The organism is Aequorivita todarodis, assembly GCF_028561335.1.
Lineage (GTDB): Bacteria > Bacteroidota > Bacteroidia > Flavobacteriales > Flavobacteriaceae > Aequorivita > Aequorivita todarodis.
In genome coordinates this window covers 1-57,671 of sequence record NZ_JAQQTG010000001.1, presented here as the reverse complement: position 1 = coordinate 57,671, position 57,671 = coordinate 1, and the positions used below count along the sequence as shown (strand labels likewise).

The 57,671-nt window shown below is 41.8% G+C and carries 45 protein-coding genes (1 of these 45 running past the window's edge); 37 read left to right on the top strand and 8 right to left on the bottom strand.

Going from position 1 to position 57,671, the window contains the following annotated elements; genetic code table 11:
* A protein-coding gene (gene infB, locus POV26_RS00225; protein WP_272854481.1) for a translation initiation factor IF-2 crosses the window boundary here: on the top strand, positions 1 to 1,091 show its end. The gene continues 1,666 nt to the left of window position 1, outside the view; only the last 1,091 of its 2,757 coding nucleotides appear in the window; its start codon lies beyond the left edge, outside the window; the stop codon is at positions 1,089 to 1,091.
* Positions 1,092 to 1,225: 134 nt separating this feature from the next.
* Positions 1,226 to 3,715, top strand: a complete 2,490-nt coding sequence (locus POV26_RS00220; RefSeq protein WP_272854480.1) for a DUF5916 domain-containing protein — start codon at positions 1,226 to 1,228, stop codon at positions 3,713 to 3,715.
* A gap of 22 nt (positions 3,716 to 3,737) precedes the next feature.
* On the opposite strand, the gene POV26_RS00215 is transcribed toward POV26_RS00220, so the two are convergent.
* Positions 3,738 to 4,133: an SPOR domain-containing protein gene (locus POV26_RS00215; protein ID WP_272854479.1), complete on the bottom strand. Its 396-nt coding sequence runs from the start codon at positions 4,131 to 4,133 to the stop codon at positions 3,738 to 3,740.
* 224 nt (positions 4,134 to 4,357) lie between these two features.
* On the opposite strand from POV26_RS00215, the gene POV26_RS00210 reads away from it, so the two are divergent.
* The 10 genes from POV26_RS00210 (at position 4,358) to queG (ending at position 18,543) form a co-directional block, all read left to right on the top strand.
* Complete coding sequence (locus POV26_RS00210; RefSeq protein WP_272854478.1) at positions 4,358 to 5,656, top strand: c-type cytochrome; 1,299 nt, start codon at positions 4,358 to 4,360, stop codon at positions 5,654 to 5,656.
* Between the two features lie 145 nt (positions 5,657 to 5,801).
* A complete protein-coding gene (locus POV26_RS00205) occupies positions 5,802 to 8,867 on the top strand; it encodes a TAT-variant-translocated molybdopterin oxidoreductase (protein ID WP_272854477.1) in 3,066 nt (1,021 codons plus the stop codon).
* A 37-nt stretch (positions 8,868 to 8,904) separates the two neighbouring features.
* Positions 8,905 to 10,707, top strand: a complete 1,803-nt coding sequence (nrfD, locus tag POV26_RS00200; RefSeq protein ID WP_272854476.1) for an NrfD/PsrC family molybdoenzyme membrane anchor subunit — start codon at positions 8,905 to 8,907, stop codon at positions 10,705 to 10,707.
* Positions 10,708 to 10,709: 2 nt separating this feature from the next.
* Positions 10,710 to 11,246 carry a DUF3341 domain-containing protein gene (locus tag POV26_RS00195; protein WP_272854475.1) on the top strand — a complete coding sequence of 179 codons (537 nt, stop codon included), beginning with the start codon at positions 10,710 to 10,712 and terminating at the stop codon, positions 11,244 to 11,246.
* Position 11,247: 1 nt separating this feature from the next.
* Positions 11,248 to 11,898 (top strand): c-type cytochrome, encoded by a 651-nt coding sequence (locus tag POV26_RS00190; protein WP_272854474.1) that lies wholly within the window; start codon positions 11,248 to 11,250, stop codon positions 11,896 to 11,898.
* A gap of 38 nt (positions 11,899 to 11,936) precedes the next feature.
* Positions 11,937 to 13,313, top strand: coding sequence for a quinol:cytochrome C oxidoreductase (locus POV26_RS00185; RefSeq protein WP_272854473.1), 1,377 nt, complete (start codon positions 11,937 to 11,939; stop codon positions 13,311 to 13,313).
* Between the two features lie 29 nt (positions 13,314 to 13,342).
* Positions 13,343 to 14,413, top strand: a complete 1,071-nt coding sequence (locus tag POV26_RS00180) for a cytochrome c oxidase subunit II (protein ID WP_272854472.1) — start codon at positions 13,343 to 13,345, stop codon at positions 14,411 to 14,413.
* A gap of 17 nt (positions 14,414 to 14,430) precedes the next feature.
* Positions 14,431 to 16,260: a cytochrome c oxidase subunit I gene (locus POV26_RS00175; RefSeq protein WP_272854471.1), complete on the top strand. Its 1,830-nt coding sequence runs from the start codon at positions 14,431 to 14,433 to the stop codon at positions 16,258 to 16,260.
* Between the two features lie 288 nt (positions 16,261 to 16,548).
* Positions 16,549 to 17,571 (top strand): Holliday junction branch migration DNA helicase RuvB, encoded by a 1,023-nt coding sequence (ruvB, locus tag POV26_RS00170; protein WP_272854470.1) that lies wholly within the window; start codon positions 16,549 to 16,551, stop codon positions 17,569 to 17,571.
* 45 nt (positions 17,572 to 17,616) lie between these two features.
* Positions 17,617 to 18,543, top strand: a complete 927-nt coding sequence (gene queG, locus POV26_RS00165) for a tRNA epoxyqueuosine(34) reductase QueG (protein WP_272854469.1) — start codon at positions 17,617 to 17,619, stop codon at positions 18,541 to 18,543.
* A 40-nt stretch (positions 18,544 to 18,583) separates the two neighbouring features.
* Here queG and POV26_RS00160 read toward each other — a convergent pair whose 3' ends face one another.
* Entirely contained in the window at positions 18,584 to 20,461 is a 1,878-nt protein-coding gene (locus tag POV26_RS00160) for a BamA/TamA family outer membrane protein (protein ID WP_272854468.1), read from the bottom strand.
* Positions 20,462 to 20,653: 192 nt separating this feature from the next.
* Between POV26_RS00160 and POV26_RS00155 the strand changes: the two genes are divergently transcribed.
* From POV26_RS00155 to POV26_RS00120, 8 genes are all read left to right on the top strand, one after another.
* Positions 20,654 to 22,948, top strand: a complete 2,295-nt coding sequence (locus POV26_RS00155) for an NADP-dependent malic enzyme (protein WP_272854467.1) — start codon at positions 20,654 to 20,656, stop codon at positions 22,946 to 22,948.
* A gap of 95 nt (positions 22,949 to 23,043) precedes the next feature.
* Positions 23,044 to 23,625: a Holliday junction branch migration protein RuvA gene (gene ruvA, locus POV26_RS00150; protein WP_272854466.1), complete on the top strand. Its 582-nt coding sequence runs from the start codon at positions 23,044 to 23,046 to the stop codon at positions 23,623 to 23,625.
* Between the two features lie 3 nt (positions 23,626 to 23,628).
* The gene (gene sov, locus POV26_RS00145; RefSeq protein ID WP_419179996.1) at positions 23,629 to 30,882 is read left to right on the top strand and encodes a T9SS outer membrane translocon Sov/SprA; all 7,254 of its coding nucleotides are present in this window, start codon (positions 23,629 to 23,631) and stop codon (positions 30,880 to 30,882) included.
* Between the two features lie 21 nt (positions 30,883 to 30,903).
* Positions 30,904 to 31,284: a glycine cleavage system protein GcvH gene (gcvH, locus tag POV26_RS00140; RefSeq protein ID WP_272854465.1), complete on the top strand. Its 381-nt coding sequence runs from the start codon at positions 30,904 to 30,906 to the stop codon at positions 31,282 to 31,284.
* Complete coding sequence (locus POV26_RS00135; RefSeq protein WP_272854464.1) at positions 31,253 to 31,648, top strand: VanZ family protein; 396 nt, start codon at positions 31,253 to 31,255, stop codon at positions 31,646 to 31,648. The genes gcvH and POV26_RS00135 overlap by 32 nt, the downstream gene beginning before the upstream one ends.
* A gap of 66 nt (positions 31,649 to 31,714) precedes the next feature.
* Entirely contained in the window at positions 31,715 to 32,437 is a 723-nt protein-coding gene (locus tag POV26_RS00130; protein WP_272854463.1) for an energy transducer TonB, read from the top strand.
* A gap of 112 nt (positions 32,438 to 32,549) precedes the next feature.
* Positions 32,550 to 33,329, top strand: coding sequence for an energy transducer TonB (locus tag POV26_RS00125; protein ID WP_272854462.1), 780 nt, complete (start codon positions 32,550 to 32,552; stop codon positions 33,327 to 33,329).
* A gap of 106 nt (positions 33,330 to 33,435) precedes the next feature.
* The gene (locus tag POV26_RS00120; RefSeq protein ID WP_272854461.1) at positions 33,436 to 35,526 is read left to right on the top strand and encodes a gliding motility protein RemB; all 2,091 of its coding nucleotides are present in this window, start codon (positions 33,436 to 33,438) and stop codon (positions 35,524 to 35,526) included.
* Between the two features lie 51 nt (positions 35,527 to 35,577).
* Here the strand turns inward: POV26_RS00120 and POV26_RS00115 are convergent, their stop codons facing one another.
* Positions 35,578 to 36,561 carry an MBL fold metallo-hydrolase gene (locus tag POV26_RS00115; RefSeq protein WP_272854460.1) on the bottom strand — a complete coding sequence of 328 codons (984 nt, stop codon included), beginning with the start codon at positions 36,559 to 36,561 and terminating at the stop codon, positions 35,578 to 35,580.
* 122 nt (positions 36,562 to 36,683) lie between these two features.
* Between POV26_RS00115 and cyoE the strand changes: the two genes are divergently transcribed.
* From cyoE to tsaB, 16 genes are all read left to right on the top strand, one after another.
* Entirely contained in the window at positions 36,684 to 37,577 is an 894-nt protein-coding gene (gene cyoE, locus POV26_RS00110) for a heme o synthase (protein ID WP_272854459.1), read from the top strand.
* A gap of 105 nt (positions 37,578 to 37,682) precedes the next feature.
* Positions 37,683 to 38,264 carry a cytochrome c oxidase subunit 3 gene (locus POV26_RS00105; RefSeq protein WP_272854458.1) on the top strand — a complete coding sequence of 194 codons (582 nt, stop codon included), beginning with the start codon at positions 37,683 to 37,685 and terminating at the stop codon, positions 38,262 to 38,264.
* A gap of 45 nt (positions 38,265 to 38,309) precedes the next feature.
* The gene (locus POV26_RS00100) at positions 38,310 to 39,293 is read left to right on the top strand and encodes a cytochrome c oxidase subunit 3 (protein WP_272854457.1); all 984 of its coding nucleotides are present in this window, start codon (positions 38,310 to 38,312) and stop codon (positions 39,291 to 39,293) included.
* 18 nt (positions 39,294 to 39,311) lie between these two features.
* Complete coding sequence (locus POV26_RS00095; RefSeq protein WP_272854456.1) at positions 39,312 to 39,695, top strand: cytochrome C oxidase subunit IV family protein; 384 nt, start codon at positions 39,312 to 39,314, stop codon at positions 39,693 to 39,695.
* Between the two features lie 140 nt (positions 39,696 to 39,835).
* Positions 39,836 to 40,501, top strand: coding sequence for a hypothetical protein (locus POV26_RS00090; protein WP_272854455.1), 666 nt, complete (start codon positions 39,836 to 39,838; stop codon positions 40,499 to 40,501).
* Between the two features lie 92 nt (positions 40,502 to 40,593).
* Positions 40,594 to 41,217, top strand: coding sequence for an SCO family protein (locus POV26_RS00085; protein WP_272854454.1), 624 nt, complete (start codon positions 40,594 to 40,596; stop codon positions 41,215 to 41,217).
* Between the two features lie 2 nt (positions 41,218 to 41,219).
* Entirely contained in the window at positions 41,220 to 41,747 is a 528-nt protein-coding gene (locus POV26_RS00080) for a DUF420 domain-containing protein (RefSeq protein ID WP_272854453.1), read from the top strand.
* A 105-nt stretch (positions 41,748 to 41,852) separates the two neighbouring features.
* Positions 41,853 to 42,089, top strand: coding sequence for a hypothetical protein (locus tag POV26_RS00075; protein WP_272854452.1), 237 nt, complete (start codon positions 41,853 to 41,855; stop codon positions 42,087 to 42,089).
* Positions 42,090 to 42,230: 141 nt separating this feature from the next.
* Complete coding sequence (locus tag POV26_RS00070) at positions 42,231 to 42,938, top strand: ABC transporter ATP-binding protein (protein ID WP_272854451.1); 708 nt, start codon at positions 42,231 to 42,233, stop codon at positions 42,936 to 42,938.
* Entirely contained in the window at positions 42,931 to 44,175 is a 1,245-nt protein-coding gene (locus POV26_RS00065; RefSeq protein ID WP_272854450.1) for an ABC transporter permease, read from the top strand. The genes POV26_RS00070 and POV26_RS00065 overlap by 8 nt, the downstream gene beginning before the upstream one ends.
* Entirely contained in the window at positions 44,168 to 45,439 is a 1,272-nt protein-coding gene (locus POV26_RS00060) for an ABC transporter permease (RefSeq protein ID WP_272854449.1), read from the top strand. Before POV26_RS00065 ends, POV26_RS00060 begins: the two co-directional genes overlap by 8 nt.
* A gap of 6 nt (positions 45,440 to 45,445) precedes the next feature.
* Positions 45,446 to 45,868, top strand: coding sequence for a DUF1801 domain-containing protein (locus POV26_RS00055; protein ID WP_272854448.1), 423 nt, complete (start codon positions 45,446 to 45,448; stop codon positions 45,866 to 45,868).
* A gap of 62 nt (positions 45,869 to 45,930) precedes the next feature.
* Positions 45,931 to 47,100: an efflux RND transporter periplasmic adaptor subunit gene (locus POV26_RS00050; protein WP_272854447.1), complete on the top strand. Its 1,170-nt coding sequence runs from the start codon at positions 45,931 to 45,933 to the stop codon at positions 47,098 to 47,100.
* Between the two features lie 115 nt (positions 47,101 to 47,215).
* Complete coding sequence (locus tag POV26_RS00045; RefSeq protein ID WP_272854446.1) at positions 47,216 to 48,652, top strand: TolC family protein; 1,437 nt, start codon at positions 47,216 to 47,218, stop codon at positions 48,650 to 48,652.
* 2 nt (positions 48,653 to 48,654) lie between these two features.
* Positions 48,655 to 49,935 (top strand): efflux RND transporter periplasmic adaptor subunit, encoded by a 1,281-nt coding sequence (locus POV26_RS00040; RefSeq protein WP_272854445.1) that lies wholly within the window; start codon positions 48,655 to 48,657, stop codon positions 49,933 to 49,935.
* Positions 49,935 to 50,594, top strand: coding sequence for a tRNA (adenosine(37)-N6)-threonylcarbamoyltransferase complex dimerization subunit type 1 TsaB (gene tsaB, locus POV26_RS00035; RefSeq protein ID WP_272854444.1), 660 nt, complete (start codon positions 49,935 to 49,937; stop codon positions 50,592 to 50,594). Before POV26_RS00040 ends, tsaB begins: the two co-directional genes overlap by 1 nt.
* A gap of 11 nt (positions 50,595 to 50,605) precedes the next feature.
* Here the strand turns inward: tsaB and POV26_RS00030 are convergent, their stop codons facing one another.
* The 5 genes from POV26_RS00030 to POV26_RS00010 all read right to left on the bottom strand — a co-directional run bounded on the left by POV26_RS00030 (position 50,606) and on the right by POV26_RS00010 (position 55,693).
* Entirely contained in the window at positions 50,606 to 51,307 is a 702-nt protein-coding gene (locus POV26_RS00030; protein WP_272854443.1) for a hypothetical protein, read from the bottom strand.
* 48 nt (positions 51,308 to 51,355) lie between these two features.
* Positions 51,356 to 52,201: a mechanosensitive ion channel family protein gene (locus POV26_RS00025; protein ID WP_272854442.1), complete on the bottom strand. Its 846-nt coding sequence runs from the start codon at positions 52,199 to 52,201 to the stop codon at positions 51,356 to 51,358.
* Positions 52,202 to 52,213: 12 nt separating this feature from the next.
* Positions 52,214 to 54,322, bottom strand: a complete 2,109-nt coding sequence (locus POV26_RS00020; protein ID WP_272854441.1) for a thioredoxin domain-containing protein — start codon at positions 54,320 to 54,322, stop codon at positions 52,214 to 52,216.
* 72 nt (positions 54,323 to 54,394) lie between these two features.
* Positions 54,395 to 54,595, bottom strand: a complete 201-nt coding sequence (locus POV26_RS00015) for a dodecin family protein (protein ID WP_272854440.1) — start codon at positions 54,593 to 54,595, stop codon at positions 54,395 to 54,397.
* Between the two features lie 177 nt (positions 54,596 to 54,772).
* Positions 54,773 to 55,693, bottom strand: a complete 921-nt coding sequence (locus tag POV26_RS00010) for a NifU family protein (protein ID WP_272854439.1) — start codon at positions 55,691 to 55,693, stop codon at positions 54,773 to 54,775.
* A gap of 75 nt (positions 55,694 to 55,768) precedes the next feature.
* On the opposite strand from POV26_RS00010, the gene POV26_RS00005 reads away from it, so the two are divergent.
* On the top strand, positions 55,769 to 57,671 hold a 1,903-nt coding region (locus POV26_RS00005), incomplete at its 3' end, for a CARDB domain-containing protein (protein WP_272854438.1).

Sequence of the window (57,671 nt, the reverse complement as noted above, 5' to 3'; positions counted from 1 at the left end):
TACAATCGCAGGATATTTCTGCGAAAACGGGTGAAGGCGTAAAGGAACTACTTGAAAAAGTATTGCTTGAAGCCGAATTGCTTGAATTGAAAGCCAATCCAAACCGTCAGGCAAACGGTACCGTGGTGGAAGCATTCCTAGACAAAGGTCGCGGGTATGTTTCAACGGTTTTGGTACAAGGCGGAACCTTAAAAGTGGGCGATTACGTTCTTGCCGGCCAGCACAGCGGAAAGGTAAAAGCCATGCAGGACGAACGGGGCAATAATGTGAAGGAAGCGGGCCCATCAACCCCGGTTTCTGTTCTCGGTTTGGACGGTGCGCCGCAAGCAGGGGATAAATTCAACGTGTTTGATGACGAACGCGAAGCAAAGGCAATTGCCACAAAACGTACACAACTGCAGCGTGAGCAGTCTGTTAGGACTCAGCGCCACATTACACTTGATGAAATTGGAAGACGTATCGCCCTTGGTGATTTCAAGGAATTGAACATTATCCTAAAAGGTGACGTGGACGGTTCTGTGGAAGCTTTGACGGATTCGTTCCAAAAGCTTTCTACGGAAGAAATACAAGTAAATATTATCCACAAGGCAGTGGGCCCGATTACCGAAAGTGATGTACTGTTGGCTTCCGCTTCCGATGCGATCATTATTGGTTTCAACGTTCGTCCAATGGGCAACGCGCGCCAGATTGCAGATAAGGAAGAAATAGACATCCGTACCTATTCCATTATTTACGACGCCATAAACGACGTGAAGGATGCGATGGAAGGAATGCTTTCCCCAGAAATGAAGGAAGAAGTTACCGGTACGGCAGAAATCCGCGAAACCTTCAAAATTTCGAAAGTGGGAACCATTGCAGGATGTATGGTACTGACCGGAAAAATATTCCGAAACTCTGGCATCCGCCTTATCCGCGAAGGCGTGGTGGTTTACACCGGCGAACTCGCCTCCTTAAAGCGTTTTAAAGACGATGTGAAGGAAGTTGCCAAAGGATACGATTGTGGTATTCAGATTAAAAACTACAACGACATCTATGAGAACGACATTATTGAAGCGTTCCAGGAAGTTGCAGTGAAGAAAAAGCTGAAATAGTCCAACAATAATCTAAATTTTTAAACGACCTGAAAATCAATTTTTCGGGTCGTTTTTATTTTGGGTTTTGCTGAAATTTTTATCAAAACTGTAACATCGGTTTTTTTTAAGTGTCTATTAAGAAAACTTTCCAAATGAACATTTCGTTAAAAACCGTTTTCTTTTTTAGCTTGCTGTTTTGTGTTTTTTCTATTAATGCCCAGGAAACAGATAGCATTCCGAGAAAAAAAATTACAATTCCGCGCATTGCGGAAGCGCCAAGAATTGACGGGATTTTAAATGATGCGGCATGGCAAAATGCGCCCATCGCGACCAATTTTGTGGAACGTCAGCCCAACAACGGCAAACCCATTCCCGATAGTTTAAAGACCGATGTGAAGATTGTGTATGACGATTTGGGTATCTATTTCGGCGCAACGATGAAAGACCCCGAACCGGATAAAATTTTAAAAGAACTTACCGAGCGCGACGGCATTGGCAACGACGATTTTTTCTTTGTTCTTCTGAACGGCTATAATGATAGGCAGCAGAGTCTTCAGTTTATCGTAACCGCCGCGGGCGTTCAATATGACGCAAAAATGACCAACGACAACGAAGACAGTTCCTGGAATGGAATCTGGTACAGCGCTGTTCAGATAAATGACGACGGTTGGGTTGCAGAAATATTTATCCCCTATTCCGAAGTGCGTTTCCCAAATAAAAATGTGCAGTTGTGGGGCTTGAATATGGAACGCGAAATGCGCCGCACCCGCACCCGATACACTTGGAGCCCAATAGATAATACGAAAGGCGCCTATTCAATTTACGATGGCGAAATCTATGGTATTGAAAACGTGCAATCGCCCACCAGACTTTCGTTTCAGCCCTATGTTTCAGCCTATGTTAATGATTATGACGGCAAGACCGAAACTATTTTTAACGGCGGAATGGACCTTAAATATGGGATAAACGATGCCTTCACGCTGGATATGATTTTGATTCCAGATTTTGGCCAGTCAAAGTTTGATGCCGAGGTTTTGAACCTTTCCGCATTCGAAGTGCAATATAAGGAAAACCGCCCCTTTTTCACGGAAGGGACCGAGCTTTTCACCAAAGGAAATCTCTTTTATTCGCGACGCGTTGGCGGCTATCCCTCCGCATTTCCAAATCTTTCGGAAAATGAAGAGATTGAAAATTATCCTACTTCCGTAGATTTAATAAATGCGTTCAAAATTTCAGGAAGAACCGATGGCAACCTGGGGATTGGGGTTTTTAACGCAATTACCGAAAGAACATACGCCGATATAAAAAATACCGAAACCAACGAGACCCGAAAAGAATTGGTGGAGCCTTTGGCTAACTATAACATTTTGGTTTTGGACCAACGGTTTGGCGATAATTCCTCCGTTTCTTTTGTAAATACGAATGTTATCCGCGAGGGCGATTTTAGGGATGCAAACGCCACGGGATTGTATATGGACCTTACCAATAAGAAGAATACCTTTAATTATTTTGCGAATGCCGAAGGAAGTTGGGTAAAGGACGATAGCGAAAAATTCGGAATGGAAGGAGCAGCAGGAATGGCGAAAATAAGCGGCAAGCACCGTGTTTCGGGCGAAATAAATTTTAGGACGAAGGATTATGATATAAATGATCTGGGCTATTCCAGCAATACAAATTTTATTAGTTATTCGGGTTATTATGGTTACCGGTACCTTCAGCCCAAAGGATTTTTGAACAACCTTTATCTGAATTTCAATTTGAATTATTTCCGCAGGTTGGAGACCGATCTTTACAACAATTTTATTTTCAACTTCAACTCAAGCTTTACAACGAAGAAGTTTTTGGGCTTTGGGGGCGGCTTCGAAATGACGCCCTTTGGAAAAAATGATATTTACGAGCCGCGAGTGGAAGGGCGTTATGTGAAAGTTCCCGATTATTACAATGTTTGGGGGTGGTTTTCAACCGACTATAGAAAGAAGTTGGCAGCAGATGCCACTATAGATTGGTATAAATATAACGAAACGGGCCGTGGAGAACTTAGGCTGCAATTTAGTCCGAAATATCGTGTTTCAGACAAGTGGAAGCTGTTTTTGAGCACAGATGTAATTCTTTCAGATAAGGAAGAAGGCTTTGTGGATTTGCTAAACGACGCTATAATTTTCGGGAAACGCGATAGGAATACGGTAATCAATTCACTGGAATCGCAATATATTTTCAACAATAAAATGGCGCTCAATTTGGCCTTCCGCCACTACTATTCCGAAGTGGAATACAGCAAATTCCTCACTTTGCAGGACAATGGTGAACTCTTTGAAAACACATTTTATAATGAAGACAGCGATGCAACCTATAACAGTTGGAATATCGATCTGCGTTTTTCCTGGTGGTTTGCGCCGGGAAGCCAGCTTACGCTGCTTTACAGAAATGCCATGGAAAGCTATGTTACGGATGCGCGGGTGAATTTTTCAAACAATTTCAATAAACTGTTTGATGAGCCTCAGTTAAATAGTTTATCGCTCCGGGTAAGCTATTATTTGGATTACAATCGCGTAAAGACCTGGTTTGGGCCAAAAAATAAAACGCAAACCGTGGGTTTTAGTCCTCGCAATGAAAAAATGGGCAAATCGGGGTTCTTCAAATAAAAATGGTTGCGTATTTAAAGCCCTATTTTCTGCGCTCCGGTTTAAGAATAAAAGCGGAAGAAAAGTTTTTTTGGATTTCGATCAATGCGCGCTCGGCTTCAATTCGCGAGGCAAAATTTCCTGCCCAAACTTTATAATTTGGAGTCTCATATTCAATGGAGGCCGGCCAATTGCCGTAGCTTCCTTTGTACTTTCGGAGCGTTTGGTTTGCTTTGTCCAATTCGCCATAATATAACTGTATTGTGTACCCATCGGAAAATTCACGCTCTTTTTCAAGGTTTTTTTTCAGTTCGAGCAATGCAGTGATTTTTGGATCTTGATTTACCGTTAAAGTCGCGCTTTGTGCAAGGCTTTTGGCGGAAACGAACAAGATTAAGATGCTGGCAACAAAATATTTGGGAAACGTATGGGAATTCATATAAATCTTTATTTATTGCAAATGTAAAACTTAATAACTTCGGGAAGTGCGAAAATATTATTTAGAACAAATATAAATTAATAGTTAACACTTTATTTGCATTTTCAAAATCGACTTAATAATGTACTTTTGCTGCTTTATCTGTGGTGCAGGATGAGCATTGAAATTACATTTGTTCGTAACTAATTCTGTTCCAAACTATCGACCATAATTTAACCATTAGTATGAAAAAGGTGAATTTTATACATCTACGCTCAAAATTGCCATTTCTTCTGTTAGTGTTTTCACTAACTTTTTCAACTACCATATATTCCCAGGATGCCGCAGCCCCAGAAGGCGATGTTGCCGCTGGAGAATCTTTGTTTAAGGCCAACTGCGCTGCCTGCCACAAACTGGATGCAAAAGCTGTGGGGCCCGCACTTAGAGGGGTTGCTGATAAGTTTGACCGTGATTGGTTGCACAAATGGATAAAAAACAGTCAAGGGCTTATTTCTTCAGGGGATGCCCAGGCGGTAAAGATTTTTGAGGAGAACAATAAAATGGTAATGACTTCTTTTCCGGCATTGTCAGATACCGATATTGATAACATTCTTGCATATACAAGCCAGCCTAAAGCTGCGCCCGCCGCGACTGCTGCCACTACTGATGCGGCCGCCGGGGCTTCAGCAAGTGGTGGAGGCGAAGTTTCAAATACTTTGGTCTTAGGTGCTTTGGCGCTTATTTTCTTGTTACTGGTAATCACGCTCTATTTGGTTACAAATACATTGAAGAGAATTGCGGAGGCCCAAGGGGTTGAATATGAGGAAAAAGAAAAGCGCGCTCCGGTATGGAAAGCTTTTGTGCAAAATCAGTTCTTGGTTTTGGTAGTATCCATTTTCTTGATACTTGCCGCCGGTTATTTTGCGTATGGCTATATGATGCAAGTGGGCGTGGACCAAGGATATGCTCCTGTTCAGCCAATCCACTATTCACATAAAATACACGCCGGCGATAATCAAATAGATTGTAATTACTGCCACAGTTCAGCCAGGAAAAGTAAGCATTCCGGAATCCCTTCCTTGAATGTTTGTATGAACTGCCACAAAAATATTTCAGAAGTTGCGCCAGAAACGGCTACGGAAGAATATTCAAAAGAATTTTACGACGGCGAAATTGCCAAACTATACAAAGCTGTGGGTTGGGACGTTGAAAACCAACAATACACGGGAAAAACAGAACCTGTTAAATGGGTTCGAATCCATAACCTTCCAGATTTTGTTTATTTCAACCACTCCCAGCACGTAACGGTAGCAGGTGTGGCTTGCCAAACGTGCCACGGGGAAATTCAAGAGATGGAGGTTGTTGAGCAGTTTGCGCCACTTACAATGGGCTGGTGTATCAATTGCCACAAAGAAACAAACGTGAACTTGGAGAATAATGAATATTATGCCAAAATACACGAAGAGCTTTCAAAGAAGTATGGGGTTGAAAAGCTAACAATCGCCGAAATGGGCGGATTGGAATGTGGCAAATGTCACTATTAATAAGGATTTTAGATTTGCGATTTTAGATTTGCTAAATCGTAAATACGTTGAATAGATAATTGAAAATTGATTAAAATAAAGGTTTACCCTATATTGTTGAAAATCATATAGCGTAGATCGTACATCATAAATCGTACATCATAATATGGCATCAAACAAGAAATACTGGAAAAGTGTTGAAGAGCTGAAGGAAGACAGCGCAATTGTTAAGGCGCTGCAAGACAATGAATTTGTAACCGAAATCCCAACGGACGAATTTCTTGGCAATAAAGAAGCGTTAGAAACTTCTTCAACCACACGTCGTGATTTCTTAAAATATGTGGGCTTTACTACCGCTGCTGCTACTTTGGCGGCTTGTGAGGGGCCTGTTGTTAAATCGATTCCCTACGTTGTTCAACCCGATGAAATTGTTCCCGGAGTTGCAAATTACTACGCTTCCACAATGGCCGATGGTTTTGATTTCGCCAATATCTTGGTTAAAACGCGTGAAGGCCGCCCCATTAAAATTGAAAGAAACGATTTAGCAGTAAATGGCGGAAGCGTTAATGCACGTGTGCATGCTTCGGTACTTTCTCTGTATGATAAAAATAGATTAACCGGTCCAAGAGTGGACGGGGCCGAAGTGAACTGGGCCGAATTTGATACTGCCGTTGCCCAGAAATTGGATGCAATGGCCGGGAAGGATGTGGTATTGCTCACCCAAACTTTCGCAAGTCCCTCAACGTCAAAATTGATTTCTGAATTTACGGCCAAATATCCAAACGTACGCCACGTAGTTTACGATACCGTTTCCTGTTCAGGAGCTTTGGACGCTTTTCAGAATAAATACGGAACCCGCGCATTGCCAGATTACGATTTTTCAAATGCAGACGTAATTGTATCCGTAGGGGCAGATTTCTTGGGAGATTGGCAAGGCGGCAGCTATAGCAAAGGATATGCCCAAGGCCGAATCCCGAAGAACGGAAAAATTTCAAGACACATTCAGTTTGAAGCTAACCTAACCCTAACAGGAGGGAAGGCAGACAAACGTGTCTTGGCCACGCCTTCACAACAAGTGCAAATTCTTAAGGCATTGGCAGGTGGTAGCGCATCAGGTTTACCAGAAAATATTGCCGATGCCGTAAACAAAGCAAAGGCACAACTTCAAAAAGCCGGAAGCAAAGCATTGTTGGTAACTAATTTGCCAGATGTTGAATCGCAAACTATGGCTTTAAATTTCAATGCCAATAGTGAAGCGATGGACGTTAACAAACCTTTGTTTATCAGACAGGGGAGCAATAGCGAAGTGATGGGCGTCGTTAACGGCGTAATTTCAGGAAGTATAAAAGGAATGATTACCGTGGGTGTGAACCCTGTTTACTCCTTGCCGAATACTGCGGAATTTGCCGAAGCATACCAAAAACTTGAAATGAGTATTGCCTTCGCGATGAAGCTGGACGAAACCGCTTCGTTGGCCAAAATGGTTGCCGCAACGCCACACTATTTAGAATCTTGGGGCGATGCACAAATCAAAAAAGGTACATATAGCCTTATGCAGCCAACCATACGTCCGCTGTTCAACACGCGTCAGTTTCAAGACTGTTTGATGCAATGGACTGGTAAAGCGCCAAAATATTACGATTACATAAAAGAAAACTGGGCCGCCTCAATTTTGGAAGGAGGTTCATGGAACAAAGCTTTGGAAGCTGGCGTTTTAGTAAGTAGTGCCGAAATGACAACGGAAGAAGTGAACCCTGCCAACGAAGGAGCCGGTGTTATGGAAGAAAGTACTTCCAACGGAGCGCTTTCCGCACTTTCACAAGAAGGTGGTTACGAACTTACCTTATATACCTCAACCGGTTTGGGCGATGGCCAACAAGCCAATAATCCTTGGTTGCAAGAATTCCCAGACCCGATAACAAGAGCTTCTTGGGACAATTTCCTTACCGTTTCCGCTGCCGATGCAGAAGCATTAGGTCTTGAAAATTATCACGTTTCCAATGGAGCTTTGAACGGAAGCTATGTAAAAATAACGATGGGCAATGTGGTGCTTGAAAAAGTGCCCGTAATTATCCAGCCAGGACAGGCCAAAGGCTCTGTCGGTATGGCTTTGGGTTATGGAAGGAAAGCTGCTATTCAAGAGGAAATGCAGACAGGTATAAATGCCTATCCACTTTATCAGAACTTCTCGAATGTTCAGAAAGTTTCAATCGAAAAAGCAAGTGGGACACACGAATTTGCCTGCGTACAATTACAGAGCACCATGGCAGGTCGCAGCGAAGATATTATAAAGGATACTACGCTTGAAATTTTCAACACCAAAGACAAGGAATATTTCAACGCAGTTCCTGTAACTGACTATGACCACAGTGCAATTTCAGTACGTGATAAAAGAGCCGACATTTGGAGTCCTTTTGATGAAACCGTTGGGCACCATTTCAACCTATCCATAGATTTGAATGCCTGTACGGGTTGTGGAGCTTGTGTTATTGCATGCCACGCCGAGAATAACGTCCCGGTTGTTGGAAAGGAAGAGGTGAGAAAATTCCGCGATATGCACTGGTTGCGAATTGACAGATATTATTCCGCAGGGGAAACTTTCAAGGAAGAAATAGAGACTCTTGAAAATCTTCCTGCATTTGATAGTTATAAAGTAATAGAAGTGCCAGCTTATGAAAACCCGCAGGTTGCTTTTCAGCCGGTAATGTGCCAGCATTGTAACCATGCGCCTTGTGAAACTGTTTGTCCGGTTGCGGCAACCTCACACGGGCGTCAAGGGCAAAACCATATGGCTTACAACCGTTGTGTGGGTACGCGTTACTGCGCAAACAACTGTCCTTATAAAGTGCGTCGTTTCAACTGGTTTTTATACAGTGAAAACGATGAATTTGATTACAACATGAACAATGACCTAGGAAGAATGGTGCTTAACCCAGATGTGGTGGTGCGTTCTCGTGGGGTAATGGAAAAATGTTCTATGTGTATCCAAATGACTCAAAAAACGATCCTTGATGCCAAACGCGAAGGAAGAGCAATAAAAGATGGTGAATTCCATACTGCTTGTTCAAGCGCCTGCGAAACCGGAGCAATGGTGTTTGGGGATGTAAATGATAAAGATTCTGAAGTATCAAGGTTGAAAAACGATGACCGTATGTATCATCTTTTAGAAAATGTGGGAACTAAACCGAACGTTTTCTACCATATGATTGTAAAAAATACCTCGGAAGCATAATAATAGTAATCAAGAACCAATTATTTAAGAATTAAATATGTCGTCACACTACGAAGCACCTATAAGAGAGCCTTTGGTTCTGGGAGAGAAGTCCTATCATGACATCAGTGTAGATGTTGGGGCGCCCGTTCTGGGAAAGGCCAATAAATCTTGGTGGATTGTTTTTACCATTGCCCTTGTTGCATTTTTATGGGGATTGGGTTGTATCATCTACACCATTTCAACTGGAATTGGGGTATGGGGATTGAATAAAACCATTGGCTGGGCTTGGGATATCACAAACTTTGTTTGGTGGGTTGGTATTGGTCACGCCGGGACACTTATTTCCGCAGTATTGTTGCTTTTCCGCCAAAAATGGAGGATGGCCGTTAACCGTTCTGCGGAAGCGATGACCATCTTTGCCGTTGTGCAGGCCGGTCTGTTCCCTATTATTCACATGGGGCGTCCTTGGTTGGCATATTGGGTACTTCCAATTCCAAACCAATTCGGGTCCCTTTGGGTAAACTTCAATTCGCCACTGCTTTGGGACGTATTTGCAATTTCAACATACCTATCGATTTCACTGGTTTTCTGGTGGACAGGTTTGCTGCCGGATTTTGCGATGATCCGAGATAGGACCAAGAGCCCTTTCCAGAAGAAAATATACGGCATCCTAAGTTTTGGATGGAGCGGCCGCGTAAAAGACTGGCAACGATTCGAGGAAGTTTCGCTTGTACTTGCAGGTTTGGCAACGCCTTTGGTACTTTCGGTTCACACTATTGTATCCTTTGACTTTGCCACTTCGGTAGTTCCTGGATGGCACAGTACTATTTTCCCTCCCTATTTTGTGGCGGGTGCAATCTTTTCAGGATTTGCAATGGTGCAAACGCTGCTGATCATAATGCGAAAAGTATCAAACTTAGAAAGCTACATCACGGTACTTCACATAGAATATATGAACAAGGTAATCTTGTTGACCGGCGGTATTGTTACCGTGGCATATATTACTGAATATTTTATTGGCTGGTATTCCGGCGTGCCTTATGAAAACTATACCTATCTTTCCTTTGGTGCCGCAACCGGTCCCTATTGGTGGGCATTCTGGGCATTGATTATCTGTAACTTGATCGTGCCACTTTCACTATGGGTAAAAAAATTAAGAAGAAACATTAGATGGACATTCTTTGTGGCGCTTGTCATCAATATTGGAATGTGGTTTGAGCGTTTCGACATTATTGTTGTGGATTTGAGCAAGGACCGATTGACATCTTCTTGGACCATGTTCCAGCCTACTTTTGTCGATATTGGAACCTTTATGGGAACCATTGGATTCTTCTTTGTGCTTTTCCTTCTATATGCCCGTACTTTCCCTGTGATTGCACAGGCAGAGGTAAAAACAATTTTGAAATCTTCCGGTGAATCCTTCAAAAGATTACGTGCCGAACACGGTGACGATTACAGCCACATTCAAACGATAGAAGAATATCCTGCAGATGCTGGGCCAGCCGCCAACGTGGAAGGAAAACATTTTAAATCTGTTTTTGACGATTCAACACAAGAAGAATCAGAAAACAATGAAGTGGATTTTGAGCTCCATAGAGGTAAGATAGATACCCTGCTTAGCGGTGTGGGCGCCTTTGACCCTGCGGTTCAAAAACAGGATGACCTTAAAAAGATCAATGGAGTTGGGCCGGTTATGGAACAAAAACTCCATCAGTTGGGAATCTTTACCTTTGAACAGGTAAGCAGAATGACCGACCGCGAATACGATTTATTGGACGAGATAATTAGTGAATTCCCTGGAAGGGCCAGACGTGATGATTGGGCAGGACAGGCATTAACACTTAAAAACAAGAACTAATTATGGCTGCAACTAAGATACACGCAATATATACTGACGATGACCTGTTGATGCAGGCCGTTAAACAAACGCGTTCAGCAAACTATCATATTTCAGAGGTGTTTACCCCATTTCCGGTGCATGGCTTGGACTATGCCGTAGGATTGGCACCTACCCGAATCGCCATTACCTCCTTTCTTTACGGATTGGTCGGTTTGGCTGTAGCGGTTTTGATGATGAACTATATGATGATCCAAGATTGGCCGCAAAACATTGGGGGCAAACCAAGTTTTACCTTTTATCAAAATATGCCAACTTTTATACCTATTATGTTTGAGCTTACGGTATTTTTCGCAGGCCACTTAATGGTAATTACTTTTTATATGAGAAGCAAGCTTTGGCCTTTCAAAAAAGCTGAAAATCCAGATCTCCGTACTACAGATGACCATTTTTTAATGGAAGTTGATGCAGAAAGCCACGATATTGAGAAACTTACAAAATTTCTATACGATACGGGTGCATCAGAAATTAGTTTAATTGAAAATGAGCAAGACCACTAATATGAAGACATTAATAAACATAGGAATTACGATTATTGCTTCAGCAACCTTGGTTTCTTGTTTTAACGATAAAAAGCCAAACTATCAGTATTTTCCCAATATGTATGAACCTGTAGGTTATGAAACCTATGGTGCATATGAAATATTTCCGGACCAACAAGAGGCAATGCTGCCACCAGAACACACTGTGCCACGTGGTTTTACACCGTATGATTACGAAAATAGCACTGCCGGACTGGAGTTGGCAAAAGCCGAGCTGAAAAGCCCATACGAGGTAACTGAAGAGAACTTGACAGTTGGAAATCATCTGTTTACTATTTATTGCGCCGTATGTCACGGGGATAAAGGAGATGGAAAAGGAATTTTGGCAACCCGCGAGAAGTTTTTGGGAATTCCCAGTTTTGCTGATCCGGGACGTACTATTGTACTCGGGGGCATCTATCACGTAGAAACCTACGGGTTGAATGCTATGGGTTCCTATGCCTCACAGACCAGTGAAAAGGAACGTTGGCAAATAGCAATGCACGTAATGGATTTAAAAGCTGCGCTTAAAGGAGAGCCCGGCATATTGGAAACCTCAAAAGCTGGTGCTGCTGCAGATAGCACGGCTGTTGAAACAAACGTGGCTGGAACAAACACAGCTTCCGAATAGGAACCTAATTAAAGATTTAAAAGAGAATAGCTAAAGATATGTACACGCTACCAAGAAATTTAAAACTGTTTTCTATCGTTCTGATAGTCCTAGGGCTTGCCGGAATAATCTTCGGTTTTTTGACAACGCCGAAAACCATCGATGATGTTAAAAAAATAATGGCAGAGCAAGAAGGCCACCATGGGGAAAGCCACGCCGCTGCAGGACACGAGGAAGGTGGAACTGCCAACTTTGTTGATGAAGCCCGTGGACAGGAAGGTTACTCAGAAAATGCAATGAAACATGCCACTGATTTAAATCCAGAAGGTCATGACGCCGCATCTCACGAAGCGCACGTATTGCACCAATTGCAAACCAGACCTTGGTCTGCAACTTTTGTTGCGGCCTTTTTCTTTATGATGCTTGCTTTGGGGGTACTGGTTTTTTATGCCATTCAATATGCTTCACAAGCAGGATGGTCTCCAGTTCTTTATAGAATCATGGAGGGTATTACGGCTTATTTGCTTCCGGGGTCTATTATAGTATTCTTAATTGTTGTGTTTGCTGGAACTCATTTTTATCCATGGCAGGATCACGAATTGGTTGCGGGAGATAAAATTCTCCAAGGCAAATCTGGATATTTGAACTTTCCATTCTTTGTTATCCGTGCTGTAATTTATCTTTTGGGATGGAACTTATATCGCTATTTTTCACGAAAAAATTCATTGGCGCAAGCTAATGCAAACAATTATGATCCTTACAGGAAAAACTTCAGGATATCCGTTTACTTCCTTATCTTCTTTATTGTAACAGAAGCGACCATGTCGTGGGATTGGTTTATGTCCATGACGCCACACTGGTACAGTACGCTTTTTGCCTGGTATATTTTTTCAAGTATGTTTGTTTCTGCAATAACGGTAATTGCTTTGGTTACAATTCATTTGAAAGGCCGTGGGCTTATTCCATTTGTAAGTGATAAACACCTTCACGACCTTGGAAAATACATGTTCGCCTTCAGTATTTTTTGGACATATTTGTGGTTCGGTCAGTTCATGCTTATCTGGTATGCGAACATTCCGGAGGAGGTAACCTATTTTATTATAAGAATACAAGAATATAAAGTATTGTTTTTCGGAATGCTTATCCTTAATTTTGTATTTCCTATTCTTATTTTGATGAATAGCGATTACAAAAGAATTCCGTGGTTTGTGGTTATAGCAGCCGTATTTATCTTGGTAGGACACTATATAGACGTTTTCCTATTGGTTATGCCTTCCACAGTAGGTCACAATTGGTATTTTGGAATTCCGGAAATAGCAGCGCTATTGTTCTTTTTGGGTCTTTTCATCTTAGTTGTTGGAATAGGACTTGGCAAGACTTCCTTAAAACCGGAAAACGATCCATTTATTAGGGAAAGTGAAAACTTCCATTTTTAATCATTTAGTTTAAAGAAGAAATTGTAAAGATGACCGCATTTTTAGTTGTATTAGTAATCATTCTTTTTGGGATCTCTGTTTGGCAGATGAGCCGAATTTTCAAATTGGCACAATCAAAGCCAAGCCTTTATTCCGAAATAGCTTCGGACAAGGACAACAACACGCATGGTTATTTAATGATGGGCTTTTTGGCTTTCATCTATATTTTGACCATTATTAGCTTCTGGCTATGGGGAGACACGCTTTTGCCCAAATCAGGATCTGAGCACGGAGCCAAGATAGATACCTTAATGTTGGTAACAATGATCCTCATTTTCTTTGTGGGAATCATTACACAGGCAGTATTGCACTACTTTGCTTTTATATATCGCGGGAATAAGGTAAAGAGAGCGACCTTTTACGCAGACAACGATAAATTGGAATTTATTTGGACGATAATTCCAGTAATTACTTTGGCGGGGCTCATCATTTATGGGCTATTTACTTGGACGGACATTATGGATGTTGATAAAGATGATGACCCGTTAATCGTAGAGCTTTATGCGCAACAATTTAACTGGAAGGCTCGTTACGGCGGAAATGACAACACACTTGGTGAGGCCAATGTCCGTTTAATTCAGGGCATTAACCAATTGGGTGTGGATCCTGCCGACCCTAACGGACAAGATGATAAAATAGTTACAGAGTTACATTTGCCGGTAGGCAGAAGGGTATTGTTCAAAATGCGTTCGCAAGACGTACTTCATTCTGCATATATGCCCCATTTTAGAGCACAGATGAATTGTGTGCCCGGAATGGTTACGCAGTTTGCCTTCACCCCTACAATCACTACTGAAGAGATGAGACAAAATGACCATATTGTTGAAAAAGTGGCAAATATCAATACTATAAGAACAGAAAAAAGCAAAGCCCTTACGGCGGCCGGGGAAGAAGCCCTGGAACCATACGAATTTGACTATATGCTTATTTGCAACAAAATTTGCGGGATTAGCCACTATAACATGCAAATGAAAATAATAGTTGAATCTGAAGAAGATTATAAAGCCTGGTTGGCAGAACAGCCTACCTTGGCAGAACAACTTAGCAACGAAAATAAATAATATTAGCTTAAAAAGATATGTCAGCACACGCACAGGTCCACGCAGTAGAAGATCATCACGATGATCACGGGCATCATCATAAACAAACCTTTGTAACTAAATACATATTTAGTACTGATCATAAAATGATCTCAAAACAATACATGATTACCGGTATATTTATGGGGGTCATCGGTATTTTGATGTCTTTATTGTTCAGATTGCAACTGGCTTGGCCGGACCACAAGTTCACTATTTTTGAAATATTGCTCGGAAAATGGGGGGCAGACGGAGTAATGGACCCAAGTATTTACTTGGCCTTGGTAACCATCCACGGAACAATAATGGTGTTTTTTGTTTTAACGGCTGGATTGAGCGGAACCTTTAGCAATCTGCTTATCCCTCTTCAAATTGGAGCAAGAGATATGGCTTCTGGCTTCCTTAATATGGTTTCCTATTGGCTGTTCTTTATTTCCAGTGTAATAATGTTAGGGTCCTTATTTGTTGAAGCAGGACCGGCTTCCGCAGGATGGACCATTTACCCTCCATTAAGTGCATTGCCCCAAGCCATACCCGGCTCTGGCGCAGGGATGAATTTGTGGTTAATTTCCATGGCAATATTCATTGCAGCATCATTATTGGGCTCGCTTAACTTTATTGTTACCGTATTGAATCTCAGAACTAAAGGAATGTCTATGACCAGGCTTCCACTTACCGTTTGGTCTTTCTTTCTTACTGCAATTATTGGAGTTGTATCTTTCCCGGTTCTTTTTTCAGCAGTTTTAATGTTGATAATGGATAGAAGTTTCGGTACATCTTTCTTTCTGTCGGATATTTATATTGCCGGTGAAGTACTGCACCACCAAGGAGGTTCGCCTGTATTGTTCGAGCACCTTTTCTGGTTTCTTGGACACCCCGAGGTATATATCGTTATACTTCCGGCAATGGGAATCGTTTCCGAAATTATGGCAACCAACTCGCGTAAACCTATTTTTGGTTATCGGGCCATGGTAGCCTCGCTTTTAACCATTGCTTTTCTTTCAACCATTGTTTGGGGTCACCACATGTTTATTTCAGGGATGAACCCATTCCTAGGTTCGGTATTTACATTTACCACACTTTTAATAGCAATTCCTTCCGCGGTAAAATCCTTTAACTGGATAACCACACTTTGGCGCGGGAAACTGCAGATGAACGTGGCTATGCTTTGGTGTATCGCCTTTGTTTCCACCTTTATTACTGGAGGTTTAACAGGGATCGTTATGGGCGATAGTGCTTTGGATATCAATATTCACGACACTTATTTTATTGTAGCACACTTCCACTTGGTAATGGGTATATCTGCCGCCTATGGATTTTTGGCAGGGGTCTATCATTGGTTCCCTAAAATGTTTGAAGGCAGAATGATGAACAAAAAACTTGGGTATATCCACTTTTGGGTAACGTCCATTGGAGCCTACGGAATATTTTTTCCAATGCACTTTGTTGGTTTGGCGGGACTTCCGCGAAGATATTATACAAATACCAACTTCCCTTATTTTGATGATTTGGCAGATATAAACGTGGTAATGACTGTTTTCGCTATCATTACGATCGCTGTTCAAGTGGTCTTTCTATACAACTTTTTCCACTCTATGTTCTACGGAAAAAAAGGCCCAAAAAACCCTTGGAATGCCACTACTTTAGAATGGACCGCCGAAATAAAACACATCCACGGAAACTGGGATGGCCCAATTCCACATGTGTACCGCTGGCCTTATGATTACAGTAAGTTGAATAAAGACGAAACCGATTTCGTGATTCCCGGACAGGACTTTATTCCCCAGCACATCCCATTACAGGACAACGAAGATGAATTAGATCATTAATAGAACGCAAAGCAAACGATCAATCAAGCCCTTTCAATTTTGAAAGGGCTTCTTTGCTTCTACGTAGTTATTAAGTAGTACTACGTAGAAGGAATCTTAAGCCAATAGATTATCTTTGAAGTGTTGAGTTAATAATATGTAGGAAGTGAGGAACCTGCTATTTATTTCACTAAGGTCGTCTAAACATAAGTTAGGCGACCTTTTTTTATTTTTCAGATTGATAAATCGGCAATCCTATCTGCTCCAAAACTATAGAAGAGGTATCAACGGTTTTCCTATATTTGTGTTATGAACGAAAACCTCGATCCCACGGGCGAAAACCTCTCACCACAGGAACTGGATATTGAAAAAAAATTGCGTCCCCTAAGTTTTGATGACTTTACGGGACAGGATCAGGCTTTGGAAAACCTTCAAATATTTGTACAGGCCGCAAATTTGCGAAGCGAGGCTCTGGACCACACCCTGTTTCACGGCCCCCCGGGACTGGGAAAAACTACACTTGCTTACATTCTGGCAAACGAACTGAATGTTAACATACGCGTTACTTCCGGCCCCGTTTTGGATAAACCGGGCGATCTTGCCGGATTGTTGACAAATTTAGAGGAACGCGATGTGCTGTTCATTGATGAAATCCATCGTTTAAGCCCTATTGTTGAAGAATATCTTTACTCGGCAATGGAAGATTACAAAATTGACATTATGATTGAATCCGGGCCCAATGCCCGTTCGGTTCAGATCAACCTAAACCCCTTCACACTTATCGGCGCAACCACACGGTCCGGCTTATTGACCGCGCCCATGCGTGCCCGATTCGGTATTTCTTCAAGATTGCAATACTATACCACAGAGTTGCTGACCACAATTTTACAACGAAGCGCCGGAATTCTGCAAGTGCCCATTACTATGGAAGCCGCTATAGAAATTGCAGGCAGAAGCCGTGGCACCCCGCGTATTGCCAATGCGCTTTTACGCAGAATCCGCGACTTTGCCCAGATAAAAGGGAATGGTAAAATTGACGTGGAAATCGCAAAATTTGGATTGGACGCCCTGCATGTGGACGCGCACGGTTTGGATGAAATGGACAACAGAATTCTTAAAACAATCATCGAAAAATTCAAAGGGGGTCCCGTGGGAATCACTACAATTGCAACCGCGGTATCCGAAAGTCCCGAAACTATCGAAGAAGTCTATGAACCATTTTTGATACAACAGGGTTTCATTATGCGCACGCCCCGTGGCCGGGAGGTTACCGAAGCCGCATACAAACACCTCGGGAAATTGAAAGGCCCAACGCAGGGCGGTCTTTTCTGAAATTATATCGGTCTGGGCATATTTAAGGCCAACCAACTTCTAAAGGTGAATAATCTATCCAAAAATACAAACCTTATAAAAGCCGAAGCCAAACGCCTCGGGTTTTTGTCCTGCGGCATCAGCAAAGCGGAATTTCTGGAAGAAGAAGCCCCGCGACTTGAAACTTGGCTCAACAAGAATATGCACGGCGAAATGGCCTATATGGAAAACCATTTCGACAAACGGCTGGATCCGACCGTTTTGGTGCCCGATTCCAAAAGTGTCATTTCTCTATTGCTGAATTATTTTCCTTCGGAAACGCAGCCTTCGGATACCTATAAAATTTCAAAATACGCCTACGGTACCGATTATCATTTCGTCATAAAAGACAAATTGAAGCAATTGATGCAATTTATTTCCGAAGAGATTGGCGAAGTCCATGGCCGTGCCTTTGTAGATTCGGCACCGGTCTTGGACAAGGCCTGGGCCGCAAAGAGCGGTTTGGGCTGGATTGGCAAACACAGCAATCTGCTCACAAAACAATTGGGCTCGTTCTATTTTATTGCGGAATTAATCGTCGATCTCGATCTGGAATACGACACGCCCGTAACAGACCACTGCGGCAGCTGCACCGCCTGTATAGATGCTTGCCCCACAAATGCGATTGTTGCGGATAAAGTGGTGGACGGCAGCAAATGCATCAGTTATTTTACCATTGAACTGAAAAACGAAATTCCCATTTCTGAAAAGGGGAAATTTGAAGATTGGATGTTCGGTTGTGATATCTGCCAAGACGTTTGCCCGTGGAACCGTTTCAGCAAGCCACACAGCGAGCCGCTTTTCAACCCAAATCCCGAACTGCTCTCGATGACCAAAAAGGACTGGGAAGAAATAACCGAAGATGTTTTTCAGAAAATATTCAAAAAAAGCGCAGTAAAGCGCACCAAGTTTTCCGGACTCAAACGAAATATTGAATTTCTAAAAAAACAATAATCTTCTTTTCTCCCTTCCTTCGGAGGGGCCGGGGGAGGCCTTACTGATAAACAACGGTGTGCGGTTTACCAATCTGAAAATTGGGAAACCCAAAATCGTCATTTTCAAAAGCATTCGTTTTCAAAATATTTTTTCCCTGTCCCGGAATTTCCGGATAGTACGCAAAGGATAGCTGAAAGGAGCTGAACACCAAATAATCGTTCCGAATAACGCAGCCCACGCCAAAGGAGGAGTAAATGTGGTTGTTTCCAAGATTTTCCTTTTTGTCGGAAAGCACTCCCGCAGAAATATTCACAAAGGGATTGAAGCGAAACCCCAAAACTTCCCAAGGGGAATAAAATTGCGTCTGCAAGGCGATTACGTATTTTGAAACGCCTTTGGCACTGCCCGCAAAACCCTTTATATTTCCGTTTCGTTGGTCAAAATATAAATTGCCATAAACGCCGCTGAAATCCGGGTTTTCATTCAGGCTCAATCTGTCGGCCACGGAATTCAATCTGTTGAACCCCAATACAATCTGTGGTTTTATGAATTGCCGCATTTTCCATTTGTCGCCCAAGGACAAAAGATGTGAAAAATAATTTGCCCGAAAACTAAAGGTCGTCTGCTCGGTTTTTGACTGCTTGAAGAAACTTCCCAATTCAAAATCCATGCTCAGAAATCCCCATTTGTAGTAATTTCCGTAAGCTGCTTTGGCTCCGAGATACAATCGATCTGTTTGGTTTTTATGTTGAACTCCACCGGTAATGGAATAGATGGTTCCCACGGGAACGTCCTCAACAATGCCGTCGTTAAAAATATAGCTGTCCTCAACAAATTGCCGGGAGGCAATACCGATGCTTCCCAAAAAAAAGGTTTCGTCGGAAAAAAAGCGGATGCTGTCATATTCAATACTCGGTAAGTTTTTGTAATCCACAAGCAAGGTCCGCGCGCTCACAATGAGGTTTGTGGTGCGCTCCCTTTCAGAATTTCCCTTAAAAATACGGAAGGAACGGCCGCCCCAATAATCCTGAGCAATAAATTTGAAATTTTGATTTACGAACGCGAGCGTATCATTTTGAAGGGCTCTTGCCAAAAATTTTTCCTGTAAAAATATCCCGCCTGCCCAGCGGGTTAATGGCGAATAGAATACTCTGTCGATGGATATTGTTTTTTCGAAATAACCGTCATAGTCAATGGTATAACTTCCCGCAGCACTTACGAAGGTATTTTTGAAATTGGGAATCATATAGCTCGCCTCAAAAGCGTCGCTTCCGTCCTCAATTCTTTTTGAATATCCCACCCGAAACTGATGCCCGGTGCCAATGAAGTTGCGCTCCCTCAACTTAAGTTTGGTTTGCGAACTGGAAATATCTGCTTTGGGAATAATGCTCCACGAGTCCAAGACAGTAACGGTTATATCTACCGAATCCTGACTTTCGGATACCAACTCTGGCACAATCCTAACCTCCCGAATATAATTTTGCGACCGTAACAATCGCGCCGATTCGTCTAAAAGCAGGGTGTCCAAGGGTTTATTTTTCTTAAGCAGCAAAAAATTTCGGATCGCCATTTTTGTCGATTTTATGTGAATGGCATTGCCGGTTTTTTCCAGCCAGCTATTGGCAACTTCGGTGCTATCCGTAAACGAAAAACCGAAAGGATCCTTGGTTTCAATTATAATATTCCGAATAATCCTGCCCTCAAACTGCTGGTAAATTGGTTTTTCCTTTTCTTTTTCGGGCTCTCTTTTTGATTTATTGGCAGTTGGCCGAAAAATCCACCGATGTATCATTTTCGTGAATTTTCTTTTTTCGGAATAGGTTTTAATTTTTTTATAAAACTGCGTACTGTCCTGCACGGCGTTCCTGTCCTGGGCCGAAAGCTTTAGGCACGATAACATCACAAATACTAAAAAAAGGTAGCGGACGGGTTTCAATTTTTTCTTTTTAAAGCAATTCCTTCTCAAATGTATTGAAACCTATTTGGATTTTATTGGGGATGTTTCTTAATTTTTTCCCCACAATCAAAGCCTTAATTTATATTTTCGATTCTTTCAAAACACGTACCTTTGGTTTTTACTTTTCGAATGTGCTACATCGAAGGGATTCCATTAATACGCAAAAGAATTATGAGCAAACAAAGCAGACGCCGAGAGGCACTTTTATATCACGCAAAACCCAGACCGGGAAAAATACAGGTTGTGCCCACAAAAAAATACGCCAGCCAGCGCGATCTGGCCTTGGCCTATTCGCCGGGCGTGGCAGAGCCCTGTCTGGAAATTGAGAAAAACGTTGACAACGTATATAAATACACGAACAAAGGCAATCTGGTAGCCGTAATCTCTAACGGCACTGCCGTGCTGGGCCTGGGAAATATTGGCCCCGAAGCCTCCAAACCCGTTATGGAGGGCAAGGGTTTGCTCTTTAAGATATTTGCCGATATTGACGTTTTCGATATTGAAATAGGCACTGAAAATATTGATGAATTCATCGCGACCGTAAAAAATATTGCGCCAACTTTTGGCGGCATAAACCTGGAGGACATAAAAGCCCCCGAAGCCTTTGAAATAGAAAGAAGGTTGAAGGAAGAACTTGATATTCCCGTAATGCACGACGACCAGCATGGCACGGCCATCATTTCGGCGGCAGCCTTGCTGAATGCGTTGGAATTGGCGGAAAAGAAAATCGAGGACGTTTCAATAGTGATAAGCGGTGCCGGAGCGGCGGCGGTTTCCTGCACACGACTTTACAAAGCATTTGGTGCTAAGAGCGAGAACATTGTAATGTTGGACAGCAAAGGCGTTATCCGCAAAGACCGTGAAAGTCTTTCCGAGGAAAAGGCAGAGTTCGCATCCCACAAAAAAATTGACACCTTGGATGAAGCGATGAAAGATGCCGATGTGTTTGTGGGTCTTTCCGTAAAAGATATTGTTACCCCCGAAATGTTAAAAAGCATGGCGCCAAACCCCATTGTTTTCGCCATGGCCAATCCCGATCCGGAAATTGAATACGATCTGGCCATTAAAACCCGGAAAGATATTATTATGGCTACAGGCCGTAGCGACCATCCCAACCAGGTGAACAATGTGCTCGGGTTTCCCTTTATTTTCCGTGGGGCGTTGGACGTTCGTGCCACAAAAATCAACGAGGCCATGAAGATGGCAGCCGTGAAGGCTTTGGCAGAATTGGCCAAAGAACCGGTTCCCGAACAGGTGAATATTGCCTATGGCGAAACGAAACTCGCCTTTGGAAAAGAATATATAATTCCTAAACCTTTTGACCCACGCTTGATTGCCACCGTTCCGCCCGCAGTTGCAAAAGCAGCTATGGAAAGCGGTGTTGCAACTACTGAAATTACCGACTGGGAAAAATATCAAGACGAACTTTACGAGCGCATGGGCAGCGATAATAAAATAATTCGCTTGTTAATGAACCGCGCAAAATTAAATCCGAAACGGATTGTTTTTGCGGAAGCAGATCATTTGGATGTTTTAAAGGCCGCGCAGATTGTGTATGAGGAAGGAATCGGGATTCCTGTTTTATTGGGAAGAAAGGAAATTATTCTGGAATTGATGGAGCAGATAGATTTTGATGCGGATTTGGAAATAATCGATCCCAAAAATGATGAAAATTCTGATAAACTTCAATATTACGCCCAAAAGCTCTGGGAGAAAAGGAGAAGGAGTGGCATTTCGCTTTACACTGCCGAAAAATTGATCCGCGAACGAAACTATTTTGCGGGCATGATGCTAAATGAAGGCGATGTGGATTGTATGATTTCCGGGTACGCCCGTTCCTATCCGTCCGTAGTGGTCCCGGTATTTGAGACCATTGGAAGGTTTGAAGGCGTTACCAAAGTGGCCACCACCAATGTTATGCTCACCAAGCGTGGCCCGCTGTTTATTTCAGATACCTCCATAAACATTGACCCTACGGCAAAGGAGCTTGCCAAGATTGCCCAAATGACCAATTATACCATGAAGATGTTTGGGCTGCAGCCCGTTATTGCGATGATTTCATATGCGAACTTTGGTTCCTCAAAAGATCCGCGGGCTACAAAGGTGCGCGAGGCCGTGGAATTGATCCATAAAAGCAACCCAGATATGATACTCGATGGCGAGTTGCAAGCCGATTTTGCCCTCAACCCTGAAATGCTGCAGAAAAAATTTCCGTTTTCAAAATTGGCGGGCAAGAAGGTAAACGCCCTTATTTTCCCGAACTTGGACTCTGCCAATAGCAATTACAAATTATTGAAGGAACTGAACAATGTAGATTCCATTGGTCCCATTATGTTGGGGATGCGCAAGCCCGTACACATTTTGCAGTTGGGCGCCAGCGTTGAGGAAATGGTAAATATGGCGGCCGTAGCGGTAGTGGATGCACAGCAGAAAGAGAAGCGGGCCCGGGAGCAAAAAAATGGGTAAATCCGTGGATTACTGCCACTAATATTTTCACAAAAACCCCACTGGCTGTTGCAAATAATTATACTATATTTGAGCCTTTAAGTTTTCGTTAACAGATGATAACCCATATACAGGGCAGACTGGTTGAAAAAAACCCGACCGACGTAGTGATAGATTGCAATGGGGTAGGGTACTTTATCAATATCTCGTTGCACACATTTTCCGAACTTCCCGATGGCGAAAATGTGAAATTGTTTACCCATCTGCTTGTTCGGGAAGACTCCCATACGCTATTCGGGTTTACCACTGTTATGGAACGTGAAATATTTAGGTTGTTGATTAGCGTTTCGGGAGTGGGAGCAAGTACGGCCAGGACAATGTTATCGTCTTTGGCTCCGGAACAAGTTTTGGATGCCATAGCAACAAATGATATTGTAACAATCCAATCCGTAAAAGGAATAGGGGCCAAGACCGCCCAGCGTGTGGTTTTGGATTTAAAAGATAAGATTTTAAAAGTGTACGGTTTGTCATCTATTTCTGCCGGATCGAGCAATACGAATAAAAATGAAGCGTTATCTGCTTTGGAGACCTTGGGCTTTGTTCGCAAACAGTCTGAAAAAGTGGTAGATACCATTGTGAAGGAAAATCCGCAGGCTTCTGTAGAAATGATCATTAAACAAGCTTTAAAAAATTTGTAAAATTTGAAGGCAAAAAATTACGTTTACAAGGATGGCTTTTTCAAGCTTTTAACAATAGTAAGTTTTATATTGGTCAGCAATGCTTCGCTGGCGCAGGACACCACAGCCGTTGGCAATGAAATGGGACGGATGGACTTGCCCACTCCAACCAGTATTCAGGATTTATATACTTATGATCCTATAACGGACAGATACATTTACACCCAAACTTTGGGTAGTTTTAATATCACATATCCCATAATTCTTACCCCCCAAGAATATCAGCGCCTCATTCAAGAGGAACAGATGAAGGAATATTTCAAACAAAAAATTGACGCTGCTGACGGTAGAAAAGAAGGTTCTGAGGAACAGCAAAAAAACCTACTGCCAACATTTTACGTGAATTCAGGGTTCTTTGAATCTATTTTTGGCGGAAATACGATTGAGGTAATTCCGCAAGGTTCTGTTGAAATGGATCTTGGATTGCTGTACACAAAACAAGACAATCCCGCTTACTCGCCCCGTAACCGAAGCAATTTCTCTTTTGATTTTGACCAAAGAATCAGTTTGAGCCTTTTGGCGAAAGTGGGAACCAGACTTCAGGTTACCGCAAATTATGACACCGAAAGCACCTTCGATTTCCAGAACCAGATAAAGTTGGAATACACCCCGACGGAAGACGACATCATTCAAAAGATTGAAGTGGGTAACGTTAGCATGCCGCTGAACAGTTCATTAATTCAAGGGGCTCAAAGCCTTTTCGGGGTAAAAACACAACTTCAGTTCGGTAAAACTACCATCACAGGGGTTTTTTCTGAACAGAAATCGGAAACAAGAACCGTTACTGCTGAAGGCGGAGCCACCATTACAGATTTTGAACTTGCAGCTTTGGATTACGATGAAAGTCGCCATTTCTTTTTGTCACATTATTTTAGGGACAATTATGATCGCGCCTTAAAACAATATCCCTTTATCAACAGCAACGTCCAGATTACCCGAATGGAGGTTTGGATAACCAACCGCACCAGCCGTACTGAAAACGTGCGAAACATTGTGGCGGTTCAGGATATTGGGGAATCCGATCCAACAAATATTGGATTGAGCACACCTCCGGGAGGCTTTATTAGAGCACCGCGAAATGCCTATCCCGACAACGGGAACAACCTTTTTAACCCCTTTGGAATAAACGGAGGGGCTCCATCATTGCTAAACCCGGCAATCCGGGACGTGGCGAGTGTTCGGCAAGGATTCACAGGGCTGCAGGTAAATGAAGGTACCGATTATGTTACACTTGAGAACGCCCGAAGATTGGATGCAGGGGAATATTCGCTTAACTCACAATTGGGCTATATATCATTAAACCAACGTTTGACCAACGATGAGGTTTTGGCGGTTTCGTTTCAATTTACCGTTAATGGAAAGGTGTATCAAGTAGGTGAATTTTCCAATGATGGGGTAGAAGCAAACGGCGGCACCAATAATAATGGCGGCGGCGGTGGAAATCCTCCCGGCGGGGAAGTTGGACTTGCCCAAAACCTCGTTGTAAAACTTTTAAAGAGCAGTATTACCAATGTGGAAGAACCAGCCTGGGATTTGATGATGAAAAATATCTATCCCATTGGTGCATACCAACTTGAAAAGGAAGACTTTAAGCTGAACATATTTTATACCGAAGCATCACCGCGTAATTATATAGAACCAGCGCAGGGGGGTCCAGAACTTCCCGATGATGTGAAGAATCAAATTCTTTTGAAGGTTTTCAACGTTGATAGATTGAACTTCAACAACGATCCCGTACAAGGAGGTGATGGTTTCTTTGATTTTCTGCCCGGAATAACCGTAGATGCCCAAAACGGACGGATTATCTTTACAACGGTGGAGCCTTTTGGAAAACACTTGTTTGATAAGCTGAATGTGCCATCAATTCCGGCTACCTATGATATGCCGGCTACCTATAACGCAAACCAGGCGAAGTACGTTTTCCGAACACTTTATACCGGAACAAAAACACAGGCAGAGCAGCAGGAAAGCGAGAAAAATAAATTCCAGTTAAAGGGAAGTTACAAATCCACGGGCGCTGATGGAATTCCAATTGGAGCTTTCAATATTCCACAGGGTTCCGTTACCGTAACCGCTGGAGGACGCACTTTGGTGGAAGGTGTGGATTATACCGTAAACTATCAATTGGGAAGGGTCCAGATTTTGGATCCCTCATTGTTGAACAGCAACATTCCAATTTCCGTTAGCACTGAAAACAATTCGCTTTTTGGGCAGCAGAGCAAACGTTTTACGGGCTTGAATGTGGAGCACAAGTTTAGCGATAAATTATTGGTGGGCGCAACCTACCTCAACCTTAACGAACGCCCATTGACCCAAAAATCATCCTATGGCGTAGAGCCCATCAACAACAGTATTTATGGAATAAATATAAATTATTCCACCGAGGTCCCATTTCTTACAAGAATGGTGAACCATCTTCCCAATATTGATACGGATGTTGAATCCAACATTTCGTTACGCGGTGAATTCGCTTATTTAAACCCGGGTGCTCCAAAGGTTTCCGACTTTGATGGAAAAACCACCGTATATGTGGATGATTTTGAATCTTCACAAACCGGTAATGACATTAGCTCACCTTCCAGTTGGTCCCTATCCAGTGCCCCTATTGGTTATGGAGGTGAATTGGCCAATGATAATTTAGGGTATAATTACAAGCGTGCAAAACTGGCTTGGTACAGTATTGACCCTATTTTCTACAGTAGCCAAAGACCGGAAGGCATCAATGATGAAGACCTCTCTTCTCCTTTTACCCGTCGTGTTTTTAGGGATGAAATTTTTCCACTCCAAGATATCATTCAAGGCCAAACCCAGGCTTTATTCACTTTAGATTTGGCTTATTACCCATCAGTTAGAGGGGAATATAACTACAGTCCCGAAGCGGCGGGCGGTAATACATTGCCAAATCCCGAGGATCGCTTTGGAGGGATAATGCGACCACTGACTACTACTGATTTTGAAAAATCGAATGTGGAATACATTCAGTTTTGGGTTATGGACCCTTTCATTTATGATGAAAACAGTGGAAACCCTGGGGGAATGTTGAATTTTGACCTTGGAAGCATTTCAGAAGATGTATTAAAAGATGGAAGAAAACAATATGAAAACGGATTGCCTAAAGATGGAAGTGATAATAACACTACAAGTACAGCTTGGGGTAAGGTGCCTACCAACCAATCTCTTGTTTACACCTTTGATTCCGAAGGACAGGAGCGCGTAAATCAAGATATTGGATTAGATGGTTTGGACAATGCTGGTGAAGGCGCAAAATTTCCAGCTTTTGCAGGTCTTCCAGATCCTGCAAATGATGACTACCAATACTTTTTGCAAGCCGACGGAAGTATTTTGGACCGTTACTTAAAATATAACGGAACCCAAGGAAACTCTCCCGTAGAAGTTACAAACACCAATCGGGGCAGCACCGCCCAGCCCGATGTGGAAGATATAAATCGTGACAACACCATGAACACGATTGACAGTTATTTTGAATACAATGTTCCTTTCCAGAACCTTAACGGACAACTGGATACCGATAACAACAAATATGTTACCGATGTAAAGTTACAACAGATAACCACCCCAGATAATAATACTATAGATGTGCGATGGGTTCAGTTTAAAGTCCCTATCAGCAAGCCTGACCAAGCTATCAACGGTATTTCAGATTTTAGGTCTATCCGTTTTATGCGAATGTTCCTATCACAGTTTTCACAAAACACCGTATTGCGTTTCGGGACTATGGAATTGATTCGCGGCGATTACAGAAGATTTGAAAAAACGTTGGACGATGTAACCTTTGAAGATCCGGCCAATGACGACACCCTTTTTGAAGTTGGCTCAGTAAGCATTGAAGAAAACGAAAACCGCCAGCCTATTCCGTATGTACTGCCTCCGGGGCTTGAGCGCGAGCAGCTAAACAACAACAATAACATTATTCGCGAGAACGAGCAATCGCTTTCGTTACGGGTTTGTGGGCTGGAACAAAATGACGGTCGTGCGGTTTACAAAAACTTTAATGTGGATATGCGCCAGTACAAAAACCTGGAAATGTTCATCCATGCAGAATCCATTATAGACAATACCAATTCAACAGAATTGCAGGATGGGCAATTGGTTGCATTCATCCGTTTGGGGAATGACCTTACCAACAACTATTACGAAGTTCAAATACCGTTGAACCCAACAAACTTTGGCGCCAGAAGTGCCGAGGAAATCTGGCCACTTGCGAACCGTTTAAATCTGCCGTTGGAATTGCTTCAGCAGATAAAAACAAAAGTGCTTGGCGATTCGAGTTATGACCAAACAGTGGTAAACTTCTTCAACCAATCTGAACTTGATGGAGGTGGAACCAATGGCGAAAACGAACTGCGTATAGGTATAAAGGGAAATCCAAGCTTTGGAAACGTCCGCACCATTATGCTTGGAGTAAGAAACGCTACAAATGATGAGCTTTGTGGTGAAGTTTGGTTCAACGAGCTCCGAATGTCCGAGCTTAAAAACAAAGGCGGTTGGGCAGCGGTAGTAAGTATGGATGCCAATATTGCAGATTTTGCGACCATTAGCGCCACGGGAAAAAGAAGCACCATAGGTTTCGGTTCCCTGGAACAAGGTCCGAACCAAAGAAGCCGCGAAGATTTTCAACAATATGGTGTGGTTACCAATTTGAATCTTGGACAGCTTTTGCCGAAAAAATGGGGGGTTCAACTTCCATTCAACTATGGACGTTCAGAAGAATTGATAACTCCGCAATACGATCCCGAATTCCAGGATATTGAATTGGAGACGAGGCTGGACAATACAGAGGATCAGGACGAAAAAGACCGGATAAAGAATCAATCGGTAAATTATACCAAACGCGAAAGTGTAAACCTAATCGGGGTCCGTAAAGAACGAACCGGAGATTCCAAAGCTAAGGTATATGATATAGAAAATTTCACGGGATCCTTTTCCTATAACCAAACAGACCATCACGATTTTGAGGTGGAAGATGCGCTGGAACAAAACGTTCGTGTAGGGGCAACTTATAATTACAATTTCATAGCAAAACCAGTAGAGCCTTTCAAAAAGAACGATTCTATATTTAGAGGACAGTACTGGAAGTTTATGAAGGATTTAAACTTTAACTACTTGCCGACAAATATTTCGGTAAGCTCTAACATTACACGACAGTACAACGAACAGAAGTTTAGGGAAATTGATTTGCAGGCCGGTAATATTGGTTTGCCAAGATTATACCAACGCAATTACCTTTTTGACTGGCAATACACCATCAACCATAACTTGACCAAATCGTTGCGGTTAAACTTCACTTCCACAAATAACATGATTGTGAATAATTATTTGAACGATGACGGCGAGGTTAACAACGATATTGGCGTATGGGACGGTTTCTTTGATGTGGGCGATCCAAACCAGCATTTCCAATCGTTACAGTTAAACTATGATTTGCCATTCAGCAAGTTTCCATTCTTGAAGTTTATTAGAGCCACGTATTCATATACGGGCGACTATCAATGGCAACGCGGAAGCGAACAGTTTAATAATTTGCCCATTGAGTTGAGCGATGGCACCACAAATACGTATAATCTGGGGAATTCCATCCAAAATGCAAGCACGCACCAAATCAACTCTAGCCTAGATATGAACAGCTTTTACCGTTACGTTGGGCTTACAAAAATTAAGAAGAGCAAACGAAAAAAATCTGCTTCCGGCGAAGGTGACGAAAAAGGTGAAAAAGGCGAAAAGGAAGGAAAAGAGGGAAGAGAAGGCAAATTGGGCCCCGAAGAGAAAGGTGCGCTTTCAAATGGGAAAACCGGGTCGCCAAGCGTTCTTGGAAGAGGTGCCAATAACGAAGGAGGTTTAAATGCCGGAGATAAAGTATTGAATACCGCCATTGGTTTTGCAACCATGCTGAAGAAAATACAATTCAACTATCAGGAAAACAACGGTATTTATTTGCCCGGTTACATACCCTCCATCGGTTTTATTGGTACGCTTAAACCAACCGCCGGGTTTGTTTTTGGAAGCCAGGCTGAAGTTCGGGATCTTGCCGCGCGAAAGGGTTGGTTGACGTTATACCCGGAATTTAACGAACAATATACAGAAGTTGAAAGCCGCCAAATGGACATTCAAGCTAATTTGGAGCCTGTAAACGATTTGACTATCGACGTAAACGGAAGCAGGATTTATTCCGAAAACTATGCCGAAAACTATATAGTCCAGGACGGTCTTTATAATTCCCTGACCCCAAATACCTTTGGAAACTTCAACATATCAACAGTCTTGATTAAAACCGCGTTTAGTTCCAGCGATGAGAACAGTTCTGCTGCTTTTGACGAATTCCGAAGCAACCGACTGGTCATTGCAAACAGACTGGCTGAAGACTACTACCAAGGAAGGCCAATTCCACGGGATGCAGAGGGTTACCCGGTTGGTTTTGGAAAAAATAGCCAAGATGTGTTACTGCCATCTTTCCTCGCGGCATATAAAGGAAGCAATGCGTCAAAAGAAAAAACCGGAATTTTTAGGGATATCCCGCTTCCAAACTGGGATATTAAATATACGGGTTTAATGAACATTCCTTGGTTCAAGAAAAACTTCAAGCGCTTTTCTCTTGCCCACGGCTATAGGGCCAGTTATACGGTAAATCAGTTTCAATCCAATTTAGATTATGACCCTAATGACCCCGAAGCGCCGGATCAATCAGGTAACTTCAAGGTAAAGACCTTATTGACCAATGTAAACTTGACCGAGCAGTTTTCACCCTTATTGCGCCTGGATTTTGAAATGAACAACTCGGTAAAAATTCTTGCCGAAATGCGAAAGGACCGTGCACTTTCCATGAGTTTCGCCAACAATCTACTCACGGAAATTAAAGGGAATGAATACATTATCGGTCTTGGCTACAGAGTTAAGGACCTGCGCATCTCCACTAATTTCGGCGGAAAAAAATCAGTCATAACCAGTGATTTGAACTTTAAGGTCGATCTTTCAAGAAGAGATAACATAACAATCGTTAGGTATTTAGATATTCAAAACAACCAAACCACTGCTGGACAGACCATCTATGGCGCACAGTTGTCTATTGATTATGCGCTGAGCAAAAATTTAACCGCCTTGTTCTATTATGACCATACATTCTCTAAATATGCCATCTCCACGGCATTCCCACAAACAACCATCAGAAGTGGATTTACCCTTCGCTATAACTTTGGAAACTAAGAATTTAAATATTGATTTATTATGAACGTACCCTCAAATTTAAAATACACAAAGGACCACGAATGGGTTCTAATTGAAGGCGATACCGCAACTATTGGAGTTACTGATTTTGCTCAGGGCGAGCTCGGCGATATTGTGTATGTAGAAGTCGAAACCGTTGGCGACACGATGGATAAAGATGAAGTATTCGGGACGGTTGAAGCTGTAAAAACAGTTTCAGATCTGTTCTTACCACTTTCTGGAGAAATCATCGAATTCAACGAAAGCCTTGAGTCTGAACCCGAAAAGGTGAACTCGGATGCCTATGGTGAAGGGTGGATGATAAAATTGAAAATTTCAAACCCCGATGAAATAGCAGAACTACTGGACGATGATGCCTATAAAGCACTTATTGGCGGATAAGCCACTTTTGCTTATTGCGATACTGTACAGTTGCCTAATTTCAGTTCTGTTCTTTATTCCTAGCCAAGATCTGCCCAATGTCCAAATTTCAGCATTGGACAAAATTATCCACGTTTTCATTTATTTTATATTGGTAAATCTTTGGATGTTGTATCTCTATAAAAAAAATGATTTCCGATTTAACAATAAATGGATGCTCACCGTCCTGCTTTCAGTACTGCTTTATGGCATAATAATTGAGATATTACAGGGGCTGTTAACAATTTCACGCAGTGCAGATATTTTTGATGTAGCCGCGAACTTAATAGGTTCACTGATTGGAATCTATTTTTTCAAAAGCGTAAAAAATAAATTTAAAACTTAAAATTTCAATTAAGTTTTAAATTGAATGATAATTTCTATATTTTAGCAACACGTTAAACCCACTATTATGGAACCCAAAAAAAATCCGAAAGCAGACGTTAGTCGAAGAAGCATGCTTTTTTTCCAACTCGGAATGGTTGTTATGCTTTTCCTTGCTTGGCAAGCAATTGAATGGAAATCTTATGATAAATCCGATAATGACTTCGGAAAATTGGACGTAGGTGAAGATCTTGAAGAAGAGATTCCAATCACACAACAATTAACGCCACCGCCACCACCGCCACCGCCACCACCAGCACCAGAGGTTATTGAGGTTATGGAAGATGAAGTGGAAGAGGAGGAAACCGTAATAAAATCTACCGAAGTAAAACAAGATGAAAAAATTGTTGAGGTTAAGGAGATTAAAGAAGAAGCGGTTGAGGAAGAAATTGCCGACGTTCCTTTCGCAGTAATTGAAAATGTGCCTATTTATCCGGGCTGTGAGAATGAAAAAGGAAATGATGCAAAAAAGAAATGCATGTCCTCAAAAATTAGTGAATTTATCAATAAAAAATTCAATACCGATCTGGCTTCAGATCTTGGTTTGGACGGAAGGCAACGTATTGCCGTTCAGTTTAAGATTGATAAAAACGGAAAAGTAGTAGATGTACGCGCCCGTGCTCCACACCCAAGATTGGAGAAGGAAGCCGTTAGCGTAGTACAATCCTTGCCCGATATGACCCCGGGAAAACAACGTGGGAAACCAGTTGGGGTGCTTTATTCCCTTCCAATAGTTTTCGATATCCAATAAATAATTATAGAAATTTTTAAAACCCCGTGTTTGCACCAGCAAATACGGGGTTTTTTCGTTTTGGCACAACAGTTGTATCTCATAATATGTGTAACCTTTTAAATTTTGTATTATGAAAGCAACAGCAAAAAATACCCGAAACAAGAGAGCCGAAAAAAAGCAAATTAACATCAAATGGAATTCACGTTTGTTTTTCCAAATAGGTGTCATTGCCAGTTTGTTGGTTGTTTTCTTCGTAATGCAAGCCAATTTTGAACTGAATGTTGCGGAATTTAAACAGCCAACGTATGACGGCATTGAAGAACCGCCCATGAAGGAATATGTAATTGATGTGGACTTGCCCAAACCCGCAGAGCCCATTAAAAAGATAATTGAAAAACGAGTACCCATACCAAAAGTAGTTGCGAGCAACAGCTTCGTTGTGAAGCCAAATGCAAGTACAGATGTGGAAACGCCAATTGCAGCCACTGATGCTCCAGTGGTTGAAACGCCGGCGCCGCCTTCAAATGCTACGGAAACTTTTGAGGACACCAAGCCAAAGAATATGCTAAATGTAGAATTTGTTCCCGTTTTTCCCGGCTGCGAATCTTTGGGATCAAACGCCGAAAAGGTGGAATGCATGTCTTCTAAAATAAATTCCTTTATCAATAAAAATTTCAGAAAAGGAGTATTGGAAGGTTTGAACGCAAACGAAACCTATAAAATCTATGTAAATTTCAAAATAGACTCAAAAGGATACGTAACCGATGTGAGGGCAAATGCCCACAATGAAAACTTAAAGAAAGAAGCACAGCGCGTAATCAATAATTTGCCGACTATGAAACCCGGTAAACAAGGGAATAGGAATGTGGATGTGCTATACACGGTACCCATTACTTTTAATATCCAATAATATACTTTTAATAAAAAAGGAAGGCTCCCAATAAAAAAGGGGGCCTTTTTTGAATTTGGTCATTACAAAAAAACTGTATCTTTCGGCATTAAACAGTCAAACCACGATGAAGCAGTTTATATTTCTTTTTATTTTTTGTTTTTCAGCAGGTTCCTTTGCACAGGTTCCTTCGGCCCAATATGAAAAATATCCGGTTTTTGAGGAATGTGCCAATGCAGATGTCAATGCTTTGGAAAATTGTTTTAAAAACACACTGCAGCAGTTCATTTTTAAAAACTTCAAAGTCCCCGAAAAGGTTTTTTCGGAAAATTATAAAGGAAATGTGAATGTTCTGTTTGAAGTAACGAAGGAGGGTAAGTTCAAAGTATTATATATCGATGGAATCTATGATGAATTAAAAGAAGAAGCCCGGCGCGTTTTTGAATCGCTTCCCGAAGTAGCACCTGCAACCTATAACGGATCGCCTACGTATGTGCAATTTACCTTGCCCATTGCCATTCCGCTGGTTGCACCTGGGGAAAGCATCATTCAGACCGAGGAAATTTCAAAGAAAAACGAAAGAGAAGCACTGGTTAATGAATACGATGCCCTTGAAAATCTTCCCTACAATAACGAGGAGTATAAAAGCAATATAAACATTCCGTTATCGCACCATAATTACAGTCTTTTTGATCCGGCTTTAAACCGGGTGGGCTTGAATAACCATACCGCCCAAAAGCCGTATGTTTACAACGAAGTAAATAAATACTACGATTTTGAGGCGGCCAATAAGGAAATTTTAAAAAACAAGACTTCGTGGTTTGGCCGAAAACTTTGGAACGAACACCTGGTTACAATCAAAGGGAAAGACTATTGGTTAACGCTGGATGCTGGTGTGGACTTACAGGCCGGAAAGGATTTTGATGCAGATATTGACACCTATAACAACACGCGCTTGGTCTATACACAGGGTGGTATTGGGAAGCAGATCGGCTTTTTTGGGGTCATCTATGAAAGTCAGGGACGTTTTGCAGATTATTTTAATAGATATGCGGAGTCCATTCGTCCAGACGGTGGAAACCCGGCGATCATTCCGGGGCGTGGTATTGCAAAGGAATTTCGCTCTGACTCCTATGATTATCCCATAGCAACGGGACATATTTCCTATACGCCATCAAAATATTTCAATATTCAATTAGGGCATGGCAAAACATTTCTTGGAGATGGGTACCGTTCGTTATTTACCAGTGATAATGCCAGCCCATATCCGTTCTTCAAAATAAACACTACTTTTTGGAAGCTGAAATACACTAACACCTGGATGTCACTGCGCGATGTGCGGCCCGAGGTTACTGAAGACGGTTCTTTCCGAACAAAATATATGGCCAACCATTATTTGAGCTACAACATCACAAAACGATTGAATATTGGGCTTTTTGAATCGGTAATATGGCAGAACGACAATAACCGGGGTTTTGACGTCAACTATCTCAACCCTATAATTTTTTATCGCGCCATAGAGTTTTCAACAGGATCCCGAGGCGGGAATGCGTTGATTGGTATAAGTGCAAAATACAAAGTGAATGACCGTGTAAATGCCTACGGCCAATTTATAATTGATGAATTTTCTACCAGCGATGTTTTTGGCGGAAAGGGAAGTTATAAAAACAAAACGGGCTATCAGCTTGGGTTGAAATATTACGATGCATTCGGTTTAAAAAACCTCTATTTACAAACCGAGTACAATAGGGTGCGGCCCTATACCTATTCGCATAATACCGTGGTCCTTAATTATGGGCATAACAACCAATCTATGGCACATACCCTTGGCGCCAATTTTTCTGAATTTATCACAATTGCGCGATACCAAAAAGGAAGAATTTACGGCGATGCCAAGTTTATTATTGCAAAACGTGGCTTTGAGTTCAACACCCCAGAAGATTCATTTTTCTATGGGGGAAATATTTACGGAAACGAGGATGACCGTATTTCAGATGATGGCAATAACCTGGCCCAAGGAAACACAACCAATTTTTTCCACGCCGAAGTGCAAGCGGGCTACGTCATCAATCCTGCGACTAACTTAAAGATTTACGGAAGTTTTATTTTTAGAAGCTTTGACCCGGAGGTGGATACCGAAACCGTATTTAAAAACCAAACTACCTGGGTAAATTTTGGAATACGAACAGATTTGTTTAATTGGTATTATGATTTTTGATAAAACCTGGCCAAAAACTGCCAGGTTGCTTGAAAGAGGGATTTCTAATTATTAATTTTTCTTTTTGTGTTCTTGTTCCTTCATCATTTTTTCAACCTTTTCGCGAGCTTGTTTGTTTTTTTCGGCATTGTTTTCAATGGATTTTCGTTCTCCGGCAACACTTTTGTAAATCATTCTTAAAAAAGCCTCAGTGCTTATAAAACCTGTGCCATACCCTTCGGCATCATATTCCTTTGTTATGTCGGTCATCTTTGCTACCTCGTCTTCAGTCTTTTTGTTGAGGTAATTCGCATAAACTCTTTTGTAAACAACGGACAGCATATTCTCGGTTTTTTGAAGATCTTTATAAGTGCCGAGGTTTCCGTGGCCCGGAATTATTTTAGTGTCCTCATTTATTATCAATCGCGCTTTCCCCAGGGCTTCAATACTGCCCTTCAAACTGCCGCCATTTTCAATATCGATGAACGGATATTTTCCATTAAAGAAAACGTCGCCAGTATGTAACACGTTGCTGCTTGTAAAGTAAACCATAGCATCACCGTCGGTATGGGCGTTGTGCACGTGGAAAACATATATTTTTTCGCCATTATAATGGAACGTGAGGTCTTCCGAAAAGGTAACTACCGGAAGCGCTTCCTCAGGTATTTTTTTGGTATCTCTTTGAATCATTCCCTGTAGTCGTTTGCGCACGTTTTCTTGTGAAAAGATTACCGCCCCCGTTTGCGCCATTGCCGCATTCCCGCCCGTATGGTCGCCATGGAAATGTGTGTTTACCAAAAACCGAACTGGCTTATCACTCATCTTTTTAATTTGTTTCTGGATTTCTTCGATGTCTTCCGCAAATTGGTCGTCTATCATAAAAACACCATCATTGCCAAAACTGAGCCCAATGTTGCCGCCATTGCCCTGCAGCATATAGATTTTGTTGCTGACTTTTACGAGTTTGGTGTTTATTTTCTCCCCGGTATCGGTTTGCGCAAAGGCTGTTAAAACGAAAAATAGAAAGGCGGTGTTTAGGACGAATTTTGAAAACATTTTTTTTTAATTTTAAAATTGGTTGAAAATACTAAAAATGCTGAAATAAAGCATAACATTGTCAAGAATATATTGCGGAAAAATTACAGGAAGCGTATCTTTGCCAGCGTAAAAAAAAGAGCTTGTCCGTTACCCAATCACAATCAATTACCCAGTCCGTTGTTAGGAATTTTATCGAAATCACCAAATTTCGGCTTTCCGTTAGCGTAGTCTTCTCATCTGTTGCGGGTTATTTGTTGGGCGCCGATTCCATTGACTTTTATATACTTTTCCTTTTGTGCGTTGGGGGTTACTGTATGGTGGGCGCTTCCAATGTTTATAACCAAATAATAGAGCGCGATCTCGATGCACTCATGGAGCGCACTAAAAACAGGCCACTTCCCGCTGGACAAATGACGGTTCAATCTGCCTTTGTTCTTGCCGTTATTTTAACTGTGGTCGGCATCGTGGTTCTTTACTCCATTAACCCAATAACAGCGATGTTTGGGGCTATATCCATTTTTATGTATGTCAGTCTTTATACGCCCTTAAAAACAAGAACGCCGCTTTCGGTTTTTGTGGGTGCCTTTCCGGGGGCTATACCCTTTATGTTGGGCTGGGTTGCTGCTACCGGTAAATTTGGAATTGAACCGGGAACCTTGTTTATGATTCAGTTTTTTTGGCAATTCCCACATTTTTGGGCCATCGGTTGGTTTCTTTTTGAAGATTACCAAAAAGGAGGCTTCTTTATGCTTCCCAATGGAAAGCGTGATAAGGGCACAGCAATTCAGGTAATTTTATATACAATTTGGACGGTGCTGGTGTCGCTTGTTCCAGTTTTGGGAATTACCGGAAAACTTTTCTTGACGCCCATTTCAGGAATTTTGATCGGTCTTTTGGGCATGGGGCTTATCTATTACGCCCTTCGCCTTTACAAGGAAAAAACATCAAAGGCCGCCAAACAGCTTATGCTTGCAAGCGTGAGCTATATTACACTGCTGCAGATAATTTATGTAGCTGATAAATTTTTAAGATGAAAAGGCTGGGTGCTGGGCGAAATGATTCAACAAATCTGCCACACTAAGCGCAGCCGAAGTGCCGAATTAACGAACTAACCAATTAACGAATCAACAAAATATAAAATGGATTTAACCGAAGGAACTGAAGAGAGCAAAAGAAATAGGGCAAAGAAAAACATACTCTGGTTTGGTATTATTAGCTTAACGATGAGTTTTGCGGGACTTACCAGTGCGTATGTAGTGAGCAAGGAAAGGCCAGACTGGATTTCAAGTTTTGAAATGCCGCAAGCATTCTACATAAGTCTTGTGTTGATAATCGTGAGTAGCGTTACCATGTTTTTTGCACTTAGGGCAATTAAAAAACAGCAAAACAAACCTGGAATGTTTCTTTTGGTCGCCACTTTTTTGTTGGGCGTCCTATTTGTCGCGTTTCAGTTTATTGGTTTTTCCGAAATTGTAGAAAGTGGGTATAATTTTACGGGGCCCACAAGTAGCATTACCACTTCTTTTATCTATTTGGTGGTTTTACTGCACGTGGCACACGTTTTTGGTGGGCTTATAGCGCTTTTGGTTGTAATTTATAATCATTATAAACTAAAATATGAAAACGGTAAAACCCTTGGTGTTGAACTGGCTGCCACTTTTTGGCATTTTGTGGATGTAGTGTGGATTTACCTGTTTTTATTTTTATATTTCGTTAAATAAAAATTAAACGTATTTTTGAACCTTATTTAAAACCAAATTACTTTTATGGAAGCTACTGTTGTTAAAACAGGTACCGAAGGAAAAACCTGGGGCGGCGGAAACAATCCGCTTAAAGCAAGTTACGGCAAGATGATGATGTGGTTTTTCATCCTTTCTGATGCCCTTACTTTTTCAGGATTTCTTGCCTCTTACGGATTTTCAAGATTCAAATTTGTAGATGCTTGGCCCATCCCGGATGAAGTGTTTACGCACTTTCCATTCCTGCACGGGGTAAATGCGCCCATGTATTATGTGGCATTTATGACCTTTATTTTGATTTTTTCCTCGGTAACGATGGTTTTGGCCGTAGATGCAGGCCATAAAATGAAACAGAATAAGGTAATCCTGTATTTATTCCTCACCATAATTGGCGGTCTTATTTTCTTGGGCTCACAAGCTTGGGAGTGGGCAACCTTTATCAAAGGCGATTATGGGGCAATAGAAACAAAAGGCGGGCAAATTGTTCAGTTTCTGGATAAAGAAGGGGAACGGGTAGCACTTCGCGATTTCGCCGCTGCGGCCACTGGGGAACGCACAGAGCAAACAAAGGAAAATGGAATTTGGTACAAACCGGAAGCTGAGTATTTTCCAAGTGTTTCTTTTGAACAGGTAAAAGAAGGTTTCTTGGCCAATGACAATATTTTGGTAAGAATCCAACACAAGGATGAGCACGGGCGGCACATCATTTTAAACCGTGAAGAATCCATTGCAAAAGTAGTGAATGACGGCGCTATGGTAGTGGAAGGTGCAAACCTTCGCCACAACGAATATGGCCATCCGCTCTTTGCAGACTTTTTCTTCTTTATTACCGGGTTTCACGGGTTTCACGTTGCTACCGGGGTTTTTATAAATTGTATTATATTTTTCAACGTAATATTGGGCACCTACGAGCGCCGCGGCCATTACGAAATGGTCGAAAAAGTAGGACTGTACTGGCACTTTGTGGATTTGGTATGGGTATTTGTATTTACATTCTTTTATCTTGTATAAATTTTTTATAGTAGAAAAATGGCACACGAACACAAATTGGAAATATTTAGAGGAGCTTTAAAGTTCAAATCAAACGTGAGTAAGATTTGGGGAGTATTTGTGGTACTTTCCATAATTACCACGGTAGAAGTGGCCTTGGGGATTATCCGCCCAGACTTTTTGGTGGACCATCACTTTTTGGCGCTAAGACTCCTTAACTGGGTGTTTATAATCCTTACGCTTTTTAAAGCGTATTACATTACTTGGGACTTTATGCACATGCGCGACGAAACCGCGGGCTTGCGCAGGGCGGTAATCTGGACTGCAGTTTTCCTAATAATATATTTGGTAACGCTGGTATTGATTGAAGGCGATTATATTTTTGAAGTATATAAAAACGGATATATAAAATTTAATTTTTAGACCTATCCCTAATGTATAGTAAAAACCCTCTTTTTTGAGGGTTTTTTTATGAACTGAAACTTTAAAATTAACACCCAAAACATTGCCCAGACCCCTTTTACCCTGTATTTTTGCAAACCAGCCAATCTACCTTTTTCGACATGAAAAAAAATAGTGCAAATATTAAGAAATATATCGTCCTCGGCATCCTGTTTATACTGCCTATAACGGCATATATATTTTTTGCAATGAGCACCAATTATTTTAAGCCGTTGCCGGTATTGACACCTTCAGTCGCTGAGTTGGATGGCTTTAAGGATCTTCAAGGGAAACCAGTCCAGTTGGAAGACCGCATTACGGTTTTGGGGTTTTTCGGAAATAACCTGGAGGATCACAGGGCGTACGCCTATAACCTTGCCCAAAAAATATACAGCAAGAACCACGAGTTCAAAGAATTTCAATTTGTGATCCTATTGCCCGAGGGCGCCCAAGAACAGGCTAAAAACATTGAGCAAAAACTGAAACAGATAGCACCCACCGATGCGTGGTTCTTCGCCTTTGGTCCCGAAACGGACATCAAGCGGGTTTTTCAGTCGCTTAACTCAAACCTTGCGCTGGATTCCAATCTGTCCAGCCCCTATGTTTTTATAATAGACAAAGAACGGAGCCTTCGGGGAAGGAAAGATGACGAGGATGCAGGAGTGATGTATGGTTTTGACTCCAGCAACATTGCAGAAATAAACAACAAAATGAGCGATGACGTGAAAGTGCTTTTGGCAGAATACAGACGGGCTTTGAAGAAGTATAAATCGAACAGGGAGATATAAGAGTTTACAGTCGCAGTCGCGGTTTTCAGTTGGCCCGCGTTCATAATGAATATTTGGATAGTATTAACAGTAGCTTTAGAATCATCTAAAAAATGAAAAAGAATTATTCATACATAGGCATTTCATTTATTATTTTGATTTTTGGAATTTGGGCGGTGCCAAAAATCGTGGATACCCTTTCAAAATCCGATCTTGAAACTATTGGTGCCGTACCCGCTTTCAGCTTTACGGACCAGCACGGAAAAACGATTACCAATAAAGACTATGAAGGCAAAGTGTATGTAGTAGAGTTTTTCTTCACTACCTGCCCCAGCATTTGTCCAATTATGACCGAAAACATGATCAAAATCCAAAATGAGTTTTTGGGCAATCCCAAAGTCGGCATGGCTTCCTTTTCCATTGATCCCGAGCACGACACACCCGAAGTTTTAAAGGAATACGCAAAAACTAAGGGCATTACAAAATTACAATGGCATCTTTTAACGGGCGATAAGGAAAAAATATTTAAACTCGCAAACGAAGGTTTCAATCTGTACGTGGGCGAAGTGCCAGAGGCAGACGGAGGTTTTGAACATTCCGGCTTTTTCGCATTGATAGACCAAAATGGCAACATCCGTTCCAGAAAGGACGACAATGGAAACCCGATGATTTATTACGATGGACTTGACGATAAACAGCTACAAATGCTAAAAGAAGACATCAAAAATTTATTGTAACAATGCAGCCTACAGCAGCGAACACAAAAAAATATAACATTTGGATCTGGATCTTTTCCATTGCTATTCCTTTGGCGGTTGCGGCCTTGTTTTCGGTAAAAATACCGGGAGTGGAACGCTTGGGCTTTCTGCCTCCCATATATGCAACCATTAACGGTATCACGGCTATGCTTTTGGTAACCGCCGTCTATCAAATTAGGAAAGGAAACAGAAAATTACACGAAAGACTGATGAAAACTGCAATCGGCTGTTCCGTTGTGTTTTTGATATTATATATGGCCTATCACATGACTTCAGATTCAACCGTGTACGGCGGCGAGGGAATGTTGAAATATGTATATTATTTTATTCTGTTAACGCATATTTTGCTATCCATCATCGTTATCCCTTTTGTGCTGATAACCTATGTCCGCGCCATTTCGGGAAGGTTTTACAAACACCGAAAAATTGCTCGAATCACCTATCCGTTATGGCTCTATGTGGCCGTGAGCGGCGTAATTGTTTATTTGATGATTTCACCGTATTATTAAAAGGAGAAAAGAGAAAAGAGAAAAGAACAAAGAAAAAAGAAAAAAGAAAAAAGATAACCGTGAAACCTAAAGTTTACGCTTATTTTTTTAAATTATGAATACCAAATGAAAGCAAAAATTCTTTTCATACTATTGATTTTATTTCTCATCGCGACAGTCCCCGCCGAAGCCCAATGCGCCATGTGCCGCGCGGTTTTGGAAAGTGAAGAAGGAGGACAGGCAGCCAAAGGCATCAACAACGGTATCGTTTATCTTATGATTTTCCCGTACCTGCTTATCGGCGGAGTTGGCTACGCTATCTACCGAAGCCGAAAAAAAGCCCGCTCCCAGGAAAACTCCTGATTTTTTTCAATCGGTACTGTAACATACCCCAGCTTTTTGAGTCTTATAAAAAGCGAAACCCATAATCTTTTCAAGTCTTAACAAGAATTTCACATATAGGATGGAATTTCCACCTTATTTTGTAATCCAACAAATTTCAGGATGATAGAAATCAAAAACCTTCATAAATCATATCACATGGGCAAAAATTCGCTCCATGTTTTAAAAGGGATTAACTTTTCGGTTTCCGAAGGAGAAATGGTTTCCATTATGGGTTCTTCCGGTTCAGGAAAATCCACTTTGCTCAACATTCTTGGTATTTTAGATGAAGCTGATGAAGGCACTTACACCCTCGACGGTACATTGATCAAAAACTTGAACGAAAAAGTGGCCGCACGCTACCGCAACAAGTTCCTCGGTTTCATTTTTCAGTCCTTCAATCTTATCAATTACAAATCGGCTTTGGACAATGTGGCTATGCCCCTTTATTACCAAGGCGTGAAACGAAACATTCGCACCGAAAAAGCCATGCACTATCTTGAAAAAGTAGGCCTGGCAGATTGGGCTTCACATCTTCCCAACGAACTTTCTGGCGGACAAAAGCAACGTGTGGCCATTGCACGCGCCTTGGCCAGCGATCCAAAGGTATTGCTTGCCGACGAACCCACCGGAGCGCTTGACTCCAAAACTTCTTACGAAGTAATGGAGCTCATCCAAGGCATTAACGACGAAGGAAAAACCATTTTGATCGTTACCCACGAAGACGATATTGCACACATGACCAAGCGCATTGTCAATCTAAAAGATGGAATTATCATTGACGATTCCAAGGTGGACCAAGTACGTGCTAAAGCCGAAGCCTATGTTTAACATTGAACGCTGGCAGGAAATTTTTGAAGCGATTCGCAAAAACAAGCTGCGAACTTTTTTAACGGGTCTATCCGTAGCTTCGGGAATTTTCATTTTGGTCATTTTGCTCGCCATTGGCCAAGGTATGTCCAACGGGGTCGAAAAGGAATTTGAAAGGGATGCCACCAACCGCATCAGCGTCTGGACAAACGTAACTTCGGTGGAATACAAAGGGCTCAATCCCGGGCGATTTATTGAACTGGATAACCGTGATTATGAAATGGCGGTCAACAAAAACAGCGACAAACTGGAACTCAAATCTGGCGTTTACAGCAGGTGGGGGCAGTTGACAACCTACAAAAAGGAAAACGGAAGCTATAGGGTGGAAGGGGTTCGGCCTGACTACCAATTTTTGGAAAACGCAACTTTGGTCGCCGGAAGATTTGTAAATCAAAGGGACTTGAATTCGAATGAAAAAATAGCCATAATCGGCAATCAGGTGTATTTGGACCTTTTCAAAGGTAAAAATGCGCTCGGCGAATATGTTGACATTGCGGGGATAAAATTTAAAGTGGTCGGTATTTATAGCGATCCAGGTGGCGAGCGCGAGGAAACCCGTATTTTTATTCCTTTAACAACTGCACAAAGAATTTATAACGCTGGCGATAAACTTAGGTCCTTGGCTTTTACACTTGAAAAGCAGGATAACTTCGAAGATGCCTTGGCGGCTTCCGAAGCTTTTTCGGCAGCATTGGAAGCAGATTTAAAAGCAAAGCACACCATTGCGCCAACGGATGAAAGAGCCGTAAACGTGAACAACACTTTGGAAAACACCAAAAAGTTTTACGACCTTAATAATATGATCCGCTGGTTTTTCTGGGGTGTGGGCATTTGTACTATCATTGCCGGGGTGGTGGGCGTTAGCAACATTATGCTCATCATCGTTAAAGAGCGCACCAAGGAAATAGGCATTCGCAAAGCTATTGGCGCCCAGCCGTGGTCCATTATCGGAATGATACTCCACGAATCTATTTTTGTTACGGCAATTGCAGGCTTCGTTGGGCTCATTTTTAGTTTGTTTTTATTGCAGATGGTTGGTCCATTCATTGAAACAGACTACATCCGAAATCCTTCCGTAGATTTTTCTGTGGCAATCACAACAGTAATCATTCTAGTGGTCGCGGGAGCCGTTGCCGGATTTTTCCCGGCATACCGAGCCGCAAATATTAAACCCATAGATGCTTTGCGCGATGAGTAAACTATTCAGCAGAGACAGTTGGGCGGAGATACTTGAAGCCCTGAGCAGCAACTGGTTTAGGACTGTGTTGACTGCTTTCGGCGTGCTTTGGGGTATTTTCATTTTAGTAATTCTTTTAGCAGCAGGCAACGGTCTGGAAAATGGTATAAAACAAGGTTTCAGTGGTATGGCTACCAATTCCATGTTTATGTGGTCCCAAACCGCTTCACAGCCTTATAAAGGTTTGCCAAAGGGCCGCAGGTACAATTTTAAAACCGACGATGTTGCCGCTATTAAACAAAACGTGCAGGGCCTTCGCTTTGTTTCCCCAAGAAATCAATTGGGTGGTTTCCGCGGAAGCAATAACGTGGTTCGGGGCCTTCAAACGGGTGCTTTCAACGTTTATGGCGATTATCCCGAAATAATCCAACAACAGCCCATGGACATCACTTCCGGCAGGTTTATAAATTATTCAGACATCAACGAGAAACGCAAGGTCGCCATCATCGGCAGCGGTGTTCAAAGTGCTCTATATGAACCAAAAGAAGAGGTTATTGGTTCCTACATTAAAATAAACGGCGTTAACTTTATGGTCATTGGCACCTACAAAAAGAAAGGAAACAACGGCGACCCCGAAGAAATGCAAAAGGAAATATACGTTCCCTTCACATCATTTTCACAGGCGTTCAATATGGGCGATATCGTTGGTTGGATGGCAATCACCGCTCAAGACGATTTTTCAATTACCGAGTTGAAATCACAAATTTTTGATGTTATAAAAACGCGGCACACCATTAATCCAAATGACGATCGCGCCGTTGGGAACTTCGATCTTTACCAAGAATACAACAAGATAAATGGCCTGTTTACTGCGTTAAATTTTGTGGCTTATTTCGTTGGAATTCTAGTGTTGCTTTCCGGCATCATTGGCATTAGCAATATTATGTTGATTGTGGTAAAGGAACGCACCAAGGAAATAGGTATTCGCCGTGCTTTGGGAGCAACGCCTTGGAGCATACGCGCACAGATATTATTGGAATCGATTTTTTTGACCATTGTTTCTGGAATGGCAGGAATCATTTTGGCATCCGCCGTGCTATGGCTGGTAAATTATCAGCTGAGCACTATGGACACCAGCGAAATGATGTTTATAAATCCTTCCGTAAACATAGGCGTTGTCTTTATAGCATTGACCATTTTGATAGTTTCCGGACTTTTGGCGGGTTTGATTCCTGCGCAAAATGCCATTAAGGTAAGACCCGTTGAAGCATTAAGAACTGAATAAGACCCAATGATGGAATTGACAACAGATCCAAGAGTTGACGATGTTTTTGAAAACTATCCAAAAACGGTGAAGCGCCAAATGCTTCATCTTCGGGCTTTGGTTTTAAGCACCGCATCGGAAACCGAAGGGGTTGAAAAACTGGAAGAAACCCTTAAATGGGGCGAACCGAGTTATGTAACAAAATTCGGAAGCACGCTACGAATGGATTGGAAGGCAAAGGCGCCGGACCAATTTGCAATGTATTTTAAATGCACCTCCAAGTTGGTGCCTACTTTTAAAACGGTTTATAAAGACAAATTCAACTTTGAAAAAAACCGAGCGATCGTTTTCAATTTGAATGAAAAAATACCCGAAGCGGAATTAAAGCAATGTATCGCAATGGCGTTAACCTATCATAAAATAAAACAATTGCCTTTATTGGGTGCATAAATTCATAATTCTAAAAATAGGAAGCGTCATCAATTAGAGAATAATTTCAACAATCAAAAAAAATGAAAAAAACAAAAACCATAATCATCCTCGTCACAATCGCTGTACTCTTTGTGGCTTCTATGTACTGGCTATATTCCAAAAATATTGAAGACCCGGTGGTTTATGAAACCGAAAAACCTGTCGTGGGCTCCGTCGTTAAAAAAACGGTGGCCACGGGAAGCATCGTTCCAAAGGAAGAAGTGCTAATAAAGCCCAATATTTCTGGAATTATTGATGAAATTTTTGTGGAAGCCGGTGAAATAGTTAAAGCGGGTGATCTGATCGCAAAAGTGAAGGTAGTTCCAAACGTTTCTTCGCTGAACAGTGCCAAAAGCAACATCAACAGTGTTCGTACACAAGTGGAAACTGCCCGGCTTGCTTTCGAAAACCAAAAAAGCATCTACAATCGTCAGAAAGAACTTTTTGAAAAAGGCGTGATTTCTGCAAACGAGTTCGATACAGCACAACTCTCTTACGACCAAGCCCAGCAAAGACTGAAGCAAGAACAAGTGGGGCTCATTGCGGCAAATCAAAATTACGACATTGTAAAAACGGGAACTACCAGCGGAATGGGGTCTTCGGCAAATACCGAAATCCGCGCTACCGTTTCAGGAATGGTCCTGGACGTTCCCGTAAAAACGGGAAATCAAGTAATTGAGGCAAACAACTTTAATGACGGAACCACGATTGCGACAATAGCAGATGTTGACAAAATGATCTTTGAAGGAAAAGTGGACGAAAGCGAAGTGGGAAAAATAAAGGAAGGCCTTCCTTTGGAAATTACCGTGGGCGCAATTTCCGATAAAACGTTTAATGCCGAATTGGATTACATAGCCCCGAAAGGCGTGGACGAAAATGGGGCCATACAGTTTGAAATAAAGGGAACGATGAAAAACTTGGACACGACCAATACCTTCATTCGTGCTGGTTTAAGTGCAAATGCTTCCATTATTCTTGCAAAGGCCGAAAATGTGTTAACTATAAAGGAAGCCTTGGTTCAATTCGACCCAAAAACGGAAAAGCCTTTCGTGGAAGTAATGGTTGGCGATCAAAAATTTGAAAGAAGAGATGTAATGTTGGGCGTGAGCGACGGCATAGATGTAGAGGTGAAAAGCGGCGTTTCCGAGGATGACAATATAAAAGTTTGGAACCAATTAAAACCCGCTCCAGCAACGGGAGGCAGAGGATAAAACCGCTGTGTTCTCTGTGTCTCTGTGGTTAAAAAGAGCGAGAAACCAATTAAAAAATTATAAATATTGTAACGCAATCGCAATGCAAAAGACTTATTCAGCAATAGAAAAACTTATGAAGAAGCTAGCAATCCCATTCTTTTTTTTGATACTTAGCATTTCCTTGACCGCTCAAACCAAAAAATGGACTTTGCAGGAATGTGTAAATCATGCCCTTGAAAATAACATTTCGGTAAAACAGAGCGAACTTGATTACGAAACAGCCGAACTAGCCAAAAAAGATGCTTTTGGCAACTATTTGCCAACCCTGAATGGTTCTGCCTCTAATTCCTGGAATACGGGGCTAACGCAAAATGTGACTACTGGGGTGTTGCAATCGCAAACCACGCGTAACTCTTCATACAATCTTACCGCTGGAATTTCCATTTTTAACGGACTTCGAAATATTAGGACTAGCCAACGCGCGGAAATTTCAAGGCTTGCTGCCCAGTATAATTTGGATAAAATGAAGGATGATATTTCACTGCTTGTGGCAAATGCATATCTTCAGATACTTTTGAACAAAGCAAACCTGAATGTGGCAAAATCGCAAAACGTTGTTACTTTGGAGCAATTGCAAAGAACCAATGACCTTGTAGATGCGGGGGTGCTGCCACGAGGCGATCTTTTGGAGATAAAAGCTACCGATGCCAGTGAAAAACAAAAAATTGCGGTAGCCGAAAACACAGTTGAAATTTCATTGATAAACTTGGCGCAATTGCTTCTTATCAAGGATTATAAGAATTTTGATATTGTAGATGAAGGATATGAAATAATTCAAGATGAAATTGCTGAAAAACCTGTAACTGAAATAATTCAAGCAGCCCAAGAAAACCGTTCCGAAGTAAAGATCGCTTCGGAAAACGTTGAACTGGCTAAAAAAGACTTGCAATTGGCCAGAAGCGAATATTATCCATCGCTATCAGGATTTATAAACTATAACACTAGAGAATCTGATGCCCCAAGAATACTCCAAGGCGGTGTAGATCCAGATCGGCCAACCCAACCCATTGGGGTGGTGGAAGCAACGGGCGATGTGGTCGTGGCCCCAAATTATGCTTTAATTTCAACGTCCGCACTTCCTTATACAGAGCAACTTTACTTAAATGATGGTATTTCTTACGGCGTGCAGCTGAACATTCCCATATTCAACGGTCTATCGGTCCGGAACAATGTGAAAAGGAGCAAGATCAATTTAAAAAGATCCGAATACCAATTAGAACAGGCAAAACTTGATTTGGAGTCCAACCTTTACCAAGCCTATGTAGATGCAAAAGGTGCCCAAAAAGCCTATGAAGCGGCAACGGTCGCTCTTGAATCACAGGAACTTGCATACCAATACGCAAAAGACCGCTACGATGTTGGGCTTACAAATGCTTTTGATTTCAGTCAATCAAAATTGCGCTTCGATAACGCTAAAATTGAAGAAAACAGAACTAAATTTGAATACATTTTTAAATTGAAAGTTTTGGAATTATACTTTGGCGTTCCTGCAAGCGAATTAAAATTTTAAGTATGAAGAAAAAAACCCTCCTTTGGATTATTACAGTCGTTGTATTACTTATTATTTTGCTCATTGTTGGGAAAAAGGCAGGATGGTTCGGAAAATCGGGCGATTACAGAGAGGTTGAAATAACCAAAATTGAACCGATAAATATTACTGAAACCGTTGCCGCGACCGGAAAAATACAACCCGAAGTGGAAGTGGCACTTTCTTCCGAAGTTTCCGGGGAAATTATTGAACTTCCAATAAAGGAAGGCCAAACGGTTGAAAAAGGCGATCTTTTGGTTAAAATAAATCCAGACCTAATTCAAGCAGCCGTAAGCCAATCGCAAGCTGGACTCCAAAATGTTAGGGCGCAACTTTCACAAGCGCAGGCAAGTGAAAAAAATGCAAAACTAAACTATGAGCGCAACAAGGCTTTATTTGAAAAAGGCGTAATTTCAAAAGCAGAATGGGACAAATCCATTGCCGATTACGATATGGCACAGGCCAATGCCAAGGCCGCGTATTACAGCGTGCAGAGTGCTGCCGCAAATGTGAAACAATCCGTGGACAACCTTTCGCGAACCACAATTTATGCGCCAATGAGCGGGACTATCTCAAAGCTTTCGGTTGAATTGGGGGAAAGGGTAGTAGGTACCGCACAAATGGCGGGTACCGAAATTGTTCGCGTTGCCAACCTTCAGAAAATGGAAGTTGAGGTGGACGTGAACGAAAACGACATTGTAAAAGTAGCTTTGGGAGATTCAACCATCGTTGAGGTTGATGCCTATTTAAAGCGGGAATTTAAAGGCGTTGTTACGGCAATAGCAAATAGCGCCGAGAATGCGTTGACAGCAGATCAGGTTACTAATTTTAAAGTAAAGGTCAGTATCCTTCCGGAGTCGTATAAAGATTTAGTTGAAGGCAAACCCGAGAGTTATTCGCCATTCCGTCCGGGAATGACCGCTACGGTTGATATTATTACCAACAAAAAGAATAACGTAATCGGAGTGCCCATCAGCGCCATTGTTATAAAAACGGATACCACAGATTCCAAGAAGCCCGGTACGGCTGAAATAGGAAACACAAATACCGAAAAGTTTGAGGCTGTTTATGTAAAGGAAGGAGAAGAAGCAAAACTTCGCGTTGTTAAAACCGGAATCCAGGACGATTCAAACATCGAGATACTTTCTGGATTGAAAGAAGGCGAAACGGTTATAACGGGGCCTTACAACACTGTGACCAAACTTCTGAAACAAGGCGATAAGGTTGAAGTTGCTTCTCCCCCAAAGAATAAAAAAGAAAAGTAATGGCGAATATTCTGTGTCTTGAAACAGCAACCACCAATTGTTCGGTGGCTATTGCAGTTGATGGCGAAATAAAGGCCATTCGCGAAGAAAACGACCAAAAATTTTCACACGCAGAGAAGCTTCACGTTTTTATTGCTGAGGTTTTAAAAGAGGCCAAGATTGATAAAAAACAACTAAATGCGGTAGCCGTAAGTAAAGGTCCAGGTTCCTATACGGGCTTGCGGATTGGCGTTTCAGCAGCAAAAGGGCTGTGTTTTGCTTTGGACATCCCATTAATTTCCGTACCTACACTTGAAGTCATGGCACAGCAAGCACAGGATGAAAATTGTGTTATAGTTCCATTGCTTGACGCTCGAAGAATGGAGGTATATTCCGCGGTTTTCAATTCAGAAAAAAAACAGATTCGGGAAACCAAGGCTGAAATTTTAAATGGGAATTCTTTTAAGGATTATTTGGAAGCAGGAAAAACCCTTTTCATTGGAGATGGCGCCTTAAAATTTGAAACACTTTGCCACCACAAAAATGCCGTTTTTCAAGGTAATTCTTTTCCTTCCGCAGCGGCTATGGCGGGTTTGGCGGAAGCTAAATATAAAATAAGCGACACGGAAAATGTCGCTTATTTTGAACCTTATTATTTAAAGGAGTTTATGCTTGGTTGATTTTTTTTATTCTATAGTAGTGAGTCAAAATAAGTAACCACTTTTATAAGATCTGCCTCTTTGTCCAAATCGATATTATTTTGCTTGATGTACGATTTTATTTCATCCTTTTTCGAATTCATCATTTTAAGAATCTTAGACTTGCCACTAGGCATTTCAAGAAAAGTTCCATCTTTTACCAAATAATAGGTTGTGGTTTTTTCAAAAGATGGCGGGGTATCCCTTTCATAGCTGGTACGGGCCTTTTGAGGTTCCCTATACACAGCGTTCACTTTTTTGTAGAGGTCATAGATTTTACCATCACTGAGTACGTTGAAATATCCCCCTTTTTCATTGCTTCCCTCATAAGGAACGAAAACGTAAATATCCTTTGAAATCTTAACGAAGATATTTGGGTCTTTTATAAGAGCACTGTAGTTTTCATCTGAACTGTTTTTCTTGATTTCAATTTCGTCGGCATAAGCATTATAGCGCATAGGCACATCGTCTTTAATCAATTGATCTTCCTGAAATATTTTTCCAGGAAGAAAATCAGGATTTGCATAGGCTTCATCTTTTATTGCGTCGAATTGCGCTTCGGTAAGACCAAAGGCCAAAGAATTCTGATTTATATCTATGGTGCGTTCATAAACGCTATAATAACCAGTGTTTTTTTGTGAAAATAGCGGAAGTGCCATTAAGGCAATTACTGCTGTCAATAGTATTTTTTTCATTTTAAATATTTTAGTTTTTACTCTTTTAGAATTGCTACAAATTAAGGATTATTTTTTTAAAGTTTCCAAATTAAAGTGATGAACATCGCGCTGTGGGAAAGGTATTGATATTCCAGCGGCTTCCAGCCTTGCTTTTGCTTCCTCCAAGACCAACCACCGCAGGTTCCAGAAATCCTCATTTTTTGACCAATAACGCACCATAAGATTTACAGAGCTGTCGCCAAGTTCAGCAACGGCAACCACAGGCATTCTGTCTTCCGTTTTTAAAATCGTTTCCTGTTCCGAAATCAACTTCAGCAAGATTTCCTTGGCTTGCTTAATATCATCGTCATAGCCTATGCCTATCAACAAATTCTCACGGCGTATTCCCTCGTGGGTAAAATTTATGATGTTCTCGTTGCTCAATTTTCCGTTGGGCATAATGGCCAATTGGTTGCCCACGGTATTGAGCTTGGTATTGAAGATGGAGATTTCCTTTACCGTGCCATCCACGCCTTGGGCACTGATGAAATCACCAACCTTAAACGGCTTTAACAATAATATCAATACGCCGCCGGCAAAATTTGAAAGCGACCCCTGCAATGCCAAACCGATGGCAAGACCAGCAGCACCAATAATAGTAATTAATGAAGCAGATTCAACGCCCAATTGCGTTATAACCAAAACAAAAAGCACAATCTTTAGCCCCCATCTAATTAAACTGGCTATAAAATTTTCCAGCGTGGGGTCGTATTCCGTTCTGTCAAAAAACCTTTTAATGAATCGGTTGATCATTTTAATAATCCAAAGCCCAATCAGCAGCATTAAAATGGCGCCAACTACACTCGGTATAAAATCAATTAACTTTTGTCCATATTTTTCAATATAAATATCCAAGTCCTGAAATTTTTCCATAAAATCTGTTTTTTATTTGTTTAATGATTCAATTGCAATTTTTGTGTCCTCTACAGGAAGTTTGCACGCGTTATTTACGCAAACATAAATAAGGGTTTCATCGGGCACAAATCTGTTTTCAAAAAGCGGTCCGTTACTTTCACCCTTACTTCCTGCGATAATTATATTTGGCAGATAGTGTTTGTTGAATTCCGTTATTTTTTCAGAAACGTCATTTCCCACGATTACGACTTCATAGAAATCATTTTGAAAATTGGACAAAAGGTCCAGCCAGTTTGAAAAACCACTGGGGTATTGTTCAATTTCCACGGAAACGTTTTTCAGCATTTGATGCGAAATTTCATCAAAACCGGTTTCCCCAAAATATTTTGAAAGCACAAATAGATTCTTCGCCATCACCGAGTTTGAAGCGGGAATCACGTTGTCGCGGTATTCAAAGTTTCGGGTAACAATGGCGGCATCTTCTTTTGAAGTGAAATAGAACATGTGTTTTTCGTCATCAAAAAAGTTAACCTTTGCATAATCTGCCATTTTCTTTGAAAGGTTCAACCACTGTTGATTTAGAGTAACCTGGTATAAATCTACAAATGCTTCAATCGTAAAAGCGTAATCCTCTAAAAACCCGTTGATGCTGCTTTTGCCATTCTTATAATTGTGGTATAGCGCTCCGTTTTTCTGAAGCTGTTTTTCAGAAATGAACGCGGCATTTTTAAGCGCAGCATCCAAATATTGTTTTTTGCCGAATGCTTTGTACGCATCCACATACCCTTTCAGCATCATTGCATTCCACGAAGTAAGGGTCTTGTCGTCCAATCGCGGTTTCGGTCTTTTGTTTCTATAGGTGAGCAGGGTGTTTTTCCAACTTTCTTTTTTCTGCTGAAATGTTTCGGAGCTTAGCCCAAATTCCTTTTCAATTTCGGCATCCGTCTTTTTCCGGATTAGCACATAATGGTTGCTTTCCCACTTCCCGTAGTTGTTCACATTGTAATATTCCTTAAAAATCTCGAAGTCGTCCTTCAGCAATTGCCGCAATTCTTCCGAAGTGTAAACATAGTAAGCACCTTCTTCCAGCTTGCCGTTTTCATCCTTGCTATCGGCATCCAAGGACGAATAAAACCCGCCTTCTTCGTTGGTCATCTCGCGGGCTATAAAATCCAAGGTTTCTTCAACCACTTCTTTGTAAAACGGTTTTTTTGTTACCAAATAGGTGTTGCTGTATAGGCTTATTAGTTGCGCATTGTCATAAAGCATCTTTTCAAAATGGGGCACATGCCATTTTTCGTCGGTACTGTAGCGCGCAAACCCGCCGCCAATTTGGTCGTAAAGTCCGCCGTAGGCCATTTTATCCAAAGTGAGCGTTACGAAATTCAGCAGTTCGGTATCGTTTTTTTCAACGGCATGGCGCAACAAAAATTCCAGATTGTTCGGCATCATAAATTTTGGGGCACCTTTGAATCCGCCATTTTTGGTATCGAAATTTTGGGATAAATTCTTTACGATTTCTGAAGTGGGATATTTTGTGAAATCAATATCGGCAGTGTTCAAATGGACCAAGTCCATGCTTTTGATGCCCTGTTCCAATCGGTTGGCGTAGGCAATCAGTTTTTCGGGTTCTTTGGTATAGGCTTCCTGAATTTGCTCCAAGGCATTTATCCAGTCGTTTTTACGGAAATAGGTGCCGCCCCAAACAGGCCTTCCGTCGGGAAGGGTAACCACGTTCAGCGGCCAGCCTGCGCTTCCGGTCATCAATTGCACGGCGTTTATATAGGTTTGGTCCACATCTGGCCGTTCCTCGCGATCTACTTTTACGGAGATGAAATTTTTATTCATCACCGCGGCTACGGTGCTGTCCTCAAAACTTTCGTGTTCCATCACGTGGCACCAATGGCAGGCCGCATAGCCGATGCTTATTACCATTAGTTTTTTCTCCTTTTGTGCCTGTTGGAGGGCAGCTTCGCCATAAGGTTTCCAGTTCACGGGATTGTGCGCGTGCTGGAGCAGATAAGGGCTGGATTCGTGGATTAAATCGTTGGTAAAGGAAGGTGTTTCCAAGGTTTCTTTTTTTGAGGAATTGCAACCAAAAAATAAGGGCATTGCCAATAAAGCAAATAGGAATCGCATATCAGGAATTTAGAAAAACAAAAATACGCTTTTGAATTTTCAAAAGCGTATTTTTAAAAATTCATAGCGAATTTAATGTACTTCAAATGTGATTTTTACGTTTACTCGGAAATGGGTAAGATTGCCGTTATCCACAACACAACTGTGCTCCTTTACATAAACGGAGCGAATGTTTTTAACGCTTTTTGAAGCCTCTTTAACTGCGTTGCGGGTTGCGTCTTCCCAGCTTTCTTTTGAGCTTGAAAGGATTTCGATTACTTTTAATACTGCCATAATTTTTTCGGTTTAATTAATAAAACTTCAAGATACAATTATTCAAAAACAATACTCTGAAAATTAAGTTAAAAGCTGCCCCATCTCCTAAAAGGGGAAAAGAAAGATTGGGAATACGGCGTTAATTCCCCTTTGGGCCTGCCTGCCAAAGTGGCACGAAGGCAGGGGTTAGGGTCTTTACCCATTCACCGCGACCACGCTATTTATCTGTCCCTTGAGCATTTCCTTCAGCATGGTTTCAATCCCGTTTTTTAAAGTAATGGTGGAAGATGGGCAGCCGCTGCAAGCCCCTTGGAGGATCACTTTTACCGTTTTGGTAGTTTCGTTGAAAGAATCAAAAAGAATATGGCCGCCATCACTTGCCACGGCCGGTTTTACGTATTCATCCAAGATGGAAATTATTTCCTTTTCAAGCGCGGTGTGCAGTTTTTCGGCTTTTTGCGAAGTCTTTTTTTCTGAAGCCGTATTTTCCGCGGCATTTGTGGCATTCAGCATTTCTTCATTCAAAACAGGTTTTCCTTCTTCCATGAATTTTCGGATGAATTCCCTGATTTCCATGGTCAATTCCTGCCATTCGACCCAGTCGTATTTCATTACCGAAATATAGTTTGAACTGATAAAAACCTCCTTTACAAAAGGAAAGTTGAACAAAGCCTTTGCCAGCGGCGAATTGCCTGCCTCATCCCTGTTTTTGAACTCGAAAACTCCAGTGGCCAAAGTTTTATTGGCTATAAATTTCATAACCGTAGGATTTGGGGTGCTTTCGGCATAAATACTTACCGGAATTTTTTTGGGAGCGCCGGTTTCACTAATTACGGGTTTTCCGGCGTTCAAATATTCCGCGATGGATGCTGCAACTTCGGCTTGCACGTCTTCCCATTCCACAATGTCGTATTTTTCAATTGCGACAAAATTTTGCGAGATATAAACGGTTTTTACGAACGGAAGATAAAAAAGTTGTTGCGCCAACGGGCTTGTTTTTGCCTCGTCGATATTTTTGAATTCGTAGCTTGAGGAGCGGGTTAAGAAGGAATTAGCAATAAATTTAACAATATTTTGGTTGCTTGTTTGCGAAACTTCTATGTTAAATTGCTGCATTTCCTTGTTTTTTTTGCGAAAATATAAAAAGAAAAACAATGTATTCAATATATTTGGCATCTTAACAGCCCAATTATGAAAAAATTAATACTTCTGTTTCTTTTTTTTCTTCCTCTTTTCGTTTTTTCGCAAGCAAATCCAATAACGGAATTTAGACAATTTAACGGAAGGTATCAATTTACCGCTTTAGGAAATACTTTGAACACAGAGGAAAACCCGTATTCTCCGTGTGTGGCGCTAACACAAAGCAGCGCTCAATTAAATTTGGGGCCAGGGCAAACATTTCTTTCTGCACATCTTTACTGGGCTGGATCGGGAACTGGGGATTTTGATGTAAAACTAAACGGTATCGATATTACTCCAGATCGCATTTTTCCCCTTCGCGCTAACACTGGTCTGGACTATTTTTCGGCTTATAAGGATGTAACGAATATTGTGGCAGCTACGGGGAATGGAACTTACACGCTTTCGGAACTTGATGTGAATCCAGCGCTTCAAGCAAATGGCGACTATTGTCTTTTCGGGACAAACTTCGCTGGCTGGAGTATAATCGTGATATACGAAGATCCTTCACTTCGATTAAATCAAATAACTCTTTTTGACGGATTGGAATATGTAAACTCGACCAACCAAAATATAAATATAGTTTTAGGTAATATCAATGCTTCGACCGACATAGCCTCAAAAATCGGTTTTTTGGCCTGGGAAGGGGATGCGAATATTAGTATCACTGAAGAACTCCGTATTAACTCTATTCTTATAGACAATCCCCCATTAAATCCCTCGGATAATGCTTTTAATGGTACAAACAGTTATACCAATTCAAGTACTCTTTATAATATGGATTTGGATTACTATGAGTTAGAATCCTTAAATATTATTCAACCCGGCGACACTCAAATTGACATTCAACTTAGATCTGGTCAGGATTTTATAATGGTCAACAATGTTATTGTAGGGGTTAACTCAGAACTTCCCGATGCTACTATAGAAATAGACAATCTGGGGGTGCTTTGCCAAAACAATAATATTGATGTAGATTACACTGTCTATAATGTTAACAGTACCAGCCCGTTACCTGCCAATACACCAATTGCTTTTTATGCAGATGCCGTATTGATTGGCCAGACTACCACTAATAACATCATACCCATTGGCGGATCTGAAAGCGGAACTATTACACTCAACATTCCTATTGCTACCCCCAATAACTTTAACCTAAGGGCTGTTGTTGATGATATTGGTGATGGCACGGGTATTGTTGCCGAAACGGATGAATCCAATAATGAATTTATTTATCCTGTAGATCTTAGTACGGCAGGAATACTTCTTAATCCTGGCCCAGCTTGTCTTGGCAGACCCGTAATTTTGGATTCAGGCGTAACCGATCCGCCATTCAATATTCAATGGTTTAGAAATGGGGTTGCTATTCCTGGCGCAACCAATCCAACCCTGGTGGTTACTTTAGACGGTATTTATTCCGTTGAAGCAGTAGATGGTATTTGCAGGGTTGATAGTAATTCTGTTGTAATCACCTTCAGGCCCCAGCCCATTGCGAACCCCCCTGTGGACCTGTACCAGTGCGATTACGGCACGACCGCGGGTGTCTTCAACCTGACGGACAACGACGCGAACATTTTGGGCGGGCAGGACCCTGCGCTTTTCACGATAAAGTACTACCAGACCTACCAGGACAGTTTTGACGATACCAACGAGATATTGGGCGGGGTGCACATCATCGTCCCGCCGTCCCCGCAGACCATCTATGCGCGCATCGAGGACAACACGGGCAGCTGTTTTGACCTGACGGACTTCAAGATCTACTTCAGCCGTGCCATCGCTGGCCTGGTCCCGGTGAGCGCGAGCTACTGCGACGCGGACGGTGACGGGGGCGAGTGGGTCGATCTGGCGGCGGAGTTCAACGCGCTGGTGCTGGACGGGGAGCCGTCCTCGCGCTACAACATCACCTACCACGGCA

What these genes read in the sequence shown, in the direction of transcription:
- POV26_RS00220 (WP_272854480.1), top strand. Translation starts at nt 1,226, where the DNA reads ATGAACATTTCGTTAAAAACCGTTTTCTTTTTTAGCTTGCTGTTTTGT.
- POV26_RS00215 (WP_272854479.1), bottom strand. Translation starts at nt 4,133, where the DNA reads ATGAATTCCCATACGTTTCCCAAATATTTTGTTGCCAGCATCTTAATC.
- POV26_RS00210 (WP_272854478.1), top strand. Translation starts at nt 4,358, where the DNA reads ATGAAAAAGGTGAATTTTATACATCTACGCTCAAAATTGCCATTTCTT.
- POV26_RS00205 (WP_272854477.1), top strand. Translation starts at nt 5,802, where the DNA reads ATGGCATCAAACAAGAAATACTGGAAAAGTGTTGAAGAGCTGAAGGAA.
- nrfD (WP_272854476.1), top strand. Translation starts at nt 8,905, where the DNA reads ATGTCGTCACACTACGAAGCACCTATAAGAGAGCCTTTGGTTCTGGGA.
- POV26_RS00195 (WP_272854475.1), top strand. Translation starts at nt 10,710, where the DNA reads ATGGCTGCAACTAAGATACACGCAATATATACTGACGATGACCTGTTG.
- POV26_RS00190 (WP_272854474.1), top strand. Translation starts at nt 11,248, where the DNA reads ATGAAGACATTAATAAACATAGGAATTACGATTATTGCTTCAGCAACC.
- POV26_RS00185 (WP_272854473.1), top strand. Translation starts at nt 11,937, where the DNA reads ATGTACACGCTACCAAGAAATTTAAAACTGTTTTCTATCGTTCTGATA.
- POV26_RS00180 (WP_272854472.1), top strand. Translation starts at nt 13,343, where the DNA reads ATGACCGCATTTTTAGTTGTATTAGTAATCATTCTTTTTGGGATCTCT.
- POV26_RS00175 (WP_272854471.1), top strand. Translation starts at nt 14,431, where the DNA reads ATGTCAGCACACGCACAGGTCCACGCAGTAGAAGATCATCACGATGAT.
- ruvB (WP_272854470.1), top strand. Translation starts at nt 16,549, where the DNA reads ATGAACGAAAACCTCGATCCCACGGGCGAAAACCTCTCACCACAGGAA.
- POV26_RS00155 (WP_272854467.1), top strand. Translation starts at nt 20,654, where the DNA reads ATGAGCAAACAAAGCAGACGCCGAGAGGCACTTTTATATCACGCAAAA.
- ruvA (WP_272854466.1), top strand. Translation starts at nt 23,044, where the DNA reads ATGATAACCCATATACAGGGCAGACTGGTTGAAAAAAACCCGACCGAC.
- gcvH (WP_272854465.1), top strand. Translation starts at nt 30,904, where the DNA reads ATGAACGTACCCTCAAATTTAAAATACACAAAGGACCACGAATGGGTT.
- POV26_RS00135 (WP_272854464.1), top strand. Translation starts at nt 31,253, where the DNA reads ATGATGCCTATAAAGCACTTATTGGCGGATAAGCCACTTTTGCTTATT.
- POV26_RS00130 (WP_272854463.1), top strand. Translation starts at nt 31,715, where the DNA reads ATGGAACCCAAAAAAAATCCGAAAGCAGACGTTAGTCGAAGAAGCATG.
- POV26_RS00125 (WP_272854462.1), top strand. Translation starts at nt 32,550, where the DNA reads ATGAAAGCAACAGCAAAAAATACCCGAAACAAGAGAGCCGAAAAAAAG.
- POV26_RS00120 (WP_272854461.1), top strand. Translation starts at nt 33,436, where the DNA reads ATGAAGCAGTTTATATTTCTTTTTATTTTTTGTTTTTCAGCAGGTTCC.
- POV26_RS00115 (WP_272854460.1), bottom strand. Translation starts at nt 36,561, where the DNA reads ATGTTTTCAAAATTCGTCCTAAACACCGCCTTTCTATTTTTCGTTTTA.
- POV26_RS00105 (WP_272854458.1), top strand. Translation starts at nt 37,683, where the DNA reads ATGGATTTAACCGAAGGAACTGAAGAGAGCAAAAGAAATAGGGCAAAG.
- POV26_RS00100 (WP_272854457.1), top strand. Translation starts at nt 38,310, where the DNA reads ATGGAAGCTACTGTTGTTAAAACAGGTACCGAAGGAAAAACCTGGGGC.
- POV26_RS00095 (WP_272854456.1), top strand. Translation starts at nt 39,312, where the DNA reads ATGGCACACGAACACAAATTGGAAATATTTAGAGGAGCTTTAAAGTTC.
- POV26_RS00090 (WP_272854455.1), top strand. Translation starts at nt 39,836, where the DNA reads ATGAAAAAAAATAGTGCAAATATTAAGAAATATATCGTCCTCGGCATC.
- POV26_RS00085 (WP_272854454.1), top strand. Translation starts at nt 40,594, where the DNA reads ATGAAAAAGAATTATTCATACATAGGCATTTCATTTATTATTTTGATT.
- POV26_RS00080 (WP_272854453.1), top strand. Translation starts at nt 41,220, where the DNA reads ATGCAGCCTACAGCAGCGAACACAAAAAAATATAACATTTGGATCTGG.
- POV26_RS00075 (WP_272854452.1), top strand. Translation starts at nt 41,853, where the DNA reads ATGAAAGCAAAAATTCTTTTCATACTATTGATTTTATTTCTCATCGCG.
- POV26_RS00070 (WP_272854451.1), top strand. Translation starts at nt 42,231, where the DNA reads ATGATAGAAATCAAAAACCTTCATAAATCATATCACATGGGCAAAAAT.
- POV26_RS00065 (WP_272854450.1), top strand. Translation starts at nt 42,931, where the DNA reads ATGTTTAACATTGAACGCTGGCAGGAAATTTTTGAAGCGATTCGCAAA.
- POV26_RS00060 (WP_272854449.1), top strand. Translation starts at nt 44,168, where the DNA reads ATGAGTAAACTATTCAGCAGAGACAGTTGGGCGGAGATACTTGAAGCC.
- POV26_RS00055 (WP_272854448.1), top strand. Translation starts at nt 45,446, where the DNA reads ATGATGGAATTGACAACAGATCCAAGAGTTGACGATGTTTTTGAAAAC.
- POV26_RS00050 (WP_272854447.1), top strand. Translation starts at nt 45,931, where the DNA reads ATGAAAAAAACAAAAACCATAATCATCCTCGTCACAATCGCTGTACTC.
- POV26_RS00045 (WP_272854446.1), top strand. Translation starts at nt 47,216, where the DNA reads ATGAAGAAGCTAGCAATCCCATTCTTTTTTTTGATACTTAGCATTTCC.
- POV26_RS00040 (WP_272854445.1), top strand. Translation starts at nt 48,655, where the DNA reads ATGAAGAAAAAAACCCTCCTTTGGATTATTACAGTCGTTGTATTACTT.
- tsaB (WP_272854444.1), top strand. Translation starts at nt 49,935, where the DNA reads ATGGCGAATATTCTGTGTCTTGAAACAGCAACCACCAATTGTTCGGTG.
- POV26_RS00030 (WP_272854443.1), bottom strand. Translation starts at nt 51,307, where the DNA reads ATGAAAAAAATACTATTGACAGCAGTAATTGCCTTAATGGCACTTCCG.
- POV26_RS00025 (WP_272854442.1), bottom strand. Translation starts at nt 52,201, where the DNA reads ATGGAAAAATTTCAGGACTTGGATATTTATATTGAAAAATATGGACAA.
- POV26_RS00020 (WP_272854441.1), bottom strand. Translation starts at nt 54,322, where the DNA reads ATGCGATTCCTATTTGCTTTATTGGCAATGCCCTTATTTTTTGGTTGC.
- POV26_RS00015 (WP_272854440.1), bottom strand. Translation starts at nt 54,595, where the DNA reads ATGGCAGTATTAAAAGTAATCGAAATCCTTTCAAGCTCAAAAGAAAGC.
- POV26_RS00010 (WP_272854439.1), bottom strand. Translation starts at nt 55,693, where the DNA reads ATGCAGCAATTTAACATAGAAGTTTCGCAAACAAGCAACCAAAATATT.